The following is a 46,168-nucleotide window of genomic DNA, read 5'->3' as shown; positions in this document are numbered from 1 at the left end:
CCCATGAGCGCGCGCTTCGGCGTCTGGCTGATGGGCGCGCTGGGGCGTCTGCCGCTGCGCTGGCTGCGCGCGCTCGGCTGGCTGCTGGGCCGCGTGCTGTTCGTGATCGCCGTGCCGCGGCGCAGGATTGCGTTGCGCAATCTGGAGCTGTGTTTCCCGCATCTTTCGGTCGCCGAGCGCACCACGCTGGCCCGGCGCAACTTCGTGGTGTTCTGCCAGACCTGGCTGGACCGCGGCTGGCTGTGGTCGGCGCCCGAGGCGGTGGTGCGCTCGCGCATCAAGCTCGAAGGCGCGCTGCACGAACTCGAGGGCGATACGCCGACCATCGTCTTCGCGCCGCATTTCTACAGCATGGACGCGGGCGGGCTCACGCTGCCGCTCAACACCACGCGCGCGTTCACGTCGATCTTTTCGACCCACCCCAATCCGACGATCGATGACTGGTTCATGGGCGGGCGCCAGCGCTTTGGCGACGTGCGCATGCTCAACCGTGCCGACGGCGTCAAGCCCATCATCTCCAGCCTGCGCCAGGGCGGCCTGCTGTACCTGCTGCCCGACATGGATTTCGGCAAGAACGACTCGGTGTTCGTGCCGTTCTACGGCGTCACGGCCGCGACCATTCCTTCGCTGTCGCGCTTCGCGCGCCTGGGACGGGCCAAGGTCATAGGCATGTACACGCGGATGACGCCCGAAGGCTATGTGGCCCAGATCACGCCGGCCTGGGAAGATTTCCCGACCGCGGATGCGGTCGCCGACACGGCGCGCATGAACCGCGAGCTCGAGAAATGGATCAACACCATGCCCGAGCAGTATTACTGGGTCCACAAGCGCTTCAAGACCCGGCCCGAGGGCGAGCCTTCTCTGTACATCTAGCCGTTCTAAGCTGCCAGCCTATCGTCGCTGAACTGCTGCTGCACGAAATGCTCTAGCTCGTCGATCACGCGCGCCGGGCGTTCGTGCACCACCCAGTGCGAGGTGTTGCGCAGGTGCTGGATCTGCAGCCGCGGCACCCATTCTTCGAGACCGTCAAGCAGCCCCGGGCGCAGCGCCGGGTCGCTCATGCCCCACAGCACCAGCGTGGGCACGTCGACGCGCAGCGCGGACGCGGGCAGCTGCAAGGTCGCTAGATGGTCGGGATCGCCCGGTGCGGGCGGAAACAGCGGGCTGGCCCCGTAGTAGTGGCAGGCGCCCTGCATTCCGCGCGACCAGTGTTTGCGGTAGCGGGCCTGCAGCTCGGGCGTGAGCCAGGCCGGCATCTGGCCGTCGGGTTGGGCGAAAAAGCCGAAAGCGCGTCGGAAATCATGCTCGGCAAGCAACTCGGGTGCATCTGCGCGGCGCAGGAAGCGCATGTAATCGCTGGCCCGGCGTTGTTCGGCCTGTTCGCGCAGCTCGCGCAAAAACGCCCCCGCGTGGGGGGCGTTGAGAACCATCAGGCGCTGCATGCTGTCGGGGTGCTGGCTGGCCACGCTCCAGGCCAGCGCGCCGCCCCAGTCGTGGGCGACCAGGCAGGCGAGCGGGGCGTCGGGGCTCTCGATGGCAATCAGCGCGCGGATGTCCTGCACCAGATGGCGCGCGTGGTAGGCCGTGACTTCGGTCGGGCTGCTCGACTTGCCGAAGCCGCGCAGGTTGGGCGCGACGCAGCGAAAGCCGCCGTTTTCAGGCGCGGAGAAATGCGTGAGCAGCGCATCCCAGATGAATGCGCCTTCGGGAAAGCCATGGAGGAACAGCAGCACCGGCTGGCCCGGCACGCCCGCGGTGCGGCAGCGCAGGGTGGTGCCGTGGGGCAGGACATGGTCGCAAGTCTGGATCATGGAGCTACTCTCTCGGTAGCCTCCAGCCTTGGCTGAACCTGCTGGAAGCTAGTTGGCCTGGGATTCGTCAGCGCTGTCCGACGCGGTGGACGGCACTGCGGGCGTAGCTGCATCGGGCGCCGTTGCGGGCACTTCCGGATGCGACCAACGCCATAGTAGCTGAGCCACGTCGTCCACACCCTGTTTCTTGAGCGCCGAGAACAACATTGCTTCGCCGCCACCGGCCTGCAGGCGCGCAATGGACAGCGCCTTGGCCTGCTCGGCGCGGGTCAGCTTGTCGGCCTTGGTCAGCAGGATCAGGAACTTCATGCCGTCTTCGACGCGCGGACGCACGGCTTCGAGCAGGGCCTCGTCGAGCTCGGTCAGGCCCAGGCGCGGATCGCACAAAAGCACGATGCCGGTGAGGCTGCTGCGGGTAATCAGGTAGTTGACCATCACCTGTTGCCAGCGTATCTTGTCCGAGCGCGACACTGCGGCATAGCCGTAGCCCGGCAAGTCGGCAAGCACGGCATCGGTGATGCCTTGGCGGCCCAGAGAGAACAGGTTGATGTGTTGCGTGCGGCCGGGTTTCTTCGATGCGAAGGCCAGCTGCTTTTGCTGCGTCAACGTGTTGATACAGGTGGATTTACCCGCGTTCGAGCGTCCGACAAAAGCAATCTCGGGGACGTCGATAGCGGGCAGATGGTGCAGTTGCGCGGCGGTGGTCAGAAAGCGCGCAGTGTGCATCCAGCCCATGGCGAGCTTGCCATCGATAACGGGAGAAGGCTTGCCCGCAGCCGGTGCGGGAGATGAGTTCGTCATGGGGGGTATCAATGCTTTGGAGCCTCATTGTAGAATTGTGCGGTTCAGTGCACCTAACAACAGACCCTCGATATGAAGTTGCTCGCCACTATGCTGATGGCTGCCTTTCTGGCAGCACCAATTCTCCCGGCCGTTGCGGCAGGAGAAAAGCCTGCGGCGCCGCAGGCGAACGCCAAGATTGATCTGGCGCAAGGAGCCGCAGGGTTTACTGCAGTATGCGCAGCATGCCACGGAGCGGATGGCAACTCGACCATTGTGGCTAATCCGGCCCTGGCGCAGCAGCATCCCGAGTACCTTGTCAAGCAACTGCAGGACTTCAAAAGCGGTGCGCGCAAGGACCCGGTGATGCAGGGTTTCGCCTCCATGCTGTCCGACCAGGAAATGAAGAACATTGCGGGCTGGCTCGCGGCGCAAAAGCCCAAGGGCGGCTTTGCGAAAGACAAGGATCTGGTCGTCATGGGCGAGCGCATCTTCCGCGGCGGCATCCAGGACCGCAACATCGCGGCCTGCGCCGGCTGCCACAGCCCCAACGGTGCCGGTCTGCCCGTGCAGTACCCGCGCCTGGCAGGCCAGCACGCTGACTACACTATTAAACAACTGGTAGAGTTTCGAGATGGCAAGCGGGGCAACAGCCTGCCCATGACCCAGGTGGCGGCCAAGCTCAACGACCGTGAAATCAAGGCCGTTGCGGATTACATCGCCGGCCTGCGTTGATGCGCTGAACGGTTTCAGCGGGTTGTCTGCCCGGCGTTGAATGGTTTCACGCCCGGCAGGGAACCAAACGCCAATCACAAACCCCAATGGGCGGGTCCATCCTTTGCTGAGGTGGTCCCGCTTTTTTGCTTTCGGGCTTTGCGTTATTTCTTCCATGTCAGATACCTCTTCCCGCGCGACTTCTTCCTTTGGCTCAAACGCTCGGCGCGCGGCCGTCGAGTTGCTGTCGTCGATGCGCTTTGCGATCGCCCTGCTCACGGTGATCTGCATCGCCTCGGTGATCGGCACCGTGCTCAAGCAGCACGAGCCGGCCGTCAACTACGTCAACCAGTTTGGCCCGTTCTGGGCGCAGCTGTTCCTGGCGCTCAAGCTCAATGCGGTATACAGCGCCTGGTGGTTTCTGCTGATCCTGGCGTTTCTGGTCGTCAGCACCAGCCTGTGCGTGGCGCGCAATGCGCCCAAGTACCTGGCAGACCTGCGCACCTACAAGGAAAACATCCGCGAGAAGAGCCTCGAAGCCTTTCGCCACCGTGCCCAGGCCGATGTGCGCGGCAACCCGCAGGAAGCAGCCCAGCGCCTGGGCAAGCTGCTGGTCACCGGCGGCTGGAAAGTCAAGCTGCAGCCGCGCGATACCGCCGCAGGCCAAGGCTGGATGGTCGCGGCCAAGGCCGGCGCGGCGCACAAGCTGGGCTACATCGCGGCGCACAGCGCCATCGTGCTGATCTGCCTGGGCGGGCTGTTCGACGGCGATCTGATCGTGCGCGCGCAGATGCTGTTCGGCGACAAGACGCCTTACACGGGCGGCGGCCGCGTGTCCGATGTGGCGCCCGAGCACCGCCTGTCGGAACGCAACCCCACTTTCCGCGGCAACCTGATGGTCGCCGAAGGCACGCAGTCGAGCACCGCCATCCTGAACCAGTCGGACGGCGTGCTGCTGCAGGAGCTGCCTTTCGCGGTGGAACTCAAGAAATTCATCGTCGAGTACTACTCGACCGGCATGCCCAAGCTGTTCGCCAGCGAAGTGATCATTCACGACAAGCACACGGGCGAGCAGACGGCGCAGCGCATCGAAGTCAACCATCCCGCGCATTACAAGGGCGTGGAGATTTACCAGTCGAGCTTCGATGACGGCGGATCGTCGGTCAAGATGCGCGCCGTGCCCATGGACGGCACGGGCAAGCCGTTCACGGTCGAAGGCATCATCGGCGGCACCAGCGAATTCACGCGCGCGGGCGCGGGCCGCGGCACCGCCGACGACACGCTGACGCTCGAATACACGGCGCTGCGCACCATCAACGTCGAGAACTTCGGCGCGGCCAAGGGCGCGAGCGCGTCGGGCACCGACGTGCGCAAGGTCGATCTGAAGTCGGCGATCGATGCACGCCTGGGCGCAGGCCACAAGACCACGACCGAAAAAGAGCTGCGCAACATCGGCCCCAGCATAGGCTACAAGCTGCGCGACGCTTCGGGCCAGGCGCGCGAGTACCAAAACTACATGATGCCGGTCGACACCGGCGACGGCAACCCGGTGTTCCTGCTGGGCGTGCGCGACAACCCGGTCGATGCCTTCCGCTTCCTGCGCGTTCCGGCCGACACCGAAGGCTCGATGGACACCTTCCTGCGCCTGCGCGTGGCGCTGGCCGACCCCGCGCTGCGCGAGCAGGCCGCGCGCCGCTATGTGGCGACGGCCGTGGATGCGTCGCGCCCCGACCTGCGCGAGCCGCTGATGCAGTCGGCGCTGCGCGCCCTCGAAATGTATGCGGGCACGACGGACGCTGCGGGCGTGAAGATCGGCGGCCTGCAGGCGATCGCGCGCTTCATGGAAGAGAACGTTCCCGAAGCCGAGCGCACGCGCGCCAGCGAAGTGCTGGTGCGCATTCTCAACGGCGTGCTGTTCGAGATGGCCCAGGCGCTGCGCGAGAAAAACGGCCTCAAGCCCATGGAAAACGACGCACAGACGCTGGCGTTCATGACGCAGGCGGTGTTCTCGTTGAGCGACGCCCAGTTCTATCCCGCGCCCATGACATTCATGCTGGACGATTTCACACATGTGCAAGCCAGCGTTTTCCAGGTCACACGTGGGCCCGGCAAGAACGTAGTCTATCTGGGGTGCCTGTTCCTGATTCTGGGGATCTTTGCCATGCTCTACGTGCGTGATCGACGCCTGTGGATCTGGCTGGCCCCCGCCGGCGAAGGCAGCAGCCACGCCACCGTGGCCCTTTCCACCAACCGCCAGACAATGGAAGGTGACAAGGACTTCGCCATGCTGACCGAAAAACTCATTGGGGCCAAGCCGATGGCGCGCCGCCCGGGAGATTCTGAATGACGACCGCAATGACCGACGCTTCCGAGACCATCACCCTGCATTCGGGGTATTTTTCACGCCGCAACTGGTTCGACTGGCTGTTCGCCGTGATCGTCGCCGCGGGCGGGCTGTTCGCGCTGCAGCGCTATGCGGACTTCATGGATGTCTATGAGAAGGCCATCCTGCTGGGCACCATCCCGGCCATGATCTGGCTGTGCTGGTTCTGGCGTCCGCTGCGCGTGCTGGTGCTGGCGGTGGCCGGCTGCTCGCTGCTGGCGCTGAGCCTTTATCAGGTGGATGGCGCGGGCAGCCTGGCCCAGGCCGACAGCGTGTTCGGCCTCAAGTACTTCCTGTCGAGCCAGTCGGCCATCCTCTGGATGAGCATGCTGTTCTTCATGAGCACCATCTTCTACTGGATAGGCATGTTCTCGCGCAACGAGGGCCGGACCATGTCGCTGCTGGGCTCGCGCATTGCCTGGGTGGCGGTCGCGATGGCGCTGATCGGCACCATGGTGCGCTGGTACGAAAGCTATCTGCTGGGCGCCGACATCGGCCATATTCCGGTCAGCAACCTCTACGAAGTGTTCGTGATGTTCTGCTGGATGACCGCGACGTTCTACCTCTACTACGAAGAGAACTACGACACCCGCGCGCTGGGCGCCTTCGTGATGCTGGTGGTCAGCGCGGCCGTGGGCTTTCTGCTCTGGTACACGCTGGTGCGCGAAGCGCATGAAATCCAGCCGCTGGTGCCGGCGCTCAAGAGCTGGTGGATGAAACTGCATGTGCCGGCCAACTTCATCGGCTACGGCACGTTCGCGCTCGCGGCCATGGTCGCGTTCGCCTACCTGATCAAGCAGCAGGCCGGCGAGACCCGCTGGTACAAGCTTGCGCCGCTGTGGCTGCTGGGCATCGTGCTGTGCTTCGAGCCCATCGTTTTCCGCCAGGGTGCGACCGAAAACGGCGGCAGCTACTGGACCGTGTACTTCGGCATTTCCGCGTTGATCGTCGCCGGCATCCTGCTGGCGCGCAAGCACATTGCGGCGCGCCTGCCGTCGTTCGAGATCCTCGACGACGTGATGTACAAGTCGATCGCCGTGGGCTTTGCGTTCTTCACCATCGCCACCGTGCTGGGCGCGCTGTGGGCGGCCGAAGCCTGGGGCGGTTACTGGAGCTGGGACCCGAAGGAAACCTGGGCGCTGATCGTCTGGCTCAACTACGCGGCCTGGCTGCACATGCGCCTGGTCAAGGGCCTGCGCGGCACGGTGTCCGCCTGGTGGGCGCTGACCGGCCTGGGCGTGACCACATTTGCCTTCCTGGGCGTCAACATGTTCCTCAGCGGCCTGCACAGCTACGGCGAATTGTAAAAGCACCCCCTGAGCGCCTTCGTGGCACGGGCCACCCGCGCTTCCCCCTCTCAACCTTCGGTGGAGGGGGGCGCCCGGCCAGGGACGGCAGCCTCGCTGCGGGGCGGCCCTTGCTCGCTGCCCCCATGCTGGGGCACGCCAGTTGCATAAGCTGCTCATAATGCCTGGGCCTTCAATATCTCAGTACGCAAAAAGAGCGTCCAGCGATGGACGCTCTTTTTTGTTGCCAAGCAGGTTGAACCAACCCCGGTCACAATGCATCAGACAAGGCCATTGGTCCAAGGAATTGCCATGCTGATAAGAACCGATAACGACGGCTTCAATCACCCCCGGAGCAGTGAAATCACGCCGCAGCCGGTCTATGAGGAGCGGCGCCGGTGGCTGCGCACCATGGCTGCCGGTGCGGCCGGGGGCACGCTCGCGGCCTGGGCCGGGCGCGATGCGCTGGCCGCGGTGCCGCGCCCGGGGAAGCTGGCGGCGCTGGCGGGCCAGGCCAGCCAGGTGGCCGGCGCCAACACCATGGAAACGCTCACGCCCTACGCCGATGCGTCGCAGTACAACAACTACTACGAGTTCGGCCTCGACAAGGCCGACCCCGCGCGCAACGCCCATACGCTCAAGACCACGCCCTGGAGCGTCAAGGTCGAAGGTCTGGTCGCCAAGCCCGGCACTTTCAGCCTGGAAGATCTGATCAAGCTCAGCCCGCAGGAAGAGCGCATCTACCGCCTGCGCTGCGTCGAAGGCTGGTCCATGGTCATTCCCTGGGTAGGCTACTCGCTGGCGCAGCTGCTGCGCCAGGTCCAGCCGCTGGGCAGCGCCAAATACGTGGAGTTCGTGACGCTCGCCGACCCGAAGACGATGCCGGGCCTGCGCGCCAACGTGCTCGACTGGCCGTACACCGAAGGCCTGCGGCTCGACGAGGCCATGCACCCGCTGACGCTGCTGGCGTTCGGCATGTATGGCGAAGTGCTGCCTGCGCAGAACGGCGCGCCGGTGCGCCTGGTCGTGCCCTGGAAGTACGGTTTCAAGAGCGCCAAGAGCATTGTCGCCATCCGCCTGACCGACAAGCAGCCGGGCACGGCCTGGAACAAGGCCGCGCGCAACGAATACGGCTTCTACTCCAACGTCAATCCCGATGTGCCGCATCCGCGCTGGAGCCAGGCCACGGAGCGGCGCATAGGTGAAGGCGGCCTGTTCACCAAGAAGCGCAAGACGCTGATGTTCAACGGCTACGGCGAGCAGGTCGGCCAGCTCTATGCGGGCATGGACCTGAAGCAGCAGTTTTGAACGCCCCGCAGATGCGCGCCGCACCCGCGCCCTGGAAGAAATGGTTCATGCACCCGGCGGCCAAGCCGCTGCTGTTCGTGCTGTGCCTGCTGCCTTTTGCCCAGCTGTTCGCCGGCGCGGTGCTCGATACGCTGGGCGCCAATCCCGCCGAGGCCTTGATACGCGCCACCGGCGACTGGACGCTGCGCTTTCTGTGCGTGACGCTTGCGGTCACGCCGGCGCGCATTGTGCTGGGCCTGCCCGCGCTGGCGCGCTTCAGGCGCATGCTGGGCCTGTTCGTGTATTTCTACGCGACGGCGCATCTGCTGTGCTATTCGGTGTTCGACCAGGGCCTCGATTTCGCGGAAATCTGGCGCGACATCGTCGAGCGGCCGTTCATTCTGGTCGGCATGCTGGCTTTCGCGCTGCTCACGGCCCTGGCCGCGACATCGCCGCACCGCGTGCTGCGCTGGATGGGCGCGCGCCGCTGGCAGTGGCTGCACCGCAGCGTCTATGCGGTGGCCGGCCTGGCCATCCTGCATTTCTTCTGGATGCGCGCGGGCAAGAACAACTTCAACGAGGTGTTCGTCTACGCGGCCATCATCGCGCTGCTGCTGGGCTGGCGTCTGCAGCGCGCGCTGCGAAAAAAAGGGCGTAGCCCCTGAGCAGCGCTGCTGAATACGAGGTATTTCTTTACCGCGATTTCAATGCCCAGGGCCTATGAAACTGGCGTGCCCCAGCAAGGGGGCAGCGAGGAAGGGCCGCCCCGCACCGAGGCTGCCGTCCCTGGCCGGGCGCCCCCCTCCACCGCAGGTTGAGAGGGGGAAGCCGCGAAGCGGCTCAGGGGGTGCTTTCATGCTAGCCGTTGACTGCGCGCAAGGGCGCGCGCGTGAGGCGCGTGATGGGGTCGATCACGGCATTCGACTGCTGGTAGGCGCGCTGGTCGAACAGGTCGATGCCGCAGGCCAGCGTCTCCAGCCAGTCGAAAAGTGCCTCGATCGCCGGCCGGCCCTGGATGGGCGCGCCGTGCTGGGGCACGATCATCGCGATGTCGAGCTGGCGCGCCATGTTGACCCATAGCCGAAGGATCTTGTTGGAGACCATGTAGCGCCGGTGAAAGCCTTCCATGTGCGCAATGTGCGGGCCCAGATCGGTCACGGGCACCGCGGCCTGGGCGCCGGTCACCATGGACGCGCCCAGATCCCCGGTGAACAGGATGCGGCTGACCGGGTCGTAGAAGTGGAAATTGCCTTCGGAATGCAGGAAGTGCGCTGGCAGCAGCACCAGCTCGTTGCGGCCCAGCGGCAGACGTCCGCCCGCGTCGGGCACGCCGATGATGCGCTCGTCGGTCTTGCCGACCTTGGCGAAATGCGGCACGAAGCGCTCCCAGACGCGTGAGATCACCAGCGAGGCCTTGGTGCTGCTCATCCAGCGGTCGAGCGAGGCAATGATGTCGGGGTCGGCATGCGAGGCGAGCACATACGACAGCTTGGCGGGCGCGAAGTGGCGCACCATGCCCATGAACAATTCGTTGAACGCGAGATTGCCGCCGGGGTCGATGATGGCGCCGGTGTCGCCGTCGACGATCAGGAACTGGTTGGCCTGCACGGCCTGGCCATCTTCCTCGATCAGATCGCAGAACATCAGGCAGGCGTGATGCTTGTCGCGGTACAACTCAATCGGCATGGCAGGGCGTTCCAGCGGAAAATCCCACTGTAGACGCTGCCGCCGCCAGCATTTTTGACCTGGATCAAGCAAGCCGGCAAAGGGGCTTTTTAATGGCTGTTGGCGGGCGGTGCCGGAGGCGCGGCCGGTGCGTCGTCGAACAGCGGCGCGCGCAGCGTTTCGGGCAATGTGGCGCGTTGCGCCGCCTCGGGTGCGGTGGGAAGATACAGGGGCCCGCGCTGGCCGCAAGCGCCCAGTGACGCCGCACACAGCGCAAGGGCAAAAGTCCTGACTAAAATTTGGGAAGCTCTCAACATGTGCGGATTGTAATGAACGACCTAGAATTTCTCGATTGCGCTGAAAAGCTGCTGCTGGCGGTGGAGCAGGGATGCGACCGCATCAATGACGAATCGGACGCCGATATCGATGCCCAGCGCGCGGGCGGCATGGTCACGCTGTCCTTTCCCAACCGCACCCAGATTGTGATCAATCTGCAAAGGCCTCTGCACGAAGTGTGGCTGGCGGCCAAGGCCGGCGGCTTTCATTTCCGCTACGACGCCGACCAGGCCTGCTGGCTCGACACCAAGGGTGAGGGCGAGTTCTTTGCCTGCCTGAGCCGCTATGCGTCGCAGCAATCGAATATGCCGCTGACTTTCAGCGCCTGAACCGGCTTGCGCCAGACATGAAAACGCCCCTCGCGAGGGGCGTTTTTCATGTGGGAGATGGATTTCAGTTTCTGAACAGATCCAGGATGCGATTGCGCTCTTCGGCCGCGGGCGGCGCCGAAGGGCTGCCTTCGGTCGCGCCTTCGGGCGCGCCCAGGGTGCTCACGCCCGCATTGCGCGCGAATTCCTCGTAGAACCACTCGCCGCCGACGTTGACCACGCCGGGCGGCACGGGCAGCTCGGCCACGGGAACGCCCTTGAGCGCGTGCTGCATGAAGTCGATCCAGATCGGCAGGCTCAGGCCGCCGCCGGTCTCGCGCGAGCCCAGGTTGCGCGGCGTGTCGTAGCCTATCCAGGTCACTGCCGCCAGCGTGGGCTGGAAGCCGCCGAACCAGGCGTCGACCGAGTCGTTGGTGGTGCCGGTCTTGCCGTACAGGTCGGGGCGCTTGAGCGTGGCCTGGGCGCGCGCCGCGGTGCCGACACGGGCCACGTCCTGCAGCATGCTGTTCATGATGAACGCATTGCGCGGCGGAATGGCTTCGGGCAGCTGTTCCAGCGGCTGGGGCTGGAACTCGGACAGCACGCGGCCCTTGTGGTCGGTGATGCGCGTGATCAGCCAGGGGTTGACGCGGCGCCCGCCATTGGCGAACACCGAGTAGCCCGCAGCCATCTGCATGGGCGTGACCGAGCCCGCGCCCAGCGCCATGGTCAGGTAGGGCGGGTGCTTGTCGGCGTCAAAACCGAAACGCGTGACCCATTCCTGGCCGTACTTCGGGCCCACTGCCTGCAGCAGGCGGATCGAGATCATGTTCTTCGACTTGTTCAGGCCGGTGCGCATGCTCATCGGACCGTCGTAGCGGCTGTCGTAGTTCTTCGGTTCCCAGGGCTGGCCGCCCGTGGTGCCGGCGCTGAAGAAGATGGGCGCGTCGTTGATCATCGTCGCCGGCGAGAAGCCCTTTTCGAGCGCGGCCGAGTAGATGAATGGCTTGAAGCTCGAACCGGGCTGGCGCCAGGCCTGGGTCACGTGGTTGAACTTGTTCTTGCCGAAGTCGAAACCGCCGACCAGCGCGCGGATGGCGCCGGTCTTGGGGTCGAGCGCGACGAATGCGCCTTCGACTTCGGGCAGCTGGGTGATTTCCCAGGTGTTCTTCGGCGTCTTGACCACGCGGATCACGGCGCCGGCGCGCAGCTTGGTGTTGGGCGGTGCCTTGTCGCTGAGGCCCGACTGGGCGGGCTTGAGGCCGTCGCCGGTGATCTCGAACTTCTCGCCGTCGGCACGGGTGGCGACGATCTTGCGCGGGTTCGCGTCGAGCACCACGGCCGACATCACGTTGCCGTTGTCGGGGTGGTTGGCGAGCACGTCGTCGATCGCATTCTCCTGCTCTTCGGGATCCTGGGGCAGGGTGATGAAGCGTTCGGGGCCGCGGTAGTGCTGGCGGCGCTCGTAATCCATGATGCCCTTGCGCAAGGCGGTATAGGCCGCCTCCTGTTCACCCGCGTTGAGCGTGGTGTAGACGTTGATGCCGCGCGTATAGGCCTCGGCACCGTACTGGGCGTAGATCAGCTGGCGCGCCATTTCGGCCACGTATTCGGCATGCACGCGGGTGTTGTTGCTGCCCGAACTGATCTTGAGCTGTTCCTGCTTGGCCTGTACGGCATCGGCGGAGGTGATGAAGCCGTTTTCCTCCATGCGCTCGATGATGTAGAGCTGACGGCTGCGCGCGCGCTTGGGGTTGCTGATCGGGTTGTAGGCCGAAGGGGCCTTGGGCAGGCCCGCGAGCATCGCGGCTTCGGCGATCGAGATCTGCTTGAGCGGCTTGCCGAAATAGGCTTCGGACGCGGCCGCGAAGCCATAGGCGCGGTTGCCCAGATAAATCTGGTTCATGTAGATCTCGAGGATCTGGTTCTTGGTCAGCAGATGCTCGAGCTTGAACGTCAGCAGTACTTCATAAATCTTGCGCGTGAATGTCTTTTCCGAAGAAAGATAAACGTTGCGTGCGACCTGCATGGTGATGGTGGACGCGCCCTGGCTCTTGCCGCCCGCGCCCAGATTGGCGAGCACGGCGCGCACAATGCCCTTGTAATCGACGCCGCCATGCTCGAAGAAGCGTGTGTCTTCAATTGCCAGCACCGCATCGGTCATGACCTTGGGAATTTCCTGGATAGGCGTCAGCGTGCGGCGTTCCTCGCCGAACTCGCCCAGCAGCGCGCCTTCTGCCGAATAGACGCGCAGCGGCAGCTTGGGGCGGTAGTCTGCGAGCTCGGAGACGTCGGGCAGGTTGGGATAGGCCATCGCCAGCGCCACGGCCACCGTCAGCAGCACACCCGCGGCGACAGCCACTGCCAGTCCGATCAGCCCGAACAGGACTTTGGTCAACCAGTGATAGGGGGTGCGGGGAGAAGACGCGCGGGACGGCGAGGACTTGTCGGTTTTTTCAGAAGTCGGCATGGCGCAGCATAAGGAGAGGAACAGGCATTATAAAAATCACTGCGATTCGGGGTTCCGCAGGAAGAAAATGCCATGAGGGAGAAATGCTTCAGCCGGAACCGGCGTGGACCAAGTGTCGACGAAGTGTGGATTCCTTCGCATGCAAACGTCTTATTTAGGCCACGTAAAGGCGATACAGTTGATACAACCATCGGGTTTCACTGGGCGCTTGCTGATAGCATCAACGCGAAATGTGAGACCTTGTTGCATTTCTTACAGGCTCGGGAGGGCACGTTGATCACAGTAGGTTCCCTGTTCAGTCGCCAGCCAGCCTCTTTGTTGGGTATTGACATCAGTTCCTCGAGCATCAAGCTGGTAGAGCTTGGCCGCGATGCGTCAGGGACGCTGGTGCTGGAGCGTTGCAACATCGAGCCACTGGAGCGCGGCTGGATTGCCGACGGCAATATTGAAAAATTCGATGACGTCGCCGAGGCCCTGCGCCGTCTGGTGAAGAAGAGCGGCACGCGCAGCAAGAACGTGGCCATGGCATTGCCGCCGTCGGCCGTGATCACCAAGCGCATTTCCCTGCCGGGCGAAATGAGCGAGCAGGAGCTCGAAGTCCAGGTCGAGGCCGAAGCCAATCAATACATCCCGTTTTCGCTCGACGAAGTGAGTCTCGACTTCTGCGTGATCGGCCCGACGGCGAATTCGCCCGGCGATGTCGACGTGCTGATCGCCGCCTCGCGCCGCGAGAAGGTTCAGGACCGCCAGGGTCTTGCCGAAGCCGCGGGTCTGACCCCGGTGATCGTCGATATCGAGTCCCATTGCGCGCGCCTGGCGGCGCGCCGGCTGATCGATAACCTGCCAAACAAAGGCCAGGATGCGATCGTCGCGCTGTTCGAAGTCGGCGCCCTGACCACCAGCATGCAGGTCTTGCGCAATGAAGAAGTGCTCTACGAGCGCGATCAGGCGTTTGGCGGCGCCCAGCTGACGCAGCTGATTGCGCGCCAGTACGGCTTTTCGCTCGAAGAAGCGGAATCCAAGAAGCGCAATGCGGAATTGCCCGAAGACTACCCGCAGGTCGTGCTCAAGCCGTTTGTCGAAAGCATGACGCAGGAAGTGGCTCGCGCCCTGCAGTTCTTTTTCACCAGCACGCCCTATAACCGCGTCGACCATATTCTGCTGGCCGGCGGCTCGGCGCCATTGCCGGGGCTGGTCGAGGCCATCACCCAGCACACCAACTTTGCCTGCAGTCTGGTGAACCCGTTCGACGGCATGCAGATCGGCAGCAATGTGCGGCTCAAGAAGATGGCGCGCGAGGCGCCGTCGTATCTGACCGCTTGCGGCCTGGCCCTGAGAAGGTTTCTCCAGTGATACTGATCAACCTACTTCCCCACCGCGAAGCGGCGCGCAAGCGCCGCAAGCAGATGTTCCAGACCACGATGCTGCTGTCGTTCGTGGGCGGGCTGTTGATCGCAGGCCTGATTTATTCGATGCTGCAGAGCATGATCGCCGAACAGCAGGCGAAGAACGGCGTGCTGCAATCGGAAATCAAGGTGCTCGAAAAGCAGATCGTGGAAATCGCCGGTCTCGAAAATGAGATCACCGCCCTGCGCGCGCGCCAGAAGGCGGTCGAAGATCTGCAATCGGACCGCAACCTGCCGGTCCACTTGCTGCATGAACTCGTGGCCCAGTTGCCCGATGGCGTCTTCATCACCAGCCTCAAGCAGGACGGCCAGGTGATCAGCATGCAAGGCATGGCGCAGTCCAATGAGCGGGTCTCGGAGATGCTGCGCAATCTGGCCGAGAACACGCCGTGGTTCTCCAAGCCCGAACTCACTGAAATCGTCGCGACCAATCTGTCCCTGACTCCCAAGGATCAGCGGCGCGTGGCTTCGTTCAACCTGCGTTTTCGTCTGATGCGCACCAGCGAAGCGCAAAAGGCAATGGATACCGTCCCGCCAGCCGCGGCCGGGAGATAAGCGATGGTCAAGAAAACCCGCAAGGGCCCGGATTTCGCCCGACTTCAAGCCGAGCTGCAAAGGCAGTTCAGCAACCTCCATCCCAACGACCCGTCGCAATGGCCTGTCGTGCCGCGCACGCTGCTGTGCATTGCGATCGCCGTCGGTGTGGCGGTGCTGCTGTGGTTCTTGCAGCTCAGCGACTACCGCGACGAACTGCGCGCGGAACAGGCTCGCGAAGAGACGCTGCGCCAGGACTACCGGACCAAGCTCACCAAGGCCGTGAACCTGGAAGCGCTCAAGCAGCAGCGTGAGCAGGTGCAGCAATACGTGATCCAGCTCGAGAAGCAGCTGCCCAGCAAGGCCGAAATGGCGGCGCTGCTGTCCGATATCAACCAGGCGGGCCTGGGTCGCAGCCTGCAGTTCGAGCTGTTCCGTCCCGGCCAGATGGTGGTCAAGGACTATTACGCCGAGCTGCCTATCGCGGTCAAGGTCACGGGCAGTTACCACGACATCGGCGCCTTCGCATCGGATATCGCCCACTTGTCGCGCATCGTGACGCTCAACAACATTGCAATCGCACCGGTCTCCAAGGACGCCAACGGCGCGTTGTCCATGGATGCAACGGCGCGCACTTTCCGCTACCTCGACGCGGACGAGATCGCAACGCAGAAGCAGGCGGCTGCGGGGAAGAAAAAATAATGCATCAACGACCGTTGATCCTGGCGCTGGGACTGTCCGTGGTATTTCTCGGCGCCTGCTCCAACACCGAGCAGGAAGAGCTGCAGCAATGGATGGCGCAGCAGCGCGCTCAGGCGCGGCCCCGCATCACGCCGATCGAAGAGCCCAAGAAATTTCAGCCGCAGACCTATACGGTCGACGGTGGCGTAGATCCTTTCGACTCCGGCAAGCTGACGCAGGCCCTGCGACGCGACGCCGCCCAGCAAGGCGGACAAGCCGGCCTGATGCAGTCGGAACTCAATCGCCGCAAGGAACCGCTGGAGGCCATGCCGCTGGACGCGATGACGATGGTCGGCAGCCTGCAAAAGCAGGGCCAGCCGACAGCCCTGGTCAAGGCGGACCGTCTGCTCTATCAGGTGCGGGTCGGGAATTACCTCGGCCAGAACTACGGAAAAATCATCCGGATCACGGAAAACTCCATCCAGCTGCGTGAAATCATCCAGGATGTCACGGGAGAGTGGATTGAGCGCAATACCGAACTGGTGTTGCAGGAGACACAGAAATGATGAAACACAATCAGGAAATTCTGGCGCAGCGCTTGCTGACGCAGTGCCGACACGCCGTGGTCTCGGCGGGACTGCTGCTTTCGTCTTCCGCATTTGCCCAGGGCGCGATCCAGTCGGTCGCGGGTTCGTTGCAGGACGGCAGCGAGGTGCTGCGCATCGAGCTGTCGGAGCCGCTCGCCAAACCTCCCACAGGCTTTGCCATCCAGTCCCCGGCGCGCATTGCGCTCGACTTCCCGGGCACGCAGAACGCGACAGGAAAGTCGCAGGTCGAACTCAACCAGGGCAACCTCAAGTCGGTCAATGTGGTCGAAGCCGGCGGACGTTCGCGCGTGGTGCTCAACCTCAAGACCGCGACTTCCTACAAGACCGACATTCAAGGGAACAGCCTGTTCGTCATTCTGGCGCCCGTGCCTTCGGCGGCGGTCGCCCAGGCCGTGGCCGAGCCGCGCGTGTTCACCGGCCGGCCGGCGAGCAGCGATGTCCAGCCCATCCGCGATGTCGATTTCCGCCGCGGCCCCGACAGCTCCGGGCGCATCGTGGTGGGCCTGGTCAACAACCAGGTGGCCGTCGATCTGCGCCAGGAAGGCAAGGCGCTGATCGTCGACTTCCTGCGCTCCTCGCTGCCCGAAGGCCTGCGCCGCAAGCTCGACGTGACCGATTTCGGCACGCCGGTGCAGACGATCACCACCACCGAAGCCGGCGGCCGCGTGCGCATGCGCATCGAACCCGCGGGCGACTGGGAGCACAGCGCTTACCAGAGCGACAACCAGTTTGTCATCGAAGTGCGCCAGAAAAAGGTCGATGCGTCCAAGCTGAGCCAGGGCCCGGGCTACACCGGGGAAAAGCTGTCGCTGAACTTCCAGAGCATCGAAGTGCGTTCGCTGCTGCAGGTCATCGCCGATTTCACCAATTTCAATATCGTGACCTCCGACACGGTCACGGGCTCGCTGACGCTGCGCCTCAAGGATGTGCCCTGGGACCAGGCGCTGCAGATCATCATGGATGCCAAGGGGCTGGGCATGCGCAAGTCGGGCTCGGTGCTGTGGATCGCGCCCAAGGACGAGATCGACGCGCGCACCAAGAAGGACTACGAAGCGGCGCTGGCCATTCAAAAGCTCGAGCCACTGCGCACCCAGGGTTTCCAGCTCAATTACGCCAAGGCGACGGACATGATCCGGCAGATCGCGAGCAGTCCCGGCGGCGGCGGCAGCAGCGGTTCGACCACGCGCTTTCTGTCGGAACGCGGCTCGGCGATTGCCGAACCGCGCACCAACCAGTTGTTCGTGACCGATACGGCGACCAAGCTTGAAGAGGTCAAGACCCTGCTCGCGACCCTGGACATTCCGGTGCGCCAGGTGCTGATCGAAGCGCGCATCGTCGAAGCCCGCGACACCTTTGGCCGCTCGCTGGGCGTGAAGCTCGGTGGCGGTGATCTGCGCTCGCAAAACGGCGGCACGGGCGGCTATTCGATCGGCGGTGGCAACCGCGTCGGCATAGGCACCAACTACGGCAATGCGACCGCGACGGGCGGCGCGGGCGGCACGGTCGATACGACGGGTACTTTCGTGAACCTGCCGGCTTCGCTGTCCAACGTGCAGTCGGCGGGAACGTTCGCGCTGTCGATCTTCAACTCGGCCGCCAACCGCTTTCTGACGCTGGAGCTTTCGGCGATGGAAGCCGATGGCAACGGCAAGGTGGTGTCCAGCCCGCGGCTGATTACCGCCGACCAGACCAAGGCCTTGATCGAGCAGGGTACGGAGTACCCCTATTCGGTCACCGCGCCCAATGGCGCGACCACGATCGCCTTCAAGAAGGCCGTGCTCAAGCTGGAAGTCACACCGCAGATCACGCCCGAAGGCAACATCATTCTGGATCTCGACGTCAACAAGGACAGCCGTGGCGAGACCACGAGCCAGGGCGTGGCGATCGACACCAAACATATCCAGACACAGGTGCTGGTCGAGAACGGCGGCACGGTGGTGATTGGCGGCATCTTCGAAATGGAAGAAACCAACAACGAGACCAAGGTGCCGCTGCTCGGCGATGTGCCGGTGTTGGGCAATCTGTTCAAGAGCCGCACGCGCGAGACGTCGAAGCGGGAAATGCTGGTCTTCATCACGCCCAAGATGCTGATGCAGAACAAGAGCGCGCGCTGATTTTTCCATTGAGAGACAAGCATGAAAATTTTTAACTGTGTAGTGGCGGTTGTGATGACCGCAGCCCTGGCGGCTTGCGGCGGGGGCGGCGGCAGTGGCGGTACGCCGGGTTTTGGCGGCAGCACGGGCGGCGGTAGCGTCACGCCCGCCACTTATGTGATGCAACTGCAACTGCAGACGAGCGCCGGCGTCGACATCGCCAGCAATTCCTTTGCGGCATCGGATTCGGTGAAGCTCGTGGCCACGCTCAAGACAGCGGCCGGTGCGGCCGTGCCCAATGAAGTCGTGACCTTTGCCGAAAGCGGCAGCGGATTGCTGCAGTTCACTCCCACGGTAGCCACGGCGCTGACGAATGCCAGCGGCCAGGCCGTGATCGAAGCCAAGGCCGGCGCGCTGGATGCATTGGGCGCAACCACCGTCAGCGCGACGGCAACCTTGGGCACAACGGCCTATGCCGCCTCGCGCAACATGGCGGTCACGGGCGCCGTGGTCGCGGGCGTGGACCCGCAGACGCTGGCCAAGGGCGTGAACTTTGTTTCCGCAGTTCCGGCCGACAAATCCATCGTGATTGCCGGCGCGGGCGGCAACGGCCGTTCCGAAACCGCCATCCTGCAATACAAGGTGGTCGATGGCTCGGGCGCTGCCGTTCCCGGCGTGCGCGTGACGTTCGAAGCGATCCCGGCCAATGTGGTGACGCTCAACAGCACCACCGGCACGACGGATGCCAGCGGCGTGGTTTCGGCCTCCGTGTCTTCCAAGATCTTGCCGACTTCGGTGGTCGTGAAGGCCACCGTGACCGGCTCGGCGCTGCTCACACAATCCGACACCCTGACCGTGACCACGGGCACGGCCGTGCCTGGCGCCTTCGATCTGTCGGCCACCAAGTTCGTGCTCAACCGCGATATTTCGGGTGACTCCAGCACCATTCGCGTGGCCGTCTCCGATGCCAATGGCAACCCGGTGGCCGATGGCTTCCCCGTGGTGGCAACGACCACCTATGGCCGTGTCGGAACGTCCGATCGCGGTGGCTGCACGACCGTCAACGGCCTGTGCAACATCGAATACCAGGTGCAGAACCCGCGCCCCCTGGACGGTGTGCGCATTCCCGTGGTTGTGACCGGTCAGGCGTATTCGGCGGCTGCGGGCACGGATGTGACCATTTCCGACACCATTTATTTCAATGCCACCAGCGTGAGCGAAGGCGGTCTGTACCGCGGCACCGAGCTGGTCACTTCCTTCGGCGCGCTGACGTTCGACTCCGGCTGCAAGGCGGTGTGGACGGGTAGCGTGGGCACGGCCAAGGGTTTCGCGCTGCCAGCGGGCAGCACGGTGACGATCGACTCGCTGTCTTCCGTGGTCGGTGCCAGCGTCACCCTGGGCTCGCCTGTGGTGGATTCGCTGAATGCCCGTGCGCCCGAACTGTCGTCGCCCAGCACGCGCACCGGTGTGGCACTGACGTTCACCTTGAACGAGGCCAGGACCGCAGGATCCACCAATCTGTTGGTCAATCTCAAGGCCGGCAACTTCGTGCAGCAGTTCCCGGTGACGCTGAACTACCCGGCCTGCACGCCGGCGACCTGAACCGGGTGATTTCCAGGGGGCCGCAAGTCGGCGCCCGCCACTTGCGCTAAGCTCGGCGGCGGCGACTTCCTCGGACTTTCAGATAAATCCGCCTTCGGGCGGATTTTTTTCATCCCATGTACACATTGATCGGCCTTCCGGGCAGCGGAAAAACCACCATCGGCAAGCAGCTTGCCCAGCTCTGGGGCATGGGCTTTGTCGACAGCGACCAGGTGATAGAGCAGCGCCTGGGCTGTACCATCGCGGCGTATTTCAGCGCGCATGGCGAGGCGGCTTTTCGCGATGTGGAGCAGCAGGTCATCGATGAGATCACGGCCGCGCCTTCCCAGCCCTTGCTGCTTTCCACGGGCGGCGGCGTGGTGCTGCGCGAGGCCAACCGCCTCCATCTGCGGTCGCGCTCGACGGTGTTCTACCTGCAGGCCGCGCCCGACGATATCGCGCGGCGCCTGCGCAACGACACCACGCGGCCGCTGCTCAAGGGCCAGGACCCGGGGCTGCGCCTGCGCGAGCTGATGCACCAGCGCCATGCACTCTATCTGGCCACGGCGCACTACACGATCAAGACCGCGCGGCTGTCCGTCACCCAGGTGGTGCGCAAGCTGGCCATGCAGGCCGAACTGGGTGAATACGATTTTCCCGCGCCGCACGGCGGCGAGATGGCCCCGCAGCGATAGATGTTCTGCGCCGCTGCATGCCGCTTGCGGCTACGATAGAACGCTTGGGGCGACGAGCCTCCGCCTTTGACCACGATACGCGCACTTGCGGTGCTTTTTGAGAACGGACGGAACACAATGGATCTGAGCGCAGTGGCAGGATGCCAGCACCAGGTGGATATTGATTTGGGCGAGCGCTCCTACCCGATTCTGATTGGCAGCGGCCTGCTGTCCGATCCTTCGGTCTATGCGGGCTTGCCGCGCGCGCGCACCGCGCTGATCGTGACCAACGAGACCGTCGCGCCGCTGTATGCCGCCCAGCTCCAGGCCGCGCTGGCGCCGCATTACCCCCAAGTGCATGTGGTGACGCTGCCCGACGGTGAAGAGCACAAGAACTGGCAGACGCTGAATCAGATTTTCGACACCTTGCTGGGCCAGGGCTGCGACCGCAAGACGGTGATGTTCGCGCTCGGCGGCGGCGTCATCGGCGACATGACAGGTTTCGCCGCTGCCTGCTACATGCGCGGCGTGCCTTTCGTGCAGGTGCCGACCACGCTGCTGTCGCAGGTCGACTCGTCGGTCGGCGGCAAGACGGCCATCAACCACCCGCTGGGCAAGAACATGATCGGCGCGTTCTACCAGCCGCAGCTCGTGGTCTGCGACCTCGACACGCTGGCCACGCTGCCGCCGCGCGAACTCGCGGCCGGTCTGGCTGAAGTGATCAAATACGGCCCGATCGCCGACATGGAATTCATGGCCTGGCTCGAAGACAACCTCGACGCGCTGCTGGTCGGCGACAAGGCGGCGCTTGCGCATGCGGTCAAGCGCAGCGTGGAGATCAAGGCCTGGGTCGTGAGCCAGGACGAGCGCGAAGGCGGGCTGCGCGCGGTGCTCAACTTCGGTCATACCTTCGGCCACGCGATGGAAGCCGGCATGGGCTATGGCGTCTGGCTGCACGGCGAAGGCGTGGCCGCGGGCATGGTCATGGCCGCGCGCCTGTCGCGCCGCCTGGGTCTGGTCGACGAAGAGTTCGTGCAGCGCCTGGTGCGACTGATCGCGCGCGCCGGCCTGCCCACGCGCGGCGCGATCATCGCCAGCCGCGACAATGCGGGCCACTATCTGCAGCACATGCGCGTCGACAAGAAAGCCGAAGGCGGTGAAATCCGCTTCGTGCTGATCGCCGAGCCGGGCAAGGCGCTGGTGCGTGCGGCGCCCGACAAACTGGTGCGTGAAGTGATAGACGCCTGCTGCCTCTGATCGAAAGCGCATCGATGGACGCGTATTCAGGAGGGCAGGGGCCGGCCGGTCTGGCCCGCTGGGCGTGCAATCCCGCGCAGACGCGCGGGCGGCTGCATGCCGAGGCCGCCGCGCCCACGCGCTCCGATCACCAGCGCGACCGCGACCGCATCGTGCACTCGTCGGCGTTTCGCCGGCTGGTCTACAAGACCCAGGTGTTCCTGAACCATGAAGGCGATCTGTTTCGCACGCGGCTCACGCATTCGCTCGAAGTGGCGCAACTGGGCCGCTCCATCGCGCGCTCGCTGCGGCTCAACGAAGATCTGGTCGAAGCCATCTGTCTGGCGCACGACCTGGGCCATACGCCGTTCGGCCATGCGGGCCAGGATGCGCTCAACGAATGCATGCGCGAATGGGGCGGTTTCGAGCACAACCTGCAAAGCCTGCGCGTGGTCGACCGGCTCGAGGAGCGTTACCCCGGCTTCGACGGCCTGAACCTGACCTTCGAGACGCGCGAAGGCATTCTCAAGCACTGCTCGCGCGCGAACGCCGAGCGCATAGAGCAGCGCGAGCCCGGCGGCATCGCCCAGCGCTTTCTGCGCGGCGAGCAGCCTTCGCTCGAAGCCCAGCTGTGCAACCTCGCCGACGAAATCGCCTACAACGCCCACGATGTAGACGACGGCGTGCGCTCGGGCCTGATCAGCATGGAGCAGCTGCTGGCCATACCGCTGTTCGCGCGCTACCACGCGCTGACGCTGGCGCAGTACCCGGCAATAGAAGCGCAGCCGCATGGCGCGCGCCGGCTGCTCTACGAAACGATACGCCGCATGCTCAGCGACCAGGTCTATGACGTGGTCGCCGAAACCCAGGCGCGGCTGGCGCGAGCCGAGCCCGCCGATGCGCACGGCGTGCGCCTGGCGCCGCCGCTGGTCGCCTTCAGCGCAGAGATGCGTGCCGAATCGACGGCGCTCAAGCGCTTTCTGTTCCAGAACCTCTACCGCCACCCGCAGGTGATGCAGACCACCGACCTCGCCCAGGTCGTGGTGCGCGAGCTGTTCGCGATCTACCTGGTGCGCCCGCAGGAAATGAAGCCGCGCTATGCCGAGCGCGCCGAGACCGCGGCCGATCCGGTCGCGCTGGCGCGCGTGGTCTGCGACTTCATTGCGGGCATGACCGACCGTTACGCGGCGCGCGAACACGCCAAGCTCACCGGCACGCAGTTGCTGGCCTGAAGCCTGCAGACGCGCGATTGCCCGTCGGCCAGCGCCCGCGGGCCGGGATCGCTACAATTGCCGACCCCCACCAACGCTTAGCGCATGGCCGCGCTGCCCACAATGCGCGCAGCCCTGGCGCACGCGTGCACGACAAGGCTTTCCCATGACCGAATTTTCCTCTGCGCCTGATCTGCAGGCCTATCCCACTGACCTGGTCATCGAAGACACCCGGCGCTGGCTCGAAAAGGCGGTCATAGGACTGAACCTGTGCCCGTTCGCCAAGGGCGTGCATGTGAAGGACCAGATCCATTACGTGGTCAGCGAAGCCACGGACGTGCGCGGCGTGGCCGAGCAGCTGCAGGTCGAGCTTGAAGCACTGGCCGAAATCTCGCCCGAAAAGCGCGACACCACCTTGCTGATCGTGCCGCATGCACTGCAGGACTTCCTCGATTTCAACGATTTCCTGGAACTCGCCGACGAACTGGTCGAAGCCATGGACCTGGGCGGCATTTTGCAGGTCGCATCGTTCCACCCGCAGTTCCAGTTCGAAGGCACGGAAGTCGACGACGTGACCAACTGCACGAATCGCGCGCCTTACGCCATCTTGCACCTGCTGCGCGAAGACAGCATCGACAAGGCCGTGGAAGCGTTTCCCGAAGCCGAAGCGATCTACGAGAACAACATGCAGACGCTGGAAAAGCTGGGCATCGTCGGCTGGCTCGACCTGGGCGTGGGCGCACGCTGCCCCGTGACGGGCCAGGTGGCCGCAGCCAAGGAAGCCGTATAAATGGCGCGTCCGGACAAACAGAACGCGAAGAAGCCGCCGCAGGACCCGGCCCAGCAGCTGGAGCTGCGCCCCGGCCAGTCGATCGAGCTGCTCAAGGCGCTGCACATTCTCACGCGCGAAGGCAAGATCAATCTCGACTCGCGCCGCAAGCTCAAGCAGGTCTATCACCTCTATCAGTTCATCGAGCCGCTGCTCAAGGAGCTGTCGGCCGATGACCATGCGGTGACTTTGGCCGACCACGGCGCGGGCAAGTCGTATCTGGGCTTCATTCTTTACGACCTGTTCTTCAAGCAACTGGGCCGGGGCGAGATCTACGGCATCGAAACGCGCGCGCCGCTGGTCGAAGCTTCGCAGGCGCTGGCCGCGCAGCTGGGCTTTGATCGCATGCGCTTCCTGAACATGTCGGTCGCCGAATCGGCACGCCTGGAATCGATGCCCGAGCGCTTCGATGTGGTGACCGCACTCCATGCCTGCGACACCGCGACCGACGACGCGATCGCGTTCGGCCTCGAGAAGAAGGCCAAGGCCATGGTGATCGTGCCCTGCTGCCAGGCCGAAGTCGCTGCCTGCCTGCGCGAAACCAAGGCGCTGAGCCTCACGCGCACGCCGCTGGCCGAACTCTGGCGCCACCCCATCCACACGCGTGAAATGGGCAGCCAGATCACCAACGTGCTGCGCTGCCTGTTCCTCGAAGCTTCGGGCTATCAGGTCACGGTGACCGAACTCGTGGGCTGGGAGCACAGCATGAAGAACGAACTGATCGTCGCGCGCTTCACGGGCAACCGCAAGCGCAGCGCGGCCGAGCGCCTGCAGCTGCTGCTCAAGGAATTCGGACTCGACAGCCTGAGCGAGACGCGGTTTCGGTTGCCGTCCGTGGCGCAGGGCTGAACCTGTTGTCATAAAACGAATAGCTGATGGCCGTTCGCCCTGAGCTTGTCGAAGGGCGTCTCCTGCCTAGAGAAGCGCGCCCATTCATCCTTCGACAGGCTCAGGACGAACGGGATTTTTAGACTCATGCGCCATCCGCCCAGGCGCGTAAGAAATACGAATCACCATGGCCCGTCTCCCCCGCCTGACCCTCGCGTCCCTGCCGCACCACATCATTCAGCGCGGCAACAACGGCGCGGAGATCTTTGTCGACACCGCCGACTGCAACCACATGCTGGACCTGCTGCGCGAGATGGCCAGGCGCTTCGCCGTGGACATCCATGCCTATGTGCTGCTGCCCGACCAGTTCCAGCTGCTGGTGACGCCCGAGACCGACACCGCTTTGCCGCAGTTCATGCAGTCGGTGGGGCGCAGCTATGTGCGCTACTTCAACAACCGCCATGGCCGCAGCGGCACGCTGTGGAACGGGCGCTACCGCGCCAATGTGGTCGATCCGGCCCAATACCTGCTGGCGAGCATGGTCGCGCTCGACTGGAGCCCGGTGCGCGCGGGCCTGGCGCGCGAGCCCGCCGACTACGCCTGGTCGAGCTACGCCCATAACGCGGGCCTGCGCTACACCACGCTGGTCCATCCGCATCCTTCGTTCTGGGCGCTGGGCAATACACCCTTTGCGCGCGAAGCGGGCTACAAGGCCGCGGTCGACGAAGGCATTTCGGCCGAGAAACTGGAGAACATAGAGCAGGCCGCGCTGCGTGGCTGGGCCCTGGGTTCACCGCAATTCGTTGCCGACCTGCAGAACCGCACGCAGCGGCGTGTGGTGCGCCAGCGCGCGGGCCGGCCGCCCAAAATTCCGGTCGATCTCGCATCCTGAAGCTTCAAATGCCGGCCGGGCTTGTCCATTCTGGATTTTTTGCTCCCGAATTTGATGTGTCCCTAATTTATTATCCGAATAAATTCATCGGGTAATAATTGAATCTGACCCTAATTATATTTTCTTGCATAGGTTAATGCGTTGTCGTAATCTCGGGCTCCCTGCGAAAATAACTGAGGATTCCGCCATGACTACGGCTGCCGAGATCACCCATCTCCAAGAACACGGTCTGTATTCCAAGAGCAATGAGCACGACGCGTGCGGCTTGGGATTTGTCGCCCACATCAAAGGTGAGAAGCGCCACGACATCGTGACCGGTGCGCTCAAGATCCTCGAGAACATCGACCACCGTGGTGCGGTCGGTGCCGACAAGCTCATGGGCGACGGCGCGGGCATCCTGATCCAGCTGCCCGACCAGCTGTACCGTGAAGAAATGGCGCTGCAGGGCGTGGTGCTGCCGCCCGCGGGCGAGTACGGCGTGGGCATGATCTTCCTGCCCAAGGAACACGCTTCGCGCCTGGCCTGCGAGCAGGAGATGGAACGCGCGATCAAGGCCGAAGGCCAGGTGCTGCTCGGCTGGCGCGATGTGCCCGTGAACCTCGACATGCCCATGTCGCCCACGGTGCGCGCCAAGGAACCCGTGCTGCGCCAGGTGTTCATCGGCCGCGGCAACGACGTCATCGTGCAGGACGCGCTCGAGCGCAAGCTGTATGTGATCCGCAAGACCGCCAGCGCCGCCATCCAGGGCCTCAAGCTCAAGCACAGCAAGGAATACTACGTTCCCAGCATGAGCAGCCGCACCGTGGTCTACAAGGGCCTGCTGCTGGCCGACCAGGTGGGCGTGTACTTCAAGGACCTCGAAGACGAACGCTGCGTCTCGGCCATCGGCCTGGTGCACCAGCGCTTCTCGACCAACACTTTCCCCGAATGGCCGCTGGCCCACCCCTATCGCTACGTGGCGCACAACGGTGAAATCAACACCGTCAAGGGCAACTACAACTGGATGCGCGCGCGCGAAGGCGTGATGGCTTCGCCCGTGCTGGCCGAAGACCTGAAGAAGCTCTATCCCATCAGCTTTGCCGACCAGTCCGACACCGCGACGTTCGACAACTGTCTCGAGCTGCTGACCATGGCCGGCTACCCCATCAGCCAGGCCGTGATGATGATGATTCCCGAACCCTGGGAACAGCACGAGTCCATGGACGAGCGTCGCCGCGCGTTCTATGAATACCACGCCGCGATGATGGAACCCTGGGACGGCCCGGCTTCGATCGTGTTCACCGACGGCCGCCAGATCGGCGCCACGCTGGACCGCAACGGCCTGCGTCCTTCGCGTTACGTGATCACCGATGACGACCTGGTCATCCTGGCTTCCGAAGTGGGCGTGCTGCCCGTGCCCGACAGCAAGATCATCCGCAAGTGGCGTCTGCAGCCCGGCAAGATGCTGCTGATCGACCTGGAGCAAGGCCGTCTGATCGAAGACGAAGAGCTCAAGGCCAACATCGTCAACACCAAGCCCTACAAGCAGTGGATCGAGAACCTGCGCATCAAGCTCGACAACGTCGGCGGCCAGGGCAAGGCGCTGCCGCCCGTCGCCACGCTGCCGCTGCTCGAGCGCCAGCAGGCCTTCGGCTTCACCCAGGAAGACATCAAGTTCCTGCTGGCCCCCATGGCCGCCAAGGGCGAAGAGGGCGTGGGCTCCATGGGCAACGACAGCCCGCTGGCCGTGCTGTCGGACCGCAACAAGCCGCTGTACAACTATTTCCGCCAGATGTTCGCCCAGGTGACGAACCCGCCCATCGACCCGATCCGTGAAGCGATCGTGATGTCGCTGGTGTCGTTCATCGGCCCCAAGCCCAACCTGCTGGACATCAACCAGGTCAACCCGCCCATGCGCCTCGAAGTGCAGCAGCCGGTGCTCGACTTCGAAGCCATGGACAAGCTGCGCAACATCGAGCAGCACACCCAGGGCAAGTTCAAGAGCGAGACCATCGACATCACCTACCCGCTGTCGTGGGGCAAGCAGGGCGTGGAAGCCAAGCTGGCTTCGCTGTGCGCCCAGGCCGTCGACGCCATCCGTGGCGGTGCCAACATCCTGATCATCAGCGACCGTGCGATGTCGGCGACCCAGGTCGCTATCCCCGCGCTGCTGGCGCTGTCGGCCATCCACCAGCACCTGGTGCGTGAAGGCCTGCGCACCACCGCCGGTCTGGTCGTCGAAACCGGCACGGCGCGCGAAATCCACCATTTCGCGGTGCTCGCCGGCTACGGCGCCGAAGCCGTCCATCCCTACCTGGCGATGGAAACCCTGCTGCACATGGGCAAGGACCTGCCGGACGACCTGTCGGGCGAGAAGGCGGTCTACAACTACGTCAAGGCGATCGGCAAGGGCCTGTCGAAGATCATGTCCAAGATGGGCGTGAGCACCTACATGAGCTACTGCGGCGCGCAGCTGTTCGAGGCCATAGGCCTGAGCACCGACACCGTCGAAAAGTACTTCACGGGCACGGCCAGCCGCATCGAAGGCATCGGTGTCTTCGAGATCGCCGAGGAAACCATCCGCAACCACCTGGCCGCGTTCAGCGACGACCCGGTGCTCGAGACAATGCTCGAAGCCGGCGGCGAATACGCCTGGCGTGCGCGCGGTGAGGAACACATGTGGACGCCCGACGTGATTGCCAAGCTGCAGCACGCCACGCGCTCCAACAACTTCAGCACCTTCAAGGAATACGCCCAGCTGGTCAACGACCAGAGCCAGCGCCACATGACGCTGCGCGGCCTGTTCGAGTTCAAGGGCGACCCGGCGCAAGCCATCGCGCTCGACGAAGTCGAATCCGCAGCAGACATCGTCAAGCGTTTCGCGACCGGCGCCATGTCGCTGGGCTCGATCTCGACCGAAGCCCATGCGACGCTGGCCGTGGCCATGAACCGCATCGGCGGCAAGAGCAACACCGGCGAAGGCGGCGAAGATCCCAAGCGCTATCGCAACGAACTCAAGGGCATCCCGATCAAGCAGGGCGAGACCCTGGGTTCGGTGATCGGCGCCGACCAGGTCGAAGTCGACGTTCCGTTGCAAGACGGTGACTCGCTGCGCTCGAAGATCAAGCAGGTGGCATCGGGCCGCTTCGGTGTCACCGCCGAGTACCTGTCGTCCTCCGACCAGATCCAGATCAAGATGGCCCAGGGCGCCAAGCCCGGTGAAGGCGGCCAGCTGCCTGGCGGCAAGGTCACCGACTACATCGGCCGCATGCGCCACTCGGTGCCGGGCGTGGGTCTGATCTCGCCCCCACCGCACCACGACATCTATTCGATCGAAGATCTGGCACAGCTGATCCACGATCTGAAGAACGTCGCCCCGCATGCCGACATCTCGGTCAAGCTGGTGTCCGAAATCGGCGTCGGCACGATTGCCGCAGGCGTCACCAAGTGCAAGAGCGACCACATCGTGATCGCCGGCCATGACGGCGGCACCGGCGCTTCGCCGCTGTCGTCGATCAAGCACGCGGGCGGTCCCTGGGAAATCGGCCTGGCCGAAACCCAGCAGACCCTGGTGCTCAACCGCCTGCGCGGTCGCGTTCGCGTCCAGGCCGACGGCCAGATGAAGACCGGCCGTGACGTGGTCATCGGCGCGCTGCTGGGCGCCGACGAGTTCGGCTTCGCCACCGCTCCGCTGGTGGTCGAAGGCTGCATCATGATGCGCAAGTGCCATCTGAACACCTGCCCCGTGGGCGTGGCCACGCAGGATCCCGTGCTGCGCAAGCAGTTCTCCGGCAAGCCCGAGCATGTCGTGAACTACTTCTTCTTCGTCGCCGAGGAAGTGCGCCAGATCATGGCCCAGCTGGGCATTCGCAAGTTCAACGACCTGATCGGTCGCTCCGACCTGCTCGACACCCGCAAGGGCCTGGAGCACTGGAAGGCCCAGGGCCTGGACTTCAGCCGCCTGTTCGCCCAGCCCATCGTGCCTGCGGACGTGCCGCGTTTCCATGTCGACACCCAGGACCACCTGCTGGACAAGGCACTGGACGTCAAGCTGATCGAGCGCTGCAAGCCCGCGATCGAGAACGGCGAGCCCGTGCGCATCATGGAAGTCGCGCGCAACGTGAACCGTTCTGTCGGCGCGATGCTGTCGGGCGCCGTGACGCGCTCGCATCCCGAAGGCCTGCCGGATGACACCATCCGCATCCACTTCGAAGGCACGGGCGGTCAATCGTTCGGCGCCTTCCTGTGCAAGGGCATCACGCTCAACGTCACCGGCGACGCCAACGACTACACCGGCAAGGGCCTGTCGGGCGGCCGCATCATCGTGCGCCCCAGCCACGCCTTCCGCGGTGCTTCGGTGTCCAACACCATCGTCGGCAACACCGTGATGTTCGGTGCGACCAGCGGCGAAGCTTTCTTCAGCGGCGTGGCCGGTGAACGTTTCGCGGTGCGCCTGTCGGGTGCCACGGCGGTGGTCGAAGGCACAGGCGACCATGGTTGCGAATACATGACCGGCGGCACCGTGGTGGTGCTGGGCAAGACCGGCCGCAACTTCGCGGCCGGCATGAGCGGCGGCGTGGCCTACGTCTATGACGAAGACGGCCAGTTCGCCAAGCGCTGCAACACCGCGTCGGTGACGCTGGAAAAAGTGCTGCCGCACAACGAATTCGCGAGCACCGTGAGCCCTGCCATCTGGCACCGTGGCGAGAGCGACGAACAGCAGCTGCGTGCGCTGGTCGAAGCCCACAGCCGCTGGACCGGTTCCAAGCGTGCGCGCGAGCTGCTCGACAACTGGGCCGCGGCCCGTGTCAAGTTCGTCAAGGTGTTCCCGTCCGAATACCAGCGTGCCCTGTCTGAAATCCATGAACGAAAAGCGAAGGAAGCCATTGCTGCGAAAGCAGAACTAGCTACTGAATCCGAGCCAGTCGTGGCCCTCTGAGCCCGACCCGCCAAACACTCGCTTATCAATTCAAGGACAGTTTCATCATGGGAAAAGCCACCGGTTTTCTGGAGTACGAGCGCATCGAAGAAGGCTACAAGCCCGTCGCCGAGCGCCTCAAGAACTACAAAGAGTTCGTCATCGCCCTGACGCCCGAGCAGGCGAAGGTGCAGGGCGCGCGCTGCATGGACTGCGGCACGCCGTTCTGCAACAACGGCTGCCCGGTCAACAACATCATTCCGGACTTCAATGATCTGGTGTATCGCGGCGACTGGGAGAACGCGATCAAGGTGCTGCACAGCACCAACAACTTCCCCGAGTTCACCGGCCGCATCTGCCCCGCGCCCTGCGAAGCCGCCTGCGTGGTGAACATCAACGCCGCGCCTATCGGCATCAAGAGCATCGAGCACGCGATCATCGACCGCGCCTGGGCCGAAGGCTGGGTCAAGCCCCTGCCGGCGACCGTGAAGACCGGCAAGACCGTGGCCGTGATCGGCGCGGGCCCGGCCGGCATGGCCGCGGCCCAGCAGCTGGCGCGTGCCGGCCATTCGGTCACGCTGTTCGAGAAGAACGACCGCATCGGCGGCCTGCTGCGCTACGGCATTCCCGACTTCAAGATGGAAAAGTCGCACATCGACCTGCGCGCCAAGCAGCTCGAAGCCGAAGGCGTGACCATCCGCTGCGGCGTGCTGGTCGCGGGTGCCGAAGGCCTGGGCAAGGATTCCAAGGTCACCAACTGGGCCAAGGAAACCGTGTCCCCCGAACAGCTGATGGCCGAATTCGACGCCGTGCTGCTGTCCGGCGGGGCCGAGCAGTCGCGTGACCTGCCCGTGCCGGGCCGCGAACTCAATGGCGTGCATTTCGCCATGGAGTTCCTGCCCCAGCAGAACAAGGTCAACGCCGGCGACAAGCTGAAGAACCAGATCCGCGCCGACGGCAAGACCGTCATCGTGATCGGTGGCGGCGATACCGGCAGCGATTGCGTCGGTACCTCGAACCGCCATGGCGCCGTGAACGTGACCCAGTTCGAACTGATGCCCATGCCGCCCGAGCAGGAGAACAAGCCGCTGGTCTGGCCTTACTGGCCCTACAAGCTGCGTACCTCGTCGAGCCATGACGAAGGCTGCGAGCGCGAGTTCGCCATCGGCACCAAGGAATTCATCGGTGAAAAGGGCCAACTCACGGGCGTCAAGACCGTGCGCCTGGAGTGGAAGGACGGCAAGATGGCCGAAGTTCCGGGCTCCGAGCAGATCCTCAAGGCCGACCTGGTGTTCCTGGCCATGGGCTTTGTGAGCCCCGTGGCCTCCATCCTCGAAGCCTTTGGTGTCGAGAAGGACCAGCGCGGCAACGCCAAGGCCACGACCGACGCGGCCGTCGGCTACGCCACCAGCGTGCCCAAGCTGTTCGCCGCCGGCGACATGCGCCGCGGCCAGTCGCTGGTCGTCTGGGCGATCCGCGAAGGCCGCCAGGCTGCACGCGCTGTCGATGCTTTCCTGATGGGCAAGAGCACGCTGCCACGCTGAGCCACTTAGGCCCCGCCAAGAGGCGCTTCCGCGAGGGGGCGCCTTTTTTTGGGTTTCAGCGCCGCATCAACAGGCGCGGTATGGCATCTTCCCCGCACCAGACCACTGCGTTCTGTCCGTGCCTGCGCCCCCATTCGCGCGCCGCTTCTTCGCCCATTCCTTCGACAAAGCAGCCGACTTCTGGCGGCCAGCCGTTGTGCGGGTGCGCGCCCAGCGCAGGGAGCCAATGCCAGCCGGCCTGTTGCAATTCCTGCTCCAGCCGGGATTGGCGTGCCTGGTTCTCGGCATCGGACAAAGACTGGCTCAAGGGATTCCAGGCCGTGATCACGCAGGCTGCGGCAGTGCGCTGATGTGCATACCAGGCCGCGAGCGCAGCGCTGGGCTGGTCTATGTGCAGCACGAAGTCCGGCCTGGCGTGAACGATGTAATCGGTCTCCTGGTAGGCCTTGATCAATGCGGGATCCATGAAGAAGCGGTCAGATGGTGGCATGGTGGTTGAAAACACAAGTGAAGCCAGGGGAGGTTTGACGCACTCTTATGCGTTTTACGCAGGTCTGGGCGACAATAGCCGCCTCCCTTGCATGTCGGCAGGCGCATTGCGCGTCTTTCGCCTGCTGCTTTTGCCGTGTTTCCTCATTTTTACCGCCATGAAAAAACGTAATCTCGTCGCGATGCTGGTCCTGAGCGCCATTTTGGCCGCCTGTGGCAAGAATGAGCCCAAGCCCGCTGCCGATGCAGCGCCGGCGCCGGCTGCTGCCGTGACCAAAGTCGTGGTCGGCCTGGACGACAACTTCCCGCCCATGGGTTTCCGTGACGAGAAGAACGAGCTGGTCGGTTTCGACATCGACCTGGCACGCGAAGCCGGCAAGCGCATGGGCCTCGACATGGAGTTCAAGCCCATCGACTGGAGCGCCAAGGAAGCCGAACTCGCGGGCAAGCGTGTCGACATGCTGTGGAACGGCTTGACCATCACCGAGCAGCGCAAGGAAAAGATCGCCTTCTCCGCGCCGTACATGGAAAACCACCAGATCATCGTGGTGCTGGCCAACGGCGGCATCAAGACCAAGGCCGATCTGGCCGGCAAGGTCGTGGGCGCGCAGGACGGCAGCTCGGCTGTCGACGCGATCAAGAAGGACGAAGCCGTGGCCGGCAGCTTCAAGCAATTGAAGACTTTTGGCGACAACATCACCGCGCTGATGGACCTGTCCGCCGGCCGCCTCGATGCCGTCGTGGTCGATGAAGTCGTGGGCCGCTTCCACGTCGCGAAGAAGGCCGAGGAGTACCGCGTGCTCGAAGAGAACTTCGGCGTCGAGGAATACGGCGTGGGCCTGCGCAAGGAAGACACGGAGCTGCTGACCAAGCTCGAAGCTTCGATGGCCGAGATGAAGAAGGACGGCAAGGCCGCTGAAATCGCCACCAAGTGGTTTGGCAAGGACATCATCAAGTAAGCAGACTGTCCAGCGCTTCGCACCGGCTGCGCCGTCACAGGCCTGCCGGTGTTTTGCGTTTCTGGACCACAAGGCAATTGCATGGAATACGTTCTCTCCCTTCTGGGGCCGCTGTCCCAGGGGGCGCTGGTCACACTGAAGCTGTTCGTGGTGACGCTGGTCCTGGCGGTGCCGCTGGGGCTGGCGCTGGCCTTGGCGCGCGTGTCGCGCTTTCGCGCGCTGGCGCGGCTGGTCAACGGCTATATCTGGCTGATGCGCGGCACGCCGCTGATGCTGCAGATGCTGTTCATCTACTTCGCGCTGCCGTTCGTGCCCGTGATCGGCGTTCGCTTTGACGACTTTCCGGCTGCCGTTGTCGCTTTCTCGCTCAATTACGCTGCCTACTTCGCGGAAATCTTCCGTGCGGGCATCCAGTCGATAGACCGCGGCCAGTACGAAGGCGCGAAAGTGCTGGGCCTGACCTACGGCCAGACCATGCGCCGCATCGTGCTGCCGCAGATCTGGCCGCGCATTCTGCCGCCCATGAGCAACGAGACCATCACCCTGGTCAAGGACACCTCGCTGATCTACGTGCTCGCGCTCAACGACCTGTTGCGCGCGGCGCGCGGCATCGTGCAGCGCGATTTCACCACCACGCCGTTCATCGTGGCCGCGTGCTTTTATCTTGTCATGACCCTGGTGCTGACCTGGGGCTTCCAGTACCTGGAGAAACGCTATGCCAAATACGACGCTTGAGAAGACGGCGGCGCCAGGCAGTGACGTGATGATCAGCGCGCGCGACATCTGCAAGGGCTTCAACGGCCTGCCGGTGCTGCGCAATGTGTCGCTCGACCTGCTGCGCGGCGAAGTGGTGGCCGTGATCGGCCCTTCGGGTTCGGGCAAGAGCACCTTTCTGCGCTGCCTCAACCATCTCGAAACCATAGACAGCGGTCACATCCACATCGAAGGCGAGCTGCTGGCCGAGACCAGTGCCGCGGGCGTCTGCAGCTATGTGCCCGACGCGCAGATCCGCCACATCGGCCGCAAGATGGGCATGGTGTTCCAGTCGTTCAATCTGTTCCCCCACCTCACGGTGCTCGAGAACGTGATCGAGGCGCCCATGGTCGTCAAAGGTCTGGCGCGCGGCCAGATCGTGCCCCGGGCCGAAGCGCTGCTGCAAAAAGTCGGTCTGTTGGAAAAACGCGACAGCTACCCGGCTCGTCTGTCGGGCGGGCAAAAGCAGCGCGTGGCCATCGCTCGCGCCCTGGCCATGGAGCCCGACATCCTGTTGTTCGATGAACCCACGTCGGCGCTGGACCCCGAACTCACGGGCGAAGTGCTGCGCACCATGCGCGAACTCGCCCAGGAGAACATGACCATGCTCGTGGTGACCCACGAAATGGGCTTTGCGCGCGAAGTCGCGCACCGCGTGGCGTTCATGGACCGCGGCGAGCTGATCGAGTCGGGCCCGGCCGCGGAATTCTTTGCGCAGCCAAAACACGCACGCACCCAGGCATTTCTGCACAATATGCTTTGACCGCATCCCCGAGCCCGCATCCACAACCATGGATCGTCGGGGGGTTAGTGTCAGCAAACATACATGAATGTATGTAATCGTTTAACATCACTTCCGTGATGCATATTTGTTTTTTCCTGTAGGAGCCGTAGGTCCATGACAGCACCCGCGCCCCTGGTCGAACTGCGCAACGTAACTTTTGGTTATGGTGAGCGGGTGATCCTGCGCGACCTGAGTTTGCAGATACCGCGCGGCAAGGTCACGGCGCTGATGGGAGCCTCGGGCGGTGGCAAGACCACCGTGCTGCGGCTGATCGGCGGACAGCAGCGCGCCCAGCAGGGCCAGGTGCTGTTCGACGGCAAGGACATAGGCGGCATGAACCAGGCGCAGCTCTATGCGGCGCGCCGGCGCATGGGCATGCTGTTCCAGTTCGGCGCGCTGTTCACCGACATGAGCGTGTTCGACAACGTGGCGTTCGCGCTGCGCGAGCACACCGATCTGCCCGAAGCGCTGGTGCGCGACATCGTGCTCATGAAGCTGCATGCCGTGGGCCTGCGCGGCGCGCGCGCCCTCATGCCCAGCGAAATCTCGGGCGGCATGGCGCGGCGCGTGGCGCTGGCGCGCGCGATCGCGCTGGACCCCGAACTCATCATGTACGACGAGCCTTTCGCCGGCCTGGACCCGATCGCGCTGGGCACGGCCGCGCACCTGATTCGCGAGCTCAACGACGCGATGGGCCTGACCACGGTGCTGGTGTCGCACGACGTCTTCGAGACTTTCCAGGTCGCCGACCATGTGATCATTCTCGGCCCGGCCTGTGTCGCGGCCCAGGGCACGCCGGCCGAAGTCATGGCCAGCACCGACCCGCTGGTCGACCAGTTCGTGCATGCGCGCGCCACCGGTCCCGTGCCTTTCCACTATCCGGGCCCCGATGCGGCCCAGGACTTCGGCCCCGGAGGTCGCGCATGAACCGCCTGCACCCCGCGCGCATAGGCCGCGCCGCACGCGAGCACTGCACGGCGATAGGCCAGGCCACGCGCCTGCTGCTGCGACTCATAGGCCTGCTGGGCGCGACGCTGCGCCGGCCGCGGCTGATGGGCGACCAGATCCACTTTCTCGGCAACTACTCGCTGGCCATCATCGGCGTGTCGGGCCTGTTCGTCGGCTTCGTGCTGGGCCTGCAAGGCTATTACACGCTGCAGCGCTACGGTTCGGCCGAAGCGCTGGGCCTGCTGGTGGCGCTGTCGCTGGTGCGCGAGCTGGGACCCGTGGTCACGGCGCTGCTGTTTGCCGGGCGCGCGGGTACGGCGCTCACGGCGGAAATCGGCTTGATGAAAGCCGGCGAGCAGCTCAGCGCCATGGAAATGATGGCCGTCGACCCGGTGCGCCGCATTCTCGCGCCGCGCTTCTGGGCCGGCGTGATCGTGCTGCCTTTGCTGGCCGCGGTGTTCAGCGCCGTCGGCGTGATCGGCGGCTGGATTGTCGGCGTGCTGATGATCGGCGTGGACGGCGGTGCTTTCTGGGGCCAGATGCAACAGGGCGTCGACTGGTGGGCCGATCTGGGCAATGGCGTTCTCAAGAGTCTGGTGTTCGGCGTGGCGGTGACCTTCGTGGCGCTGCTGCAGGGTTATCTGGCCAAGCCGACGCCCGAAGGTGTTTCCCGCGCGACAACGCGCACCGTGGTGATGGCCTCGCTGGCCATCTTGGGGCTGGACTTCCTGCTCACCGCGACGATGTTCAGTATTTGATGCTCCCACCAGGTGGGTGAGAGGAAGATTCATGCAGCAATCTAAAAGTGACGTGTGGGTGGGCTTGTTTGTTCTGCTCGGCGCAGCGGCCCTGGTGTTCTTGGCCTTGCAGTCGGCCAATCTGCTGAGCCTGAGCTTTCAGCAGACCTATCCCGTGAGCGCGCGTTTCGACAACATCGGCGGGCTCAAGCCCAAGGCCGCGGTACGCAGCGCCGGCGTGGTCGTGGGCCGCGTGCAGTCGATCACGTTCGACGACAAGACCTTCCAGGCCAGCGTCAACCTGGCGCTGGAAAAGCAATACAGCTTTCCCAAGGACAGCTCCCTGAAGATCCTGACCAGCGGACTGCTGGGCGATCAATACATCGGCATCGAGGCCGGTGCCGATGAAGCCGTGCTCGCTCCCGGCGACCGCATCATCGCCACCCAATCGGCCGTGGTGCTGGAAAACCTCATTGGACAGTTCCTTTACAACAAGGCGGAAGATGGTGGCTCCAGCGCTCCTGCACCGGAAAAACAATGACCACAATGAACTTCGCGGGCCTGCCCCGCACACAATTTTCCGTCGGGCCGGGCGGCCTTGCCGCGCTGGTGCTGACGCTCGCGCTGACCGGCTGTGCGACCACGACCGATCCCCAGGCCACGGCTGACGCAGCGACGCCCACCAAGGCTTCCAACCCTGCCGACCCGTTCGAGTCATTCAACCGCAGCATCTACGGCTTCAACACCGCGCTCGACGACGCGGTGCTCAAGCCCGTGGCCACGCTGTACCGCGATGTCACGCCCGCCGTCGCGCGTGACGGTGTCGGCAACTTCTTCGCCAACCTCGGCGACGCCTGGTCGTTCATCAACAACCTGGCCCAGGCCAAGGGCGAAGGCGCTTACTACAGCATCGTGCGCTTCAGCGTCAACACGGTGTTCGGTATCGGCGGACTGTTCGATGTGGCCAGCGAGATGGGGCTGCAGCGCAGTCCCCAGGACTTCGGCCTGACGCTGGGGCGCTGGGGCGTGCCCACCGGCCCTTATGTGGTGCTGCCGCTGCTGGGCCCTTCGACGGTGCGCGACACCGCGGCCCTTCCGGTCGACATCAAGGGCAACCTGCTCGGTTACACGCATGACGTGCCGGCGCGCAACAGCCTGTCGGTGCTGGGTCTGGTCGACAAGCGCGCACGCCTGCTGCAGGCCGGCGACATGCTCGATGCCGTGGCGCTCGACAAGTACAGCCTGACGCGCGACGTCTACCTGCAGTTGCGCGGCCAGCGCTCGCAGGGCGACGGCCTCGATACCGAAGATTTCGGCGATGACGGCGACGCCGGCATGCTGCCTCCCGAAGAGTGAGCGCCGCTTGCATCTGCTTGCAACCCTTGACATGCGCGTCATCAACCTGCTGACGCGCTCAAGCACAATCGAAGACGACAAGGCCTGCAAGGCCTTCGCTTCAAAAAGGAAAATACGATGATCAATCGACGTATCTGGGCCACTACCGCTGCCGCCTGGCTGGCTCTGTCGGCGCTGCCCATGGCGGCAATGGCCGCCGATGAAACTCCCGATGCACTGGTCAAGCGCGTTTCTGCCGACGTGCTCGAAACCATTCGTAACGACCCGTCGCTCAAAACCGCCGATGTGGCGCGCATCAGCGCACTGGTCGACAAGGTGGTCATGCCGCATGTGAACTTCCAGCGCATGACGTCCGCCGCGGTCGGCCCGAAGTGGCGCGAAGCCACGCCCGAGCAGAAACAGCGTCTGCAGGCCGAATTCAAAGCCTTGCTGATCCGCACCTATTCGGGCGCGCTGGCCCAGGTCAATGACCAGACCGTGGTCGTGAAGCCCATGCGCGCTGCGGCCGGTGACAAGGACGTGCTGGTGCGCACCGAAGTGCGTGGCAAGGGCGACCCCATCCAGCTCGACTATCGTCTGGAGCAGAACGCCCAGGGCGCATGGCGCATCTACAACCTGAACGTGCTGGGCGTGTGGCTGGTCGAAACCTACCGCAGCCAGTTCGCCCAGGAAATCAATGCGCGCGGCATCGATGGCCTGATCCAGGCGCTGGCGTCGCGCAACAAGGTCTGAGGCCAGACGCCATGGACCTGCAACTGCCCGCCGAGCTGACGCATGCGCAGGCGCGTGCCTGCGCGCAGGCGCTGTCTGCGCAGATCGCCGCCGCGCCCGCGGGCCGGGTCGACATCGACGCGTCGGCGCTGATCACTTTCGATTCCTCGGCGCTGGCCGTGCTGCTCGACTGCCGGCGCACGGCGCTGGCAGCGGGCAAATCGCTCGCGGTCGCGGGCCTTCCGGCCGGGCTGCAGTCCATGGCCAGGCTCTACGGCGTACAGGCGCTGCTCGCGCCCGCGGCGGCTGCGCAGGCCGCCTGAGACCCTTCGCACCGGCGGTGCACGCGGCTTTCGTCGGGGCCGGCAGCGAACAATGCAGGCCCGGGCTTAAAATGCCAAGTTCCCATGCCCGCTGTCTCATTCCAATCCATCTCCAAGACCTACCGCACGCCCAAGGGCGTGTTCCGGGCCCTCAATGACGTCAGCCTGGACATCGAGGAGGGCGAGTTCTTCGGCCTGCTCGGGCCCAACGGGGCAGGCAAGACCACCTTGATCAGCATTCTGGCTGGCTTGGCGCGCGCCGACAGCGGCAAGGTGCTGGTCCAGGGCAGCGATGTCCAGGCCGACTACGCCCAGGCGCGGCGCAAGCTGGGCATCGTGCCGCAGGAGCTGGTGTTCGACCCGTTCTTCAATGTGCGCGAAGCGCTGCGCTTCCAGTCGGGCTACTTCGGCGTCAAGCACAACGACGCCTGGATCGACGAACTGCTGCACAGCCTGGGCCTGACCGACAAGGCAGACGCCAACATGCGCCAGCTGTCGGGCGGCATGAAGCGCCGCGTGCTGGTCGCGCAGGCGCTGGTGCACAAACCACCGATCATCGTGCTCGACGAACCCACGGCGGGCGTCGACGTCGAGTTGCGCCAAACCTTGTGGCACTTCATCGCCAAGCTCAACAAGCAAGGCCATACCGTGCTGCTGACCACCCATTACCTCGAAGAGGCCGAAGCGCTGTGCAGCCGCGTCGCCATGCTCAAGCAGGGCGAAGTCGTCAAGCTGTCGAGCATGTCCGACCTGCTCAAGTCGGCCTCGGCCAATGTGCTGCAGTTCAAGACCAACAGCCTCCTGCCGGAACACCTGCGCACGGCAGCGCGCATCACCGGGCGCATCGTGCAGATGCCCGCGCACGACGCGGGCGATATCGAGCGTTACCTTTCCGCGCTGCGTGAAGCCGGCGTGGTGATCGAAGACATGGAAATCCGCCGCGCCGATCTGGAAGATGTATTTTTGAATGTGATGGGCGAAGCCAAGGCATCCACCGGGAGCGTCGCATGAGAGGCTGGCAGACCCTGTTCTACAAGGAAGTGCTGCGCTTCTGGAAAGTCAGTTTCCAGACCGTGGCCGCGCCCGTGCTCACGGCCGTGCTGTACCTGCTGGTGTTCGGCCATGTGCTCGAAGGCCGGGTGCTGGTCTATGACCGCATCAGCTACACCGCGTTCCTGATTCCCGGCCTGGTGATGATGAGCGTGCTGCAGAACGCCTTTGCCAACAGCTCTTCGAGTATCGTGCAGAGCAAGATCATGGGCTCGATGGTGTTCATCCTGCTCACGCCGCTGTCGCACTGGGCCTGGTTCACGGCCTATGTGGGCTCGTCGGTGCTGCGCGGACTGCTGGTCGGCCTGGGCGTGTTCATCGTCACGCTGTTCTTCGCCGTGCCAGAATTCGCCGCGCCGGTCTGGATCCTGGTGTTCGTGGTGCTGGGCGCCGCGCTGCTGGGCACGCTGGGCGTCATTGCCGGGCTCTGGGCCGACAAGTTCGACCAGATGGCCGCGTTCCAGAATTTCCTGATCATGCCCATGACCTTCCTGTCGGGCGTGTTCTATTCGATACAGTCGCTGCCGCCGTTTTGGCAGACAGTAAGCCACCTGAACCCGTTCTTCTACATGATCGACGGCTTCCGCTACGGTTTCTTCGGCCAGAGCGATGTTTCGCCCTGGATCAGCCTGGCCATCGTCGGCGGTGCCTGGCTTGCCGTGAGCGCGCTGGCGGTGCATCTGCTGCGTACCGGTTACAAGATTCGCCACTGAGTCGCTTCGCGATGACTCTTTTTGTTTGCCCCCTTACCCCGGCCCCTGTGGCCGGGGCTTCGCAGGCCGCTACCGCGGGACTGCGCGAGATCTGACATGACTGCCGACCAACTCAAAGCCATCATCAGCGCAGGCCTGGCCTGTGAACTCCTGGAAGTCGAAGGTGACGGAAGTCACTGGTACGCAACCATCGTCAGCACCGCGTTCGACGGTCAGCGCCCGCTGCAGCGCCAGCGCCTGGTCTACGGCACCCTGGGTGACCGCATCCAGACCAATGAGGTCCATGCGCTGTCGATGAAGACTTTCAGCCCCGCCGAGTGGGCCAACAAGGCCTGAGGCCTGCAAGCAACGCCTTCGCGCCTGCGAACAATGCCTTCGCGCCAGCGCTCAAGGCCGTTTCAACTTTTATTTGGGCTCATCAGCCATGGACAAACTCCTGATTCGCGGCGGTCATCCGCTGCACGGCGAAGTGTCGATTTCCGGCGCCAAGAACGCCGCCTTGCCCGATCTGTGCGCCGCGCTGCTCACGGACGAGCCGGTGGTGCTGCGCAATGTGCCGCGTCTGCAGGACGTGTCGACCATGCTCAAGCTGATTCGCAACATGGGCGTCGAAGCCGAGCATGCGTCCGACGGTTCGGTGCGCATCGACGCCAGCCGCCTGTCGACGCCCGAGGCACCATACGAGCTGGTCAAGACCATGCGCGCATCGGTGCTCGCGCTGGGCCCGCTGCTGGCGCGCTTCGGTGAAGCCACGGTGTCGCTGCCCGGCGGCTGCGCCATCGGCTCGCGCCCGGTCGAGCAGCACATCAAGGGTCTGCAGGCCATGGGCGCGCAGATCGTCGTCGAGCATGGCTACATGATCGCCAAGCTGCCCGCGGGCCGCACGCGCCTGCAGGGCACGCGCATCACGACCGACATGGTCACCGTGACCGGCACCGAGAACTTCCTGATGGCCGCGTCGCTGGCCGAAGGCGAGACGGTGCTCGAGAACGCGGCGATGGAGCCCGAAATCGTCGATCTGGCCGAAATGCTGATCAAGATGGGTGCGCGCATCCAGGGCCATGGCACGAGCCGCATCACCATCCAGGGCGTGGAACGCCTGCACGGCTGCGACCACCAGGTGGTCGCCGACCGCATCGAAACCGGTACCTTCCTGTGCGCCGTCGCGGCCACGGGCGGCGATGTGGTGCTGCGCCATGCGCGCGTCGACCACCTCGGCGCGGTACTCGACAAGCTGCGTGACGCAGGCGTGCATATCGAGGAACTGCCCGATGGCCTGCGCGTGCAGTCCCAGGGCCGGCTCAAGGGCCAGAGCTTTCGCACCACCGAATACCCGGGCTTCCCCACCGACATGCAGGCCCAGTTCATGGCGCTGAACGTCATTTCCCATGGCGCGGTGTCGGTGACCGAAACGATTTTCGAAAACCGCTTCATGCATGTCAACGAACTGGTGCGCCTGGGCGCGAAGATCCAGATCGACGGCAAGGTGGCGCTGGTCGAAGGCGTGGAACGCCTGTCGGGCGCGACCGTGATGGCCACCGACCTGCGCGCTTCGGCGAGCCTGGTGATCGCCGGCCTGGTCGCCACGGGCGAAACCGTTGTCGACCGCATCTACCACCTCGACCGTGGCTACGACTGCATGGAAGCCAAGCTGCGCGCGATCGGCGCCGATATTGAAAGAGTCTGATGATTACCCTTGCCCTGTCCAAAGGCCGGATCTTTGAAGAAACCCTGCCGCTGCTGGCCGCCGCCGGCATCGAAGTGCTGGAAGATCCCGAAAAATCGCGCAAGCTGATTTTGACCACCAACCAGCCCGACCTGCGCGTGGTGCTGGTGCGTGCCACCGATGTGCCGACCTACGTGCAGTACGGCGGTGCCGACCTGGGCGTGACCGGCAAGGACACGCTGATCGAGCATGGCGCGCAAGGCCTGTACCAGCCGCTGGATCTGCGCATCGCGCAGTGCCGCGTGAGCGTTGCAGTGCGCGCCGATTTCGACTACGCGCTGGCCGTGAAGCAGGGCTCGCGCCTCAAGGTCGCGACCAAGTACACCGAGATCGCGCGCAACTTCTTCGCCAGCAAGGGCGTGCACGTCGACATGATCAAGCTCTACGGCAGCATGGAACTCGCGCCGCTCACGGGCCTGGCCGACGCCATCGTCGATCTGGTCTCCACGGGCAATACGCTCAAGGCCAACCATCTGGTCGAAGTCGAACGCATCATGGACATCAGCTCGCACCTGGTCGTGAACCAGGCGGCACTCAAGCTCAAGCAGGCGCCCATGCGCCGCCTGATCGACGTGTTCGCGCGCGCCACGCAGGCCCAGACCCAGGCCTGAACCCACGCCCTCATTGAAGCCGGAAAAAATGAAAGCCACGCCCCTTCGCCTGCGCACCGACAGCGCCGATTTTGAAACCGCCTTCCAGGCCCGCCTGCATTGGTCGGCCGATACCGATGCGGCCATCGAGCAGCGCGTGGCCGACATCCTGGCCGACGTGCAAAAGCGCGGCGACGCCGCGGTGCTCGAGTACACGCAGCGTTTCGACGGCCTCGCGGCCGCGCAAATGTCGGCGCTCGAACTCACGGCCGAAGAACTCAAGGCCGCGTTCGACGGTCTGCCCGATGTTCAGCGCGAAGCGCTGCAGGCGGCCGCCGAGCGCGTGCGCCGCTACCATGAGGCGCAGAAGAAGGCCAGCGGCGAAAGCTGGAGCTATCGCGACGAAGACGGCACGCTGCTGGGCCAGAAGGTCACGCCGCTGGACCGCGTAGGCATCTATGTGCCCGGCGGCAAGGCCGCGTATCCGTCGAGCGTGCTGATGAACGCGATTCCGGCCCATGTGGCGGGTGTCGGTGAAATCATCATGGTCGTGCCCACGCCCCAGGGCGCGAAGAACGCGCTGGTGCTGGCCGCGGCCCACGTGGCCGGCGTGCACCGCGCGTTCACCATCGGCGGCGCCCAGGCCGTGGGCGCGCTGGCCTACGGCACGCAGACCGTGCCCAAGGTCGACAAGATCACCGGCCCGGGCAATGCCTATGTCGCCAGCGCCAAGAAGCGCGTGTTCGGCACCGTGGGCATCGACATGATCGCCGGCCCGTCGGAAATCCTGGTGATTGCCGACGGCAGCACGCCCGCCGAATGGGTGGCGATGGACCTGTTCAGCCAGGCCGAGCACGACGAACTCGCGCAAAGCATTCTGCTGAGCCCCGACGCCGACTATCTCGACGCCGTGCAGCGCGAAATCGACCGCCTGCTGCCAGAGATGCCGCGCGCGGAAATCATCGCCAAGAGCCTCAACGACCGCGGCGCGCTGATCCTCACGCGCGACATGGAAGAAGCCTGCGCGATCAGCAACCGCATCGCGCCCGAGCATCTCGAAGTCTCCAGCCAGGACCCGCACCGCTGGGAGCCGCTGCTGCGCCACGCGGGCGCGATCTTCCTCGGCGCCTACACCAGCGAATCGCTGGGCGACTACTGCGCCGGCCCCAACCACGTGCTGCCCACCAGCGGCACGGCGCGCTTTTCCTCGCCGCTGGGCGTCTATGACTTCCAGAAACGTTCGAGCCTGATCGAGGTCAGCGAAGCGGGTGCCCAGACGCTGGGGCGCATTGCCTCGGTGCTGGCCCATGGCGAAGGCCTGCAAGGCCATGCGCGGGCTGCGGAAATGCGCTTGAAGGACTGATTTTTCCGCTCCAAGCCGGAGCGAATCCAAGCCACGGTCTTGCAATAAGCCGTGGCTTTTTTTATCTGCCATCATAAATGCACGAACTTCGTGAAGCACGAATTTCGTGTCACACGAAGTTCGTGTAAACTTGCGCATATGAAGAACGTGACCATCACCGTGGACGACAACGTGCTCGAATGGGCCCGGGTCGAAGCCGCGCGGCGCGGCACCAGTGTGTCTCGCATGGTCGGCGACTTCCTGGCCGAAATGCAGCGCCGCGAAGACGCTTATGAGCGTGCCTACCTCGCCTGGCGCACCGACGAGCGCACCTGGGAAGCCGATGACAGCGCCGCCGTGGCGCGCAGCGTGTGCTTTGCGCGCATGGGAGACTCCGCATGAGCCGGCCCAACCCGCTGCGCCAGCCGGTGTTCGTCGACACCTCGGTGCTGGTGAGCGCCGAAAATATTGCCGATCCCGCGCAGGCCGCCGTGCTGGCCTGGCTGGACCGCCTGTGGCGCGAGCGCCTGGGCCGGGTGAGCGCGCAGGTGCTCGCCGAGTTCTATGAAACCGTGACCGGCGCGCGCCAGCGGCCCATGCCCCAGGGCGATGCGCGTGCGGCCATGCGCCGTTATCAAACCTGGACGCCATGGCAGATCGATGCCGCGACGTTCGAGACCGCCTGGGCCGTCGAGGCCCGCCACCAGCTTGCCTGGGGCGATTGCCTGGCGCTGGCCGCGGCCCAGCACAGCGGCTGTGAGACGCTGCTGTCGCTGCAGTTGCCGCACGGCGCGCAGTATGGCGGCGTGCAGATCATTCATCCCGTCCAGCAGCCCATCGTGGCCTTGACTGGCGCCGGGGCAGAGGACTGAAGTCATGACACAACCCCAGAATTTTTCGCGCGCCCTGGAGCGCATCCGCCCCGACGTGCGCGCCATGCATGCCTATGTAGTGCAGCCCGCGACCGGCATGCTCAAGATGGACGCGATGGAAAATCCGTTCGGTCTGCCCGCCGCACTGCAGGCCGCGCTGGGCGCGCGCCTCGGTGCCTTGCCGCTGAACCGCTACCCCGGCGAGCGGCTCGAAGACCTGAAGACGGCGCTGATGGACTACGCGGGCGCGCCCGCGGGCTCGGCCATCCTGTTGGGCAATGGCTCGGATGAAATCATTTCGCTGCTGGCCCTGGCCTGCGCCCAGGCCGGCGAGCGCGCCAAGCTGCTCGCGCCCATGCCGGGCTTCGTGATGTATCCGATGAGCGCGCAGCTCCAGGGCCTGGACTTCGTCAACGTGTCGCTGGACGCCGATTTCGAACTCGATGAAGCGGCGATGGTCGCGGCGATTGCCGAGCACCGTCCTGCAATCACCTATCTGGCCTACCCGAACAACCCCACGGCCACGCTCTGGGACGAAGCCGTGGTGCAGCGCGTGATCGACGCCGCGGGCGAACACGGCGGCCTGGTGGTCATGGACGAAGCCTACCAGCCGTTCGCCAGCCGCAGCTGGCTCGCGCGCATGCACGCCGAGCCCGAGCGCAATGCGCATGTGCTGCTGATGCGCACGCTCAGCAAGTTCGGCCTGGCGGGCGTGCGCCTGGGCTATTTGATCGGCCCCGCGGCCCTGGTCGGAGAAATCG

General features: G+C 64.5%; 45 protein-coding genes. 39 read left to right on the top strand and 6 right to left on the bottom strand.

From position 1 onward, the window contains the following. The first annotated feature begins 3 nt into the window (after positions 1 to 3). Complete coding sequence (locus tag KHY18_RS17060) at positions 4 to 873, top strand: lysophospholipid acyltransferase family protein (protein ID WP_213302439.1); 870 nt, start codon at positions 4 to 6, stop codon at positions 871 to 873. A gap of 5 nt (positions 874 to 878) precedes the next feature. On the opposite strand, the gene KHY18_RS17055 is transcribed toward KHY18_RS17060, so the two are convergent. Together KHY18_RS17055 and yihA are read right to left on the bottom strand one after the other, a co-directional pair. Then, complete coding sequence (locus KHY18_RS17055) at positions 879 to 1,811, bottom strand: alpha/beta fold hydrolase (RefSeq protein ID WP_213302430.1); 933 nt, start codon at positions 1,809 to 1,811, stop codon at positions 879 to 881. Between the two features lie 48 nt (positions 1,812 to 1,859). Next, positions 1,860 to 2,612 carry a ribosome biogenesis GTP-binding protein YihA/YsxC gene (gene yihA / locus KHY18_RS17050; RefSeq protein ID WP_213302428.1) on the bottom strand — a complete coding sequence of 251 codons (753 nt, stop codon included), beginning with the start codon at positions 2,610 to 2,612 and terminating at the stop codon, positions 1,860 to 1,862. A gap of 72 nt (positions 2,613 to 2,684) precedes the next feature. Here yihA and KHY18_RS17045 point away from each other — a divergent pair, with 72 nt between their 5' ends. The 5 genes from KHY18_RS17045 to msrQ all read left to right on the top strand — a co-directional run bounded on the left by KHY18_RS17045 (position 2,685) and on the right by msrQ (position 8,926). Then, positions 2,685 to 3,326, top strand: a complete 642-nt coding sequence (locus tag KHY18_RS17045; protein WP_213302426.1) for a c-type cytochrome — start codon at positions 2,685 to 2,687, stop codon at positions 3,324 to 3,326. Positions 3,327 to 3,480: 154 nt separating this feature from the next. Then, the gene (locus KHY18_RS17040) at positions 3,481 to 5,652 is read left to right on the top strand and encodes a cytochrome c biogenesis protein ResB (RefSeq protein ID WP_213302423.1); all 2,172 of its coding nucleotides are present in this window, start codon (positions 3,481 to 3,483) and stop codon (positions 5,650 to 5,652) included. Positions 5,653 to 5,660: 8 nt separating this feature from the next. Beyond that, positions 5,661 to 6,995 (top strand): c-type cytochrome biogenesis protein CcsB, encoded by a 1,335-nt coding sequence (ccsB, locus tag KHY18_RS17035; RefSeq protein ID WP_213302420.1) that lies wholly within the window; start codon positions 5,661 to 5,663, stop codon positions 6,993 to 6,995. A gap of 291 nt (positions 6,996 to 7,286) precedes the next feature. Beyond that, positions 7,287 to 8,282: a protein-methionine-sulfoxide reductase catalytic subunit MsrP gene (gene msrP / locus KHY18_RS17030; protein WP_213302417.1), complete on the top strand. Its 996-nt coding sequence runs from the start codon at positions 7,287 to 7,289 to the stop codon at positions 8,280 to 8,282. 11 nt (positions 8,283 to 8,293) lie between these two features. Next, entirely contained in the window at positions 8,294 to 8,926 is a 633-nt protein-coding gene (msrQ, locus tag KHY18_RS17025; protein WP_213302436.1) for a protein-methionine-sulfoxide reductase heme-binding subunit MsrQ, read from the top strand. 193 nt (positions 8,927 to 9,119) lie between these two features. Here msrQ and KHY18_RS17020 read toward each other — a convergent pair whose 3' ends face one another. Beyond that, a complete protein-coding gene (locus tag KHY18_RS17020; RefSeq protein ID WP_213302414.1) occupies positions 9,120 to 9,947 on the bottom strand; it encodes an oxygen-binding di-iron domain-containing protein in 828 nt (275 codons plus the stop codon). Positions 9,948 to 10,036: 89 nt separating this feature from the next. Then, positions 10,037 to 10,243 (bottom strand): LPS translocon maturation chaperone LptM, encoded by a 207-nt coding sequence (lptM, locus tag KHY18_RS17015; RefSeq protein ID WP_213302412.1) that lies wholly within the window; start codon positions 10,241 to 10,243, stop codon positions 10,037 to 10,039. Between the two features lie 12 nt (positions 10,244 to 10,255). Between lptM and cyaY the strand changes: the two genes are divergently transcribed. Beyond that, positions 10,256 to 10,591, top strand: coding sequence for an iron donor protein CyaY (gene cyaY, locus KHY18_RS17010; RefSeq protein ID WP_213302410.1), 336 nt, complete (start codon positions 10,256 to 10,258; stop codon positions 10,589 to 10,591). 64 nt (positions 10,592 to 10,655) lie between these two features. On the opposite strand, the gene KHY18_RS17005 is transcribed toward cyaY, so the two are convergent. Beyond that, positions 10,656 to 13,040: a penicillin-binding protein 1A gene (locus KHY18_RS17005; protein WP_213302408.1), complete on the bottom strand. Its 2,385-nt coding sequence runs from the start codon at positions 13,038 to 13,040 to the stop codon at positions 10,656 to 10,658. Positions 13,041 to 13,313: 273 nt separating this feature from the next. On the opposite strand from KHY18_RS17005, the gene KHY18_RS17000 reads away from it, so the two are divergent. The 14 genes from KHY18_RS17000 (at position 13,314) to KHY18_RS16935 (ending at position 32,054) form a co-directional block, all read left to right on the top strand. After that, entirely contained in the window at positions 13,314 to 14,393 is a 1,080-nt protein-coding gene (locus tag KHY18_RS17000) for a pilus assembly protein PilM (protein ID WP_213302434.1), read from the top strand. Next, the gene (locus KHY18_RS16995; protein ID WP_213302406.1) at positions 14,390 to 15,001 is read left to right on the top strand and encodes a PilN domain-containing protein; all 612 of its coding nucleotides are present in this window, start codon (positions 14,390 to 14,392) and stop codon (positions 14,999 to 15,001) included. The genes KHY18_RS17000 and KHY18_RS16995 overlap by 4 nt, the downstream gene beginning before the upstream one ends. A 3-nt stretch (positions 15,002 to 15,004) precedes the next feature. Further along, the gene (locus KHY18_RS16990; protein WP_213302404.1) at positions 15,005 to 15,682 is read left to right on the top strand and encodes a type IV pilus inner membrane component PilO; all 678 of its coding nucleotides are present in this window, start codon (positions 15,005 to 15,007) and stop codon (positions 15,680 to 15,682) included. Further along, a complete protein-coding gene (locus KHY18_RS16985; RefSeq protein WP_213302402.1) occupies positions 15,682 to 16,227 on the top strand; it encodes a pilus assembly protein PilP in 546 nt (181 codons plus the stop codon). The genes KHY18_RS16990 and KHY18_RS16985 overlap by 1 nt, the downstream gene beginning before the upstream one ends. Further along, positions 16,227 to 18,383, top strand: coding sequence for a type IV pilus secretin PilQ (locus tag KHY18_RS16980; protein ID WP_502769100.1), 2,157 nt, complete (start codon positions 16,227 to 16,229; stop codon positions 18,381 to 18,383). Before KHY18_RS16985 ends, KHY18_RS16980 begins: the two co-directional genes overlap by 1 nt. Positions 18,384 to 18,437: 54 nt before the next feature. Continuing rightward, entirely contained in the window at positions 18,438 to 19,964 is a 1,527-nt protein-coding gene (locus KHY18_RS16975) for a hypothetical protein (RefSeq protein WP_213302397.1), read from the top strand. Between the two features lie 116 nt (positions 19,965 to 20,080). Beyond that, complete coding sequence (locus tag KHY18_RS16970) at positions 20,081 to 20,638, top strand: shikimate kinase (RefSeq protein ID WP_213302394.1); 558 nt, start codon at positions 20,081 to 20,083, stop codon at positions 20,636 to 20,638. Between the two features lie 117 nt (positions 20,639 to 20,755). Then, entirely contained in the window at positions 20,756 to 21,874 is a 1,119-nt protein-coding gene (aroB, locus tag KHY18_RS16965) for a 3-dehydroquinate synthase (protein WP_213302391.1), read from the top strand. Between the two features lie 14 nt (positions 21,875 to 21,888). Next, positions 21,889 to 23,085 carry a deoxyguanosinetriphosphate triphosphohydrolase gene (locus KHY18_RS16960; RefSeq protein WP_213302388.1) on the top strand — a complete coding sequence of 399 codons (1,197 nt, stop codon included), beginning with the start codon at positions 21,889 to 21,891 and terminating at the stop codon, positions 23,083 to 23,085. Positions 23,086 to 23,230: 145 nt separating this feature from the next. Continuing rightward, the gene (locus tag KHY18_RS16955) at positions 23,231 to 23,854 is read left to right on the top strand and encodes a DUF1415 domain-containing protein (protein WP_213302385.1); all 624 of its coding nucleotides are present in this window, start codon (positions 23,231 to 23,233) and stop codon (positions 23,852 to 23,854) included. After that, positions 23,855 to 24,742 carry a class I SAM-dependent methyltransferase gene (locus tag KHY18_RS16950; RefSeq protein ID WP_213302382.1) on the top strand — a complete coding sequence of 296 codons (888 nt, stop codon included), beginning with the start codon at positions 23,855 to 23,857 and terminating at the stop codon, positions 24,740 to 24,742. It begins immediately after the preceding gene. 166 nt (positions 24,743 to 24,908) lie between these two features. Beyond that, positions 24,909 to 25,613 carry a transposase gene (locus KHY18_RS16945; RefSeq protein WP_213302379.1) on the top strand — a complete coding sequence of 235 codons (705 nt, stop codon included), beginning with the start codon at positions 24,909 to 24,911 and terminating at the stop codon, positions 25,611 to 25,613. A 187-nt stretch (positions 25,614 to 25,800) separates the two neighbouring features. Continuing rightward, positions 25,801 to 30,531 carry a glutamate synthase-related protein gene (locus KHY18_RS16940; RefSeq protein WP_213302376.1) on the top strand — a complete coding sequence of 1,577 codons (4,731 nt, stop codon included), beginning with the start codon at positions 25,801 to 25,803 and terminating at the stop codon, positions 30,529 to 30,531. Between the two features lie 47 nt (positions 30,532 to 30,578). Continuing rightward, a complete protein-coding gene (locus KHY18_RS16935; protein WP_213302374.1) occupies positions 30,579 to 32,054 on the top strand; it encodes a glutamate synthase subunit beta in 1,476 nt (491 codons plus the stop codon). A gap of 55 nt (positions 32,055 to 32,109) precedes the next feature. On the opposite strand, the gene KHY18_RS16930 is transcribed toward KHY18_RS16935, so the two are convergent. Continuing rightward, positions 32,110 to 32,544 carry a DUF3293 domain-containing protein gene (locus tag KHY18_RS16930; RefSeq protein WP_213302372.1) on the bottom strand — a complete coding sequence of 145 codons (435 nt, stop codon included), beginning with the start codon at positions 32,542 to 32,544 and terminating at the stop codon, positions 32,110 to 32,112. 157 nt (positions 32,545 to 32,701) lie between these two features. On the opposite strand from KHY18_RS16930, the gene KHY18_RS16925 reads away from it, so the two are divergent. The 18 genes from KHY18_RS16925 to KHY18_RS16840 form a co-directional block, all read left to right on the top strand. Continuing rightward, positions 32,702 to 33,502, top strand: coding sequence for an amino acid ABC transporter substrate-binding protein (locus tag KHY18_RS16925; RefSeq protein ID WP_213302370.1), 801 nt, complete (start codon positions 32,702 to 32,704; stop codon positions 33,500 to 33,502). Between the two features lie 81 nt (positions 33,503 to 33,583). Continuing rightward, positions 33,584 to 34,237: an amino acid ABC transporter permease gene (locus KHY18_RS16920; RefSeq protein WP_213302368.1), complete on the top strand. Its 654-nt coding sequence runs from the start codon at positions 33,584 to 33,586 to the stop codon at positions 34,235 to 34,237. Continuing rightward, positions 34,218 to 35,018, top strand: a complete 801-nt coding sequence (locus KHY18_RS16915; RefSeq protein ID WP_283771338.1) for an amino acid ABC transporter ATP-binding protein — start codon at positions 34,218 to 34,220, stop codon at positions 35,016 to 35,018. Before KHY18_RS16920 ends, KHY18_RS16915 begins: the two co-directional genes overlap by 20 nt. 135 nt (positions 35,019 to 35,153) lie before the next feature. Next, a complete protein-coding gene (locus KHY18_RS16910; RefSeq protein ID WP_213302366.1) occupies positions 35,154 to 35,966 on the top strand; it encodes an ABC transporter ATP-binding protein in 813 nt (270 codons plus the stop codon). After that, positions 35,963 to 36,745 carry a lipid asymmetry maintenance ABC transporter permease subunit MlaE gene (gene mlaE / locus KHY18_RS16905; protein WP_213302362.1) on the top strand — a complete coding sequence of 261 codons (783 nt, stop codon included), beginning with the start codon at positions 35,963 to 35,965 and terminating at the stop codon, positions 36,743 to 36,745. Before KHY18_RS16910 ends, mlaE begins: the two co-directional genes overlap by 4 nt. 31 nt (positions 36,746 to 36,776) lie before the next feature. Next, positions 36,777 to 37,265 carry an outer membrane lipid asymmetry maintenance protein MlaD gene (mlaD, locus tag KHY18_RS16900; protein ID WP_213302360.1) on the top strand — a complete coding sequence of 163 codons (489 nt, stop codon included), beginning with the start codon at positions 36,777 to 36,779 and terminating at the stop codon, positions 37,263 to 37,265. 5 nt (positions 37,266 to 37,270) lie between these two features. After that, complete coding sequence (locus KHY18_RS16895) at positions 37,271 to 38,080, top strand: MlaA family lipoprotein (RefSeq protein WP_249729184.1); 810 nt, start codon at positions 37,271 to 37,273, stop codon at positions 38,078 to 38,080. Positions 38,081 to 38,197: 117 nt separating this feature from the next. After that, entirely contained in the window at positions 38,198 to 38,812 is a 615-nt protein-coding gene (locus KHY18_RS16890) for an MlaC/ttg2D family ABC transporter substrate-binding protein (protein ID WP_213302357.1), read from the top strand. 11 nt (positions 38,813 to 38,823) lie between these two features. Continuing rightward, a complete protein-coding gene (locus KHY18_RS16885; protein WP_213302356.1) occupies positions 38,824 to 39,114 on the top strand; it encodes an STAS domain-containing protein in 291 nt (96 codons plus the stop codon). A gap of 84 nt (positions 39,115 to 39,198) precedes the next feature. After that, positions 39,199 to 40,125 (top strand): ABC transporter ATP-binding protein, encoded by a 927-nt coding sequence (locus tag KHY18_RS16880; RefSeq protein ID WP_213302355.1) that lies wholly within the window; start codon positions 39,199 to 39,201, stop codon positions 40,123 to 40,125. After that, a complete protein-coding gene (locus KHY18_RS16875) occupies positions 40,122 to 40,877 on the top strand; it encodes an ABC transporter permease (protein WP_213302354.1) in 756 nt (251 codons plus the stop codon). Before KHY18_RS16880 ends, KHY18_RS16875 begins: the two co-directional genes overlap by 4 nt. 96 nt (positions 40,878 to 40,973) lie before the next feature. Continuing rightward, complete coding sequence (locus KHY18_RS16870; protein WP_213302352.1) at positions 40,974 to 41,213, top strand: BolA family protein; 240 nt, start codon at positions 40,974 to 40,976, stop codon at positions 41,211 to 41,213. Positions 41,214 to 41,301: 88 nt separating this feature from the next. Further along, positions 41,302 to 42,564: a UDP-N-acetylglucosamine 1-carboxyvinyltransferase gene (gene murA, locus KHY18_RS16865; RefSeq protein WP_213302349.1), complete on the top strand. Its 1,263-nt coding sequence runs from the start codon at positions 41,302 to 41,304 to the stop codon at positions 42,562 to 42,564. Next, positions 42,564 to 43,214, top strand: coding sequence for an ATP phosphoribosyltransferase (hisG, locus tag KHY18_RS16860; RefSeq protein WP_213302346.1), 651 nt, complete (start codon positions 42,564 to 42,566; stop codon positions 43,212 to 43,214). The genes murA and hisG overlap by 1 nt, the downstream gene beginning before the upstream one ends. A gap of 28 nt (positions 43,215 to 43,242) precedes the next feature. After that, positions 43,243 to 44,556 (top strand): histidinol dehydrogenase, encoded by a 1,314-nt coding sequence (gene hisD, locus KHY18_RS16855; protein WP_213302343.1) that lies wholly within the window; start codon positions 43,243 to 43,245, stop codon positions 44,554 to 44,556. A gap of 138 nt (positions 44,557 to 44,694) precedes the next feature. Beyond that, a complete protein-coding gene (locus KHY18_RS16850; RefSeq protein WP_213302340.1) occupies positions 44,695 to 44,937 on the top strand; it encodes a DUF6364 family protein in 243 nt (80 codons plus the stop codon). Then, positions 44,934 to 45,407, top strand: a complete 474-nt coding sequence (locus KHY18_RS16845) for a PIN domain-containing protein (RefSeq protein ID WP_213302337.1) — start codon at positions 44,934 to 44,936, stop codon at positions 45,405 to 45,407. Before KHY18_RS16850 ends, KHY18_RS16845 begins: the two co-directional genes overlap by 4 nt. A 4-nt stretch (positions 45,408 to 45,411) precedes the next feature. Beyond that, on the top strand, positions 45,412 to 46,168 hold a 757-nt coding region (locus KHY18_RS16840; RefSeq protein WP_213302334.1), incomplete at its 3' end, for a pyridoxal phosphate-dependent aminotransferase.

The organism is Acidovorax sp. CCYZU-2555 (assembly GCF_018413525.1).
Classification (GTDB): Bacteria; Pseudomonadota; Gammaproteobacteria; order Burkholderiales; family Burkholderiaceae_C; genus Comamonas.
This window is presented reverse-complemented; position numbering and strand designations above follow the sequence as displayed.

Coding starts and splice junctions, on each gene's coding strand:
- KHY18_RS16950 (WP_213302382.1), top strand. CDS start 23,855: ATGGCGCGTCCGGACAAACAGAACGCGAAGAAGCCGCCGCAGGACCCG.
- KHY18_RS16850 (WP_213302340.1), top strand. CDS start 44,695: ATGAAGAACGTGACCATCACCGTGGACGACAACGTGCTCGAATGGGCC.
- hisD (WP_213302343.1), top strand. CDS start 43,243: ATGAAAGCCACGCCCCTTCGCCTGCGCACCGACAGCGCCGATTTTGAA.
- KHY18_RS16880 (WP_213302355.1), top strand. CDS start 39,199: ATGCCCGCTGTCTCATTCCAATCCATCTCCAAGACCTACCGCACGCCC.
- KHY18_RS17060 (WP_213302439.1), top strand. CDS start 4: ATGAGCGCGCGCTTCGGCGTCTGGCTGATGGGCGCGCTGGGGCGTCTG.
- KHY18_RS16915 (WP_283771338.1), top strand. CDS start 34,218: ATGCCAAATACGACGCTTGAGAAGACGGCGGCGCCAGGCAGTGACGTG.
- KHY18_RS17055 (WP_213302430.1), bottom strand. CDS start 1,811: ATGATCCAGACTTGCGACCATGTCCTGCCCCACGGCACCACCCTGCGC.
- KHY18_RS16945 (WP_213302379.1), top strand. CDS start 24,909: ATGGCCCGTCTCCCCCGCCTGACCCTCGCGTCCCTGCCGCACCACATC.
- KHY18_RS17040 (WP_213302423.1), top strand. CDS start 3,481: ATGTCAGATACCTCTTCCCGCGCGACTTCTTCCTTTGGCTCAAACGCT.
- KHY18_RS16960 (WP_213302388.1), top strand. CDS start 21,889: ATGGACGCGTATTCAGGAGGGCAGGGGCCGGCCGGTCTGGCCCGCTGG.
- KHY18_RS16875 (WP_213302354.1), top strand. CDS start 40,122: ATGAGAGGCTGGCAGACCCTGTTCTACAAGGAAGTGCTGCGCTTCTGG.
- KHY18_RS16990 (WP_213302404.1), top strand. CDS start 15,005: ATGGTCAAGAAAACCCGCAAGGGCCCGGATTTCGCCCGACTTCAAGCC.
- msrP (WP_213302417.1), top strand. CDS start 7,287: ATGCTGATAAGAACCGATAACGACGGCTTCAATCACCCCCGGAGCAGT.
- KHY18_RS16970 (WP_213302394.1), top strand. CDS start 20,081: ATGTACACATTGATCGGCCTTCCGGGCAGCGGAAAAACCACCATCGGC.
- KHY18_RS16870 (WP_213302352.1), top strand. CDS start 40,974: ATGACTGCCGACCAACTCAAAGCCATCATCAGCGCAGGCCTGGCCTGT.
- KHY18_RS16920 (WP_213302368.1), top strand. CDS start 33,584: ATGGAATACGTTCTCTCCCTTCTGGGGCCGCTGTCCCAGGGGGCGCTG.
- KHY18_RS16935 (WP_213302374.1), top strand. CDS start 30,579: ATGGGAAAAGCCACCGGTTTTCTGGAGTACGAGCGCATCGAAGAAGGC.
- KHY18_RS16895 (WP_249729184.1), top strand. CDS start 37,271: ATGAACTTCGCGGGCCTGCCCCGCACACAATTTTCCGTCGGGCCGGGC.
- mlaE (WP_213302362.1), top strand. CDS start 35,963: ATGAACCGCCTGCACCCCGCGCGCATAGGCCGCGCCGCACGCGAGCAC.
- yihA (WP_213302428.1), bottom strand. CDS start 2,612: ATGACGAACTCATCTCCCGCACCGGCTGCGGGCAAGCCTTCTCCCGTT.
- KHY18_RS16930 (WP_213302372.1), bottom strand. CDS start 32,544: ATGCCACCATCTGACCGCTTCTTCATGGATCCCGCATTGATCAAGGCC.
- KHY18_RS16940 (WP_213302376.1), top strand. CDS start 25,801: ATGACTACGGCTGCCGAGATCACCCATCTCCAAGAACACGGTCTGTAT.
- KHY18_RS16980 (WP_502769100.1), top strand. CDS start 16,227: ATGAAACACAATCAGGAAATTCTGGCGCAGCGCTTGCTGACGCAGTGC.
- KHY18_RS17005 (WP_213302408.1), bottom strand. CDS start 13,040: ATGCCGACTTCTGAAAAAACCGACAAGTCCTCGCCGTCCCGCGCGTCT.
- mlaD (WP_213302360.1), top strand. CDS start 36,777: ATGCAGCAATCTAAAAGTGACGTGTGGGTGGGCTTGTTTGTTCTGCTC.
- KHY18_RS17020 (WP_213302414.1), bottom strand. CDS start 9,947: ATGCCGATTGAGTTGTACCGCGACAAGCATCACGCCTGCCTGATGTTC.
- lptM (WP_213302412.1), bottom strand. CDS start 10,243: ATGTTGAGAGCTTCCCAAATTTTAGTCAGGACTTTTGCCCTTGCGCTG.
- KHY18_RS16890 (WP_213302357.1), top strand. CDS start 38,198: ATGATCAATCGACGTATCTGGGCCACTACCGCTGCCGCCTGGCTGGCT.
- ccsB (WP_213302420.1), top strand. CDS start 5,661: ATGACCGACGCTTCCGAGACCATCACCCTGCATTCGGGGTATTTTTCA.
- KHY18_RS16975 (WP_213302397.1), top strand. CDS start 18,438: ATGACCGCAGCCCTGGCGGCTTGCGGCGGGGGCGGCGGCAGTGGCGGT.
- hisG (WP_213302346.1), top strand. CDS start 42,564: ATGATTACCCTTGCCCTGTCCAAAGGCCGGATCTTTGAAGAAACCCTG.
- KHY18_RS17045 (WP_213302426.1), top strand. CDS start 2,685: ATGAAGTTGCTCGCCACTATGCTGATGGCTGCCTTTCTGGCAGCACCA.
- KHY18_RS16845 (WP_213302337.1), top strand. CDS start 44,934: ATGAGCCGGCCCAACCCGCTGCGCCAGCCGGTGTTCGTCGACACCTCG.
- murA (WP_213302349.1), top strand. CDS start 41,302: ATGGACAAACTCCTGATTCGCGGCGGTCATCCGCTGCACGGCGAAGTG.
- KHY18_RS16885 (WP_213302356.1), top strand. CDS start 38,824: ATGGACCTGCAACTGCCCGCCGAGCTGACGCATGCGCAGGCGCGTGCC.
- KHY18_RS16985 (WP_213302402.1), top strand. CDS start 15,682: ATGCATCAACGACCGTTGATCCTGGCGCTGGGACTGTCCGTGGTATTT.
- KHY18_RS16955 (WP_213302385.1), top strand. CDS start 23,231: ATGACCGAATTTTCCTCTGCGCCTGATCTGCAGGCCTATCCCACTGAC.
- cyaY (WP_213302410.1), top strand. CDS start 10,256: ATGAACGACCTAGAATTTCTCGATTGCGCTGAAAAGCTGCTGCTGGCG.
- msrQ (WP_213302436.1), top strand. CDS start 8,294: ATGCGCGCCGCACCCGCGCCCTGGAAGAAATGGTTCATGCACCCGGCG.
- KHY18_RS16925 (WP_213302370.1), top strand. CDS start 32,702: ATGAAAAAACGTAATCTCGTCGCGATGCTGGTCCTGAGCGCCATTTTG.
- aroB (WP_213302391.1), top strand. CDS start 20,756: ATGGATCTGAGCGCAGTGGCAGGATGCCAGCACCAGGTGGATATTGAT.
- KHY18_RS16910 (WP_213302366.1), top strand. CDS start 35,154: ATGACAGCACCCGCGCCCCTGGTCGAACTGCGCAACGTAACTTTTGGT.